Source organism: Bradyrhizobium sp. SEMIA, assembly GCF_014844175.1.
Taxonomy (GTDB): Bacteria; Pseudomonadota; Alphaproteobacteria; order Rhizobiales; family Xanthobacteraceae; genus Bradyrhizobium; species Bradyrhizobium arachidis.
This window is the reverse complement of record NZ_CP046601.1, coordinates 682,573-738,472: the sequence shown is the minus strand read 5'-3', so window position 1 is coordinate 738,472 and position 55,900 is coordinate 682,573. Positions and strand designations below refer to the sequence as shown.

Annotated in this window: 53 protein-coding genes, 1 tRNA gene and 3 pseudogenes (1 of these 57 cut by a window edge); 22 read left to right on the top strand and 35 right to left on the bottom strand. The window is 64.2% G+C overall.

Features of this window, described 5'->3' with window-relative positions; all coding sequences use genetic code 11:
- Both FOM02_RS03525 and FOM02_RS03520 read left to right on the top strand, forming a co-directional pair.
- Positions 1-617: the 3' portion of an acyl-CoA dehydrogenase family protein gene (locus tag FOM02_RS03525; protein ID WP_027564188.1), read on the top strand. It extends 529 nt beyond the left edge of the window; only the last 617 of its 1,146 coding nucleotides appear in the window; its start codon lies off the left edge, out of view; it ends in the stop codon at positions 615-617.
- Positions 618-1,032: 415 nt separating this feature from the next.
- Complete coding sequence (locus FOM02_RS03520; protein ID WP_141263354.1) at positions 1,033-2,019, top strand: hypothetical protein; 987 nt, start codon at positions 1,033-1,035, stop codon at positions 2,017-2,019.
- Between the two features lie 57 nt (positions 2,020-2,076).
- Here the strand turns inward: FOM02_RS03520 and FOM02_RS03515 are convergent, their stop codons facing one another.
- Complete coding sequence (locus FOM02_RS03515; protein ID WP_027564186.1) at positions 2,077-2,961, bottom strand: LysR family transcriptional regulator; 885 nt, start codon at positions 2,959-2,961, stop codon at positions 2,077-2,079.
- Between the two features lie 103 nt (positions 2,962-3,064).
- Between FOM02_RS03515 and FOM02_RS03510 the strand changes: the two genes are divergently transcribed.
- The 3 genes from FOM02_RS03510 to FOM02_RS03500 all read left to right on the top strand — a co-directional run bounded on the left by FOM02_RS03510 (position 3,065) and on the right by FOM02_RS03500 (position 4,552).
- Positions 3,065-3,496 carry a DoxX family protein gene (locus tag FOM02_RS03510; protein ID WP_027564185.1) on the top strand — a complete coding sequence of 144 codons (432 nt, stop codon included), beginning with the start codon at positions 3,065-3,067 and terminating at the stop codon, positions 3,494-3,496.
- Between the two features lie 19 nt (positions 3,497-3,515).
- Positions 3,516-3,977, top strand: a complete 462-nt coding sequence (locus tag FOM02_RS03505; RefSeq protein WP_027564184.1) for a DsrE family protein — start codon at positions 3,516-3,518, stop codon at positions 3,975-3,977.
- 86 nt (positions 3,978-4,063) lie between these two features.
- The gene (locus FOM02_RS03500) at positions 4,064-4,552 is read left to right on the top strand and encodes a TlpA family protein disulfide reductase (protein ID WP_265441448.1); all 489 of its coding nucleotides are present in this window, start codon (positions 4,064-4,066) and stop codon (positions 4,550-4,552) included.
- 7 nt (positions 4,553-4,559) lie between these two features.
- Here FOM02_RS03500 and FOM02_RS03495 read toward each other — a convergent pair whose 3' ends face one another.
- The 3 genes from FOM02_RS03495 to FOM02_RS03485 form a co-directional block, all read right to left on the bottom strand.
- Positions 4,560-5,699, bottom strand: coding sequence for an amidohydrolase/deacetylase family metallohydrolase (locus tag FOM02_RS03495; RefSeq protein ID WP_027564182.1), 1,140 nt, complete (start codon positions 5,697-5,699; stop codon positions 4,560-4,562).
- A 187-nt stretch (positions 5,700-5,886) separates the two neighbouring features.
- Complete coding sequence (locus tag FOM02_RS03490; protein WP_027564181.1) at positions 5,887-7,347, bottom strand: catalase; 1,461 nt, start codon at positions 7,345-7,347, stop codon at positions 5,887-5,889.
- A 115-nt stretch (positions 7,348-7,462) separates the two neighbouring features.
- Positions 7,463-8,104 (bottom strand): HD domain-containing protein, encoded by a 642-nt coding sequence (locus FOM02_RS03485; protein WP_027564180.1) that lies wholly within the window; start codon positions 8,102-8,104, stop codon positions 7,463-7,465.
- A gap of 105 nt (positions 8,105-8,209) precedes the next feature.
- Between FOM02_RS03485 and FOM02_RS03480 the strand changes: the two genes are divergently transcribed.
- On the top strand, positions 8,210-9,193 hold the full coding sequence (locus FOM02_RS03480) for a GlxA family transcriptional regulator (protein WP_027564179.1): 984 nt from the start codon (positions 8,210-8,212) through the stop codon (positions 9,191-9,193).
- Positions 9,194-9,251: 58 nt separating this feature from the next.
- Here FOM02_RS03480 and FOM02_RS03475 read toward each other — a convergent pair.
- Positions 9,252-9,328 (bottom strand) — tRNA-Arg (locus FOM02_RS03475).
- A gap of 230 nt (positions 9,329-9,558) precedes the next feature.
- Positions 9,559-9,957 carry a hypothetical protein gene (locus FOM02_RS03470; protein ID WP_027564178.1) on the bottom strand — a complete coding sequence of 133 codons (399 nt, stop codon included), beginning with the start codon at positions 9,955-9,957 and terminating at the stop codon, positions 9,559-9,561.
- A gap of 458 nt (positions 9,958-10,415) precedes the next feature.
- Between FOM02_RS03470 and FOM02_RS03465 the strand changes: the two genes are divergently transcribed.
- Positions 10,416-11,945 (top strand): peroxidase family protein, encoded by a 1,530-nt coding sequence (locus FOM02_RS03465; protein WP_265441447.1) that lies wholly within the window; start codon positions 10,416-10,418, stop codon positions 11,943-11,945.
- A 29-nt stretch (positions 11,946-11,974) separates the two neighbouring features.
- Complete coding sequence (locus FOM02_RS03460) at positions 11,975-12,475, top strand: hypothetical protein (RefSeq protein ID WP_027564176.1); 501 nt, start codon at positions 11,975-11,977, stop codon at positions 12,473-12,475.
- Between the two features lie 9 nt (positions 12,476-12,484).
- Here the strand turns inward: FOM02_RS03460 and FOM02_RS03455 are convergent, their stop codons facing one another.
- Both FOM02_RS03455 and FOM02_RS03450 read right to left on the bottom strand, forming a co-directional pair.
- The gene (locus FOM02_RS03455; RefSeq protein WP_159073973.1) at positions 12,485-14,524 is read right to left on the bottom strand and encodes a BTAD domain-containing putative transcriptional regulator; all 2,040 of its coding nucleotides are present in this window, start codon (positions 14,522-14,524) and stop codon (positions 12,485-12,487) included.
- A gap of 94 nt (positions 14,525-14,618) precedes the next feature.
- Positions 14,619-15,662: a YcaO-like family protein gene (locus FOM02_RS03450; RefSeq protein ID WP_245161749.1), complete on the bottom strand. Its 1,044-nt coding sequence runs from the start codon at positions 15,660-15,662 to the stop codon at positions 14,619-14,621.
- Between the two features lie 487 nt (positions 15,663-16,149).
- On the opposite strand from FOM02_RS03450, the gene FOM02_RS03445 reads away from it, so the two are divergent.
- Positions 16,150-16,884, top strand: a complete 735-nt coding sequence (locus FOM02_RS03445; RefSeq protein ID WP_051378292.1) for an adenylate/guanylate cyclase domain-containing protein — start codon at positions 16,150-16,152, stop codon at positions 16,882-16,884.
- Positions 16,885-16,922: 38 nt separating this feature from the next.
- On the opposite strand, the gene FOM02_RS03440 is transcribed toward FOM02_RS03445, so the two are convergent.
- The 4 genes and pseudogenes from FOM02_RS03440 to FOM02_RS03425 all read right to left on the bottom strand — a co-directional run bounded on the left by FOM02_RS03440 (position 16,923) and on the right by FOM02_RS03425 (position 20,508).
- On the bottom strand, positions 16,923-17,879 hold the full coding sequence (locus FOM02_RS03440; protein WP_027564173.1) for a tripartite tricarboxylate transporter substrate-binding protein: 957 nt from the start codon (positions 17,877-17,879) through the stop codon (positions 16,923-16,925).
- Between the two features lie 49 nt (positions 17,880-17,928).
- Positions 17,929-18,300 carry a dimethylsulfonioproprionate lyase family protein gene (locus FOM02_RS03435; RefSeq protein WP_027564172.1) on the bottom strand — a complete coding sequence of 124 codons (372 nt, stop codon included), beginning with the start codon at positions 18,298-18,300 and terminating at the stop codon, positions 17,929-17,931.
- Between the two features lie 28 nt (positions 18,301-18,328).
- Positions 18,329-18,967 (bottom strand): RraA family protein, encoded by a 639-nt coding sequence (locus FOM02_RS03430; protein WP_027564171.1) that lies wholly within the window; start codon positions 18,965-18,967, stop codon positions 18,329-18,331.
- A 24-nt stretch (positions 18,968-18,991) separates the two neighbouring features.
- A pseudogene (locus FOM02_RS03425) lies at positions 18,992-20,508 on the bottom strand (AMP-binding protein).
- Positions 20,509-20,738: 230 nt separating this feature from the next.
- Here FOM02_RS03425 and FOM02_RS03420 point away from each other — a divergent pair.
- Positions 20,739-21,356: a hypothetical protein gene (locus FOM02_RS03420; RefSeq protein ID WP_027564169.1), complete on the top strand. Its 618-nt coding sequence runs from the start codon at positions 20,739-20,741 to the stop codon at positions 21,354-21,356.
- Positions 21,357-21,510: 154 nt separating this feature from the next.
- Here the strand turns inward: FOM02_RS03420 and FOM02_RS03415 are convergent, their stop codons facing one another.
- A complete protein-coding gene (locus tag FOM02_RS03415; protein WP_084334953.1) occupies positions 21,511-21,714 on the bottom strand; it encodes a hypothetical protein in 204 nt (67 codons plus the stop codon).
- Positions 21,715-21,731: 17 nt separating this feature from the next.
- On the bottom strand, positions 21,732-22,739 hold the full coding sequence (locus FOM02_RS03410; RefSeq protein ID WP_027564168.1) for a 2-dehydropantoate 2-reductase: 1,008 nt from the start codon (positions 22,737-22,739) through the stop codon (positions 21,732-21,734).
- 164 nt (positions 22,740-22,903) lie between these two features.
- On the opposite strand from FOM02_RS03410, the pseudogene FOM02_RS03405 reads away from it, so the two are divergent.
- Both FOM02_RS03405 and FOM02_RS03400 read left to right on the top strand, forming a co-directional pair.
- Positions 22,904-23,566: pseudogene (locus tag FOM02_RS03405) on the top strand (YidB family protein).
- Positions 23,567-23,686: 120 nt separating this feature from the next.
- Positions 23,687-23,959 carry a GlsB/YeaQ/YmgE family stress response membrane protein gene (locus FOM02_RS03400; RefSeq protein WP_027564166.1) on the top strand — a complete coding sequence of 91 codons (273 nt, stop codon included), beginning with the start codon at positions 23,687-23,689 and terminating at the stop codon, positions 23,957-23,959.
- Between the two features lie 151 nt (positions 23,960-24,110).
- Here FOM02_RS03400 and FOM02_RS03395 read toward each other — a convergent pair whose 3' ends face one another.
- A complete protein-coding gene (locus FOM02_RS03395; protein WP_027564165.1) occupies positions 24,111-24,896 on the bottom strand; it encodes an SDR family NAD(P)-dependent oxidoreductase in 786 nt (261 codons plus the stop codon).
- A 244-nt stretch (positions 24,897-25,140) separates the two neighbouring features.
- On the opposite strand from FOM02_RS03395, the gene FOM02_RS03390 reads away from it, so the two are divergent.
- From FOM02_RS03390 to FOM02_RS03380, 3 genes are read left to right on the top strand one after another with little or no spacing between them, the layout of a single operon-like run.
- Positions 25,141-26,205: an acyl-CoA dehydrogenase family protein gene (locus FOM02_RS03390; protein WP_265441446.1), complete on the top strand. Its 1,065-nt coding sequence runs from the start codon at positions 25,141-25,143 to the stop codon at positions 26,203-26,205.
- Between the two features lie 16 nt (positions 26,206-26,221).
- Complete coding sequence (locus FOM02_RS03385) at positions 26,222-27,382, top strand: acyl-CoA dehydrogenase family protein (RefSeq protein ID WP_265441445.1); 1,161 nt, start codon at positions 26,222-26,224, stop codon at positions 27,380-27,382.
- A gap of 16 nt (positions 27,383-27,398) precedes the next feature.
- Complete coding sequence (locus FOM02_RS03380; protein ID WP_027564162.1) at positions 27,399-28,217, top strand: enoyl-CoA hydratase/isomerase family protein; 819 nt, start codon at positions 27,399-27,401, stop codon at positions 28,215-28,217.
- Positions 28,218-28,326: 109 nt separating this feature from the next.
- Here the strand turns inward: FOM02_RS03380 and boxB are convergent, their stop codons facing one another.
- The 5 genes from boxB to FOM02_RS03355 all read right to left on the bottom strand — a co-directional run bounded on the left by boxB (position 28,327) and on the right by FOM02_RS03355 (position 34,861).
- A complete protein-coding gene (gene boxB / locus FOM02_RS03375) occupies positions 28,327-29,778 on the bottom strand; it encodes a benzoyl-CoA 2,3-epoxidase subunit BoxB (protein ID WP_027564161.1) in 1,452 nt (483 codons plus the stop codon).
- 100 nt (positions 29,779-29,878) lie between these two features.
- On the bottom strand, positions 29,879-31,567 hold the full coding sequence (boxC, locus tag FOM02_RS03370; protein WP_027564160.1) for a 2,3-epoxybenzoyl-CoA dihydrolase: 1,689 nt from the start codon (positions 31,565-31,567) through the stop codon (positions 29,879-29,881).
- 118 nt (positions 31,568-31,685) lie between these two features.
- Entirely contained in the window at positions 31,686-32,210 is a 525-nt protein-coding gene (locus FOM02_RS03365; RefSeq protein ID WP_027564159.1) for a DUF309 domain-containing protein, read from the bottom strand.
- A gap of 18 nt (positions 32,211-32,228) precedes the next feature.
- Complete coding sequence (locus tag FOM02_RS03360) at positions 32,229-33,041, bottom strand: alpha/beta fold hydrolase (protein WP_027564158.1); 813 nt, start codon at positions 33,039-33,041, stop codon at positions 32,229-32,231.
- A 278-nt stretch (positions 33,042-33,319) separates the two neighbouring features.
- Positions 33,320-34,861 (bottom strand): benzoate-CoA ligase family protein, encoded by a 1,542-nt coding sequence (locus FOM02_RS03355; RefSeq protein ID WP_027564157.1) that lies wholly within the window; start codon positions 34,859-34,861, stop codon positions 33,320-33,322.
- Between the two features lie 150 nt (positions 34,862-35,011).
- On the opposite strand from FOM02_RS03355, the gene FOM02_RS03350 reads away from it, so the two are divergent.
- The 3 genes from FOM02_RS03350 (at position 35,012) to FOM02_RS03340 (ending at position 37,311) form a co-directional block, all read left to right on the top strand.
- Positions 35,012-35,920, top strand: a complete 909-nt coding sequence (locus tag FOM02_RS03350; RefSeq protein ID WP_027564156.1) for a helix-turn-helix transcriptional regulator — start codon at positions 35,012-35,014, stop codon at positions 35,918-35,920.
- A 201-nt stretch (positions 35,921-36,121) separates the two neighbouring features.
- The gene (locus FOM02_RS03345; RefSeq protein ID WP_027564155.1) at positions 36,122-36,517 is read left to right on the top strand and encodes a group II truncated hemoglobin; all 396 of its coding nucleotides are present in this window, start codon (positions 36,122-36,124) and stop codon (positions 36,515-36,517) included.
- A gap of 113 nt (positions 36,518-36,630) precedes the next feature.
- Positions 36,631-37,311 (top strand): transglutaminase-like domain-containing protein, encoded by a 681-nt coding sequence (locus FOM02_RS03340; protein WP_027564154.1) that lies wholly within the window; start codon positions 36,631-36,633, stop codon positions 37,309-37,311.
- A 25-nt stretch (positions 37,312-37,336) separates the two neighbouring features.
- Here the strand turns inward: FOM02_RS03340 and FOM02_RS03335 are convergent, their stop codons facing one another.
- From FOM02_RS03335 to FOM02_RS03320, 4 genes are all read right to left on the bottom strand, one after another.
- Positions 37,337-37,603, bottom strand: coding sequence for a hypothetical protein (locus FOM02_RS03335; protein ID WP_027564153.1), 267 nt, complete (start codon positions 37,601-37,603; stop codon positions 37,337-37,339).
- Positions 37,554-39,290 carry a YbaL family putative K(+) efflux transporter gene (gene ybaL / locus FOM02_RS03330; RefSeq protein WP_027564152.1) on the bottom strand — a complete coding sequence of 579 codons (1,737 nt, stop codon included), beginning with the start codon at positions 39,288-39,290 and terminating at the stop codon, positions 37,554-37,556. The genes FOM02_RS03335 and ybaL overlap by 50 nt, the downstream gene beginning before the upstream one ends.
- A gap of 84 nt (positions 39,291-39,374) precedes the next feature.
- The gene (locus tag FOM02_RS03325; protein ID WP_027564151.1) at positions 39,375-39,707 is read right to left on the bottom strand and encodes a PRC-barrel domain-containing protein; all 333 of its coding nucleotides are present in this window, start codon (positions 39,705-39,707) and stop codon (positions 39,375-39,377) included.
- A 60-nt stretch (positions 39,708-39,767) separates the two neighbouring features.
- A complete protein-coding gene (locus FOM02_RS03320) occupies positions 39,768-40,553 on the bottom strand; it encodes an IclR family transcriptional regulator domain-containing protein (RefSeq protein ID WP_027564150.1) in 786 nt (261 codons plus the stop codon).
- Between the two features lie 128 nt (positions 40,554-40,681).
- On the opposite strand from FOM02_RS03320, the gene FOM02_RS03315 reads away from it, so the two are divergent.
- Both FOM02_RS03315 and FOM02_RS03310 read left to right on the top strand, forming a co-directional pair.
- Positions 40,682-42,040, top strand: coding sequence for an aromatic ring-hydroxylating dioxygenase subunit alpha (locus FOM02_RS03315; RefSeq protein ID WP_027564149.1), 1,359 nt, complete (start codon positions 40,682-40,684; stop codon positions 42,038-42,040).
- Between the two features lie 130 nt (positions 42,041-42,170).
- Positions 42,171-43,607 carry a glutamine synthetase family protein gene (locus FOM02_RS03310; RefSeq protein WP_027564148.1) on the top strand — a complete coding sequence of 479 codons (1,437 nt, stop codon included), beginning with the start codon at positions 42,171-42,173 and terminating at the stop codon, positions 43,605-43,607.
- Between the two features lie 9 nt (positions 43,608-43,616).
- On the opposite strand, the gene FOM02_RS03305 is transcribed toward FOM02_RS03310, so the two are convergent.
- Positions 43,617-45,062, bottom strand: a complete 1,446-nt coding sequence (locus FOM02_RS03305) for an MFS transporter (RefSeq protein ID WP_084334951.1) — start codon at positions 45,060-45,062, stop codon at positions 43,617-43,619.
- A 3-nt stretch (positions 45,063-45,065) separates the two neighbouring features.
- Positions 45,066-45,542: a MarR family winged helix-turn-helix transcriptional regulator gene (locus tag FOM02_RS03300; RefSeq protein ID WP_027564147.1), complete on the bottom strand. Its 477-nt coding sequence runs from the start codon at positions 45,540-45,542 to the stop codon at positions 45,066-45,068.
- A 383-nt stretch (positions 45,543-45,925) separates the two neighbouring features.
- Between FOM02_RS03300 and FOM02_RS03295 the strand changes: the two genes are divergently transcribed.
- Complete coding sequence (locus tag FOM02_RS03295) at positions 45,926-46,282, top strand: hypothetical protein (RefSeq protein ID WP_027564146.1); 357 nt, start codon at positions 45,926-45,928, stop codon at positions 46,280-46,282.
- A 4-nt stretch (positions 46,283-46,286) separates the two neighbouring features.
- Here the strand turns inward: FOM02_RS03295 and FOM02_RS03290 are convergent, their stop codons facing one another.
- The 9 genes and pseudogenes from FOM02_RS03290 to FOM02_RS03250 form a co-directional block, all read right to left on the bottom strand.
- On the bottom strand, positions 46,287-48,578 hold the full coding sequence (locus tag FOM02_RS03290) for a TonB-dependent siderophore receptor (RefSeq protein ID WP_027564145.1): 2,292 nt from the start codon (positions 48,576-48,578) through the stop codon (positions 46,287-46,289).
- Between the two features lie 104 nt (positions 48,579-48,682).
- Entirely contained in the window at positions 48,683-49,558 is an 876-nt protein-coding gene (locus tag FOM02_RS03285) for a helix-turn-helix transcriptional regulator (protein WP_027564144.1), read from the bottom strand.
- A gap of 139 nt (positions 49,559-49,697) precedes the next feature.
- On the bottom strand, positions 49,698-50,411 hold the full coding sequence (locus FOM02_RS03280) for an ABC transporter ATP-binding protein (protein ID WP_027564143.1): 714 nt from the start codon (positions 50,409-50,411) through the stop codon (positions 49,698-49,700).
- The gene (locus tag FOM02_RS03275) at positions 50,404-51,171 is read right to left on the bottom strand and encodes an ABC transporter ATP-binding protein (protein WP_027564142.1); all 768 of its coding nucleotides are present in this window, start codon (positions 51,169-51,171) and stop codon (positions 50,404-50,406) included. The genes FOM02_RS03280 and FOM02_RS03275 overlap by 8 nt, the downstream gene beginning before the upstream one ends.
- Entirely contained in the window at positions 51,164-52,108 is a 945-nt protein-coding gene (locus FOM02_RS03270; protein ID WP_027564141.1) for a branched-chain amino acid ABC transporter permease, read from the bottom strand. The genes FOM02_RS03275 and FOM02_RS03270 overlap by 8 nt, the downstream gene beginning before the upstream one ends.
- A pseudogene (locus FOM02_RS03265) lies at positions 52,105-53,021 on the bottom strand (branched-chain amino acid ABC transporter permease). Before FOM02_RS03265 ends, FOM02_RS03270 begins: the two are co-directional and overlap by 4 nt.
- Positions 53,022-53,511: 490 nt before the next feature.
- On the bottom strand, positions 53,512-53,730 hold the full coding sequence (locus tag FOM02_RS03260; protein WP_027564139.1) for a hypothetical protein: 219 nt from the start codon (positions 53,728-53,730) through the stop codon (positions 53,512-53,514).
- A 1-nt stretch (position 53,731) separates the two neighbouring features.
- Positions 53,732-54,391 (bottom strand): acyl-homoserine-lactone synthase, encoded by a 660-nt coding sequence (locus FOM02_RS03255; protein ID WP_027564138.1) that lies wholly within the window; start codon positions 54,389-54,391, stop codon positions 53,732-53,734.
- An 88-nt stretch (positions 54,392-54,479) separates the two neighbouring features.
- A complete protein-coding gene (locus FOM02_RS03250) occupies positions 54,480-55,208 on the bottom strand; it encodes a LuxR family transcriptional regulator (protein WP_027564137.1) in 729 nt (242 codons plus the stop codon).
- 167 nt (positions 55,209-55,375) lie between these two features.
- Between FOM02_RS03250 and FOM02_RS03245 the strand changes: the two genes are divergently transcribed.
- Complete coding sequence (locus FOM02_RS03245) at positions 55,376-55,552, top strand: hypothetical protein (RefSeq protein ID WP_035730623.1); 177 nt, start codon at positions 55,376-55,378, stop codon at positions 55,550-55,552.
- Positions 55,553-55,900: the final 348 nt, after the last annotated feature.

Genomic DNA, 55,900 nt, shown 5'->3' with positions numbered 1-55,900 from the left:
AGGCCGGGGCGAAAGGCATCTCGCTGCTCGTGGTCGAGACTGAAGGTGCGGACGGTTACAAGCGCGGGCGCAACCTGGACAAGATCGGCCTGCACGCCTCCGACACATCGGAGCTGTTCTTCGACAACGTCACGGTGCCGCCGGAAAACCTGCTGGGCAAGGAGGAAGGCCAGGGCTTCGTGCAGCTGATGCAGCAGCTCCCACAGGAGCGCCTTGCGCTGGCGGTCGGCGCCGTCGCCTCGATGGAGCGGGCGGTCAAGCTCACCACCGAATACACCAAGGAAAGAAAGGCGTTCGGCAAGCCGTTGATGGACTTCCAGAACACCGCCTTCACCCTCGCCGAGCGCAAGACCGAAGCCATGATCGCGCGCGTCTTCGTCGACTGGTGCATCGAGCAGCTGATCGCCGGGGATCTCGACACCGTGACGGCATCGATGGCGAAATACTGGTGCTCGGACAAGCAGGTCCAGACCGCCGACGAATGCCTCCAGCTGTTCGGCGGCTACGGCTACATGCAGGAATACCCGATCTCGCGCATCTTCATCGATTCCCGCATCCAGAAGATCTATGGCGGCACCAACGAGATCATGAAGCTGTTGATCGCGCGTTCGCTGTAGTCCGTAATATCATCATTCTATGGTTGTTGGCGTGGAACGGGAGTGATAATCTTCACAGAGAGCTGGCGAGGCCCGGAGTGTCCGTGTCATGCGAAAGCGACCCGCGTCAGGAAAGCGACCCCGGGGCAAGTCGCCTCCTGATACCACATCGCGTTCAGGCAAGAAGCGACCCTCGGATCACAAGAGATCTTCAGAAAAGAGATCTTCGGAAAAGAAATCTTCAGATGCGAGCTCTTCAAACAAGAGCTTGGAGACCGTCTACGTCTTCGATGCAGGCCGCGTTTGTCCCGGCGATATCCTGCTGACCAGGGTCCCACTGAAGCTCCTCGATCACTCGACATTCCAAAGCAGCGCGATTCAGGCCGGGACCAGGGCGCCCTTCAGCCACGCCGCACTTTGCATCGAGCACGGCTTGATGATCGAAGCCGTCGGCGCCGGCGTCTGCCGGTTCGCCCTCGGCCCGACCGGCGTACGATCGAAGGCCAATGTGAAGCTCCTCAGGCTCAACCTCGACGTGGTCAACGGGCCACAGCATGCTCAATTGGCTGCACATTTCGGCCACCAATATCTCTCGCGCGGCTACTCGCTGCCCGGAGCGCTCGGCACGCGGATCGCTCCTCTCCGCAAGAAGGCGCGCGGAGATCTGTTTTGCTCGGAGCTGGTCGCGCGAGCCTATGACGAGGCGCGCTGCCCACTCTTGCCCGGCAAGAAGCCGAACAGAATCGCACCCGGCGATCTCCTGAAGTCGGACGTCCTGCGCGACGTCACCAAGCTCGCGCTCGTCCCGATCCAGATCGACACGCCGTTGATGTATTATCTGGACGACGGTTCTCATTTCGAACGGGTGGCGCACTGGGAGGTGCGCACGAAGCTCAAGATCGTGCAGAGCCCGCCGGTCCAGCGTGAGCTGGCTGCACTCGGCGCCAGCGTGCCGGGCTTCTTCGAGCTCGAGAAGGTGTTGCGGCAAGCCTCGTCGTCCGGGCTCGACGACGCCGTCCATGACGAGCTGGTTCGGCACGATTTCAGCGCCGAATACACGCGTAGGACACTCGTCTCGGTCGATCTCAAGGAGCCCGGCGAAATCCTGAGTGCGGAATTCGCCGCGCGTTTCGAGCCGCCCGCGGACCAGCTCAAGAACCTGAACAAGGACACCCTGGAGTTCCTGCTGGAGGAGCGAAAGTCAGCAATCGTCTCGTTCCAGAACGACATCGCTTCGCGGAACACGGATATCGAGACATGGGATCGTCATCGAAGCAGCTGGAATTCACGAACATTCGACTATCTCACGACCATGCAGCGTCCATTGCTGGACGTCAGCGAGCAATTGCTCAAGCTCTTCCGCAAGGAGCTTGACGCCCTGACGGCGGAGCAAGAACGCAGAAGAGCATCCGCGGCACAATAACGGCTCCCATAGCGAGAGCACGAATCACACCGGCAGCCGAACCGCCGGTCCGCGCAGCTACTTCATCCGCTTGTCGGCGGCGACGAAGTCGATGAAGGTCCTCACCTTCGCGGAGAGATATTTGCGGCTCGGATAGACCGCGAACAGTTTTCCGACAAACATGATGTGTCCGGGCATGACGTGTTCGAGGCGTCCCGCGGCGATGTCCTCCGCGACCAGCCATTTCGGCAGGAAGGCGAGGCCCATGCCTTCGAGCGCGGCCATGTGCAGCAGCGTTTCGTTGCCGCTGCGCAGCACCGGATTGAACTTGATGGTTTCGGGACCGTGCTCCCCCGCGAACGAGAAGCTCTCGCCCGGATAAAGCGCGTAGTGCAGCACAGGGGCGCCGGACAGATCGGCGAAGGTCACCGGGCGGCCCGCGCGTTTGAGGAAGGCGGGAGCGGCCACCATGTAGAACGGGACGTTGGTGATGGGGCGCGCGATCAGCGCCTCGTCCGGTGCGCCGGTCGCGCGCAAGGCGAGGTCGAATCCTTCTTCGACCAGATTGACCAGCCGTCCGCTGAGATCGACGTCGAGCCGCACCTCCGGATAGCGCGCCTGGTAGTCCGCCAGCACGCTTGCGAAGATCGCATTCGCCATCCACACCGGCGCGGTCAGCCGCAGCGTGCCATGCGGAACGACGGTCGCGTTGCTGACGGCTGCCTCGACCTCGTCGAGCGAATCCAGCATCTGCCGCGCCTGCTCGAAGTAGAGCGCGCCGCTTTCGCTCAGGCTGACCCGCCGGCTGGTCCGGTTCAGCAGCCGCGTGCCGAGCCGCTTCTCAAGCTGCATCACATGCTTGCTCGCCATGGCTGGCGAGATGCGCAGGCGCTGCGCGGCGGTCACGAAGCTCTTGAGCTCCGCGACCAGGCAAAACACCCTCATGCTGACCAGGGTATCCATCAGATCATCAACATTTAGGAAAAGAACCTATCCTGGAACGCATAATGATCAAAAATGGAGAAACTATCAAATGGTGGCCACCCTCACATCTTGGAGAACCACCATGTCCGCCACCACCACTCTTGAGACCGCCACGCCCGGCCGCGCCCTTCGCATCGGCCTCTGGGCCGGCCAGGTCCTCATCGCCTTCGTCTTCATCTCGGCTGGGTTCGTCAAGCTGACCACGCCCATTCCGCAGCTGGCCGCGATGATGCCGTGGGCCGGGCAATATTCCGAAACCTTCGTCCGCTCCATCGCGCTGGTCGATCTCGCCGGCGGCATCGGCATTATCCTGCCCGCCCTGACGCGGATCCTGCCGCGGCTGACGGTGCTGGCCGCGCTGGGTTGCGCGGTGCTGCAGGTGATCGCGCTCGTCTTCCACCTCTCGCGCGGCGAGGCGCCGGTCACGCCGCTCAATGCCGTCCTGCTCGCGCTCAGCCTGTTCGTGCTGTGGGGACGCAGCCGCAAGGCGCCGATCGCGCCGCGTCAGTTCTGACCGGCAGGACGCCATCGCCATGATCTCTGCCAATGGATGGTCCCGCAGGGGCCTGCTCGCGGGCACCGCGATCCTCACGGCCGGCGGCGCTGCCGCGGCCAAGGAGGATCGTCTTGCCGACGGCGTCGTGATCCTGATCGACAGCAACGAGCCCTATGTCATGGGTCACGCGATCAGCTATTCGGCCAATCTCGCAAAGCACTTTGCCGAGAAGGGCATGCGATTGCTGATCGAGGTCGTCGCCAACGGCAAGGGCATCGACGTCTTCCGCGCGGACAAGACGCCGCTGGTCGAGCCGCTCGCAACATTGCGGCAGTCGGTGCCGAACCTCAGCTACAGCATGTGCGCATCGTCCAAGGCGATCGCGGAGGCCAAGGAGCAGATCTCGATTCCGCTGATCGCGGGCGCGAGCCTCGTCCCTTTCGGCATCGGACGCGTGGTCGATCTGCAACTGAAGGGCTGGGCCTATATCCATGCGTAGAAGCATCCCAGCGCTGTCGCGGCGGTCGGTCCTGATGGCCGCGGCAGCTCTCTCGCTGTCCCGCGCGCAAGTGGCGCGCAGGACAGTTGGCCGCCGGTGTTCGAGGCGGCCGCAGCCAATTCACCGTGGTGCGGCCGCGCGCGGTGATGCCGCAGCTGAAGCTCCAGGATCTGCGCGGCAAGGACGTCGCCGTGGCTGCCAAGCCGGGCCGCATCACGTTGGTGAACTTCTGGGCGACCTGGTGCCCGGCCTGCAAGCTCGATCTGCCCATGCTCGCAAGCCTCGCCGGATCGCGGCCCGACCGGCTCGACGTGGTCGCGATCTGCACCGATACCAAAGACCTGCGCAAGATCCGCAGCTTTCTCGGCGCCCTCGCCGTGCAGAACCTCGCTTGTTATGTTGACAGCTACGACGCAGCGGCCGAAGCATCGCGCGCGATGTTCTCGCTCGTCGGCATGCCCATCACCTATCTGGTCGGAACGGGCGGTCGCGTCGAAGGCTATATCGCTGGGGCGCCCGACTGGCTCTCGCCGACCGGCGCGCGGCTCCTGCAATTCTATCGCGAGCAGGGTTAGTGCTGTCTCAGTTCGGGTGCCACCAGCGGCCGCCGATGACGACGCCTTCCGAGACGATCTTGCGGTCGCCGATCAGATGCTCGCCGACGACGTCCTCATAGTCGAACTGGCCCTGCCTGACCGAAATTAGCGTGGCGTCGCCGACGCTGCCCGGCTTGAGGCTGCCGAGCTCGGGCCGCCGCAACGCCATCGCCGCATTCACCGTCGAGGCCGCGACCACGTCCGACAGCTCCATGCCCATGCACAGGAATTTCGACATGGTCGTCACCTGGTCGAAGGCGGGGCCGCCGATGCAGAGCTGATGGATGTCTGAGGAGATCGTGTCCGGATAGAAGCCGTTGGCAAGCATGGCGCGCGCGGTCTTGAACGCGAACGAGCCCTTGCCGTGACCGATGTCGAACAGCACGCCGCGCTCGCGCGCGTCCAGCACCGCCTTCTTCACCGTGCCCTGCGCCGTCGCGGGCGTATTGGGGAACGGACGGAACGCGTGGGTCAGCACGTCGCCGGGACGCAGGCGGGCGAGCACGTCCTCATAGCTCGGCGGCGGATGGTCGATATGCGCCATCAGCGGCATGCCGACCTCGTTGGCGACCTCCAGCGCGATGTCGAGCGGCACCGCGCCTGACGTGCCTGAGGAATGCAGGCCGACCCGGACCTTGATGCCGACGATGAGATCGCGGTTGGCATCGGCGACCTTGGCCGCCTCGATCGGATTCATCAGCCGCAGCTCCTCGCTCTCGCCCACCATGATCCGGTGCGAGAAGCCGAAGATGCCGGCATGGGAGACGTGCAGATAAGCGAGGATGCGGACCTGGCTCGGCTCGATCACATGCTTGCGGAAGCCTGCGAAATTGCCCGGCCCGGCGCTGCCGGTGTCCACCGCCGTGGTTACGCCGGAGAGGCGGCAAAATTCCTCGGCATCGATGCCGAGCGAGGTGCCGCCCCAATAGACATGGGTGTGGAGATCGATCAGTCCCGGCGTGACGATGAACCGCGAGACGTCGCGCACATCGGTGCCAGGATCCGCCTTGAGCCCGCTGCCGATCGCGGCGACCTTGCCGCCCGAAAATGCGACATCCGTCACGGCGTCAAGCTTTTGGGAAGGGTCGATCACCCGCCCACCGCGCAGGATCAGGTCGAAAGGCATTCTGGTCTCCGGATGTAGCAGTGAGGCGGCTGACCATCCGTCAGCCGAAAAGGAAGGAAGACCCGACTTCTAGCAATTTTTGCGCCGGAGTCCTTGGCAAACGGAGACGATGCCCATGACAAAATGGCGATCCCGAGAAGAGCTGCGGCATCGGACGCCGTTTCTCCCCGGGATCGCCTCGATACGGCTATTCGGAGCGGACCGTGGCGAGGCGCTCCAGCGCCTTGCGGACACCGGCGCCGTAGGCCGGATCGGCCTTGGTGCAGTTCGCGATATGCCGCTCCTGGATGTGGACCGCGGCACCGCCGACGGCGCGTGCCGTGTTGTCGAACAGGACCTGCCGCTGCGTCGCGTTCATCTTGCGGAACAGATCGCCGGGCTGCTGATAGTGGTCGTCATCGACGCGGTGATCCCAATGGGCGGCCGCGCCGTCGATCTCCAGCGGCGGCTCGTTGAGATCGGGCTGGTCGGTCCATTCGCCATGGCTGTTCGGGAAATAGGTCGGCGTCCGCCCGAGATTGCCGTCCGTCCGCATGGCGCCATCGCGGTGGTAGCTGTGATACGGACATTTCGGGGCATTGACCGGAATGAGGTGATGGTTGACGCCGAGCCGATAGCGCGCCGCATCGCCATAAGAGAACAGGCGCGCCTGCAGCATCTTGTCAGGCGAGAAGCTGATGCCGGGCACGACATGGGCGGGCGAGAACGAGACCTGCTCGACCTCGGCGAAGACGTTCTCCGGATTGCGGTTCAACTCGAAATAGCCGACCTCGATCAGTGGAAAGCTCGCCTTGGGCCAGACCTTGGTCAGGTCGAACGGGTTGAACGGAAACGCCAGGGCTTCCTTGTCGGTCATAACCTGGACGAACAGGGTCCAGCGCGGGAATTCGCCGCGGTCGATGCTGCCGAACAAATCGCGTTGATGCGACTCGCGGTCCTTGCCGACCAGCGTCTCGGCCTCGGCGTCCGTCAGGTTCGCGATGCCCTGCTGGGTGCGGAAGTGAAACTTGACCCAGGTCCGTTCGTTGGCAGCGTTGATGAAGCTGTAGGTGTGGCTGCCAAAGCCATGCATGTGGCGATAGCTCTTCGGAATGCCGCGCTCGCTCATGACGATGGTAACCTGATGCAGCGCCTCCGGCAGCAGCGTCCAGAAATCCCAATTGTTGTCGGCGCTCCGCATGCCGGTGCGCGGGTCGCGCTTGATCGCGTGATTGAGGTCGGGGAAGCGCAGGGGATCGCGGAAGAAGAACACCGGGGTGTTGTTGCCCACCATGTCCCAATTGCCTTCCTCGGTGTAGAATTTTAGCGCAAAGCCGCGGATGTCGCGCTCGGCGTCGGCCGCACCGCGCTCGCCGGCCACGGTCGAGAACCTTGCGAACATCGGCGTCTGCTTGCCGATTTGCGAGAAGATCTTCGCCTTGGTGTAGCGAGTGATGTCATGGGTCACCGTGAAGGTGCCGAAGGCGCCGGAGCCCTTGGCATGCATCCGCCGCTCCGGAATCACCTCGCGATCGAAATGGGCCAGCTTCTCGATCAGCCAGACGTCCTGGAGAAGCGCGGGGCCGCGGCGGCCCGCGGTCATGATGTTCAGATTGTCGCTGACGGGCGCGCCCGTCGCATGGGTCAAACGTTTCGGTTCATCGGTCATGGGATGGTCCTGGATATGGGGCTATTGGCTATGGCTGCCCGCGCGCGAAGTCTCACGATCGCACGTGTTCACGCCTGTCGGTTTCGAGATCGCACCTTGGTTGCGGGAACGCTGGTCATCCGTGCCAGTGAGAGGCGCGGATGACGCTGCAGAAATTGCCGCGATGGAAATGCGGCTCCTTGTCGGCGATGACATCAGCCTTGACGTTGCCGAAAGTCGTATCCGGCCTGTGCTTGATGCCGTCGTAGAACGCCTGGATGATGTCTTCCTTGAAGTACGGCGTTCGTGGAAACGCCTTCACCACCGCCTCGCGTTCCGCGTCGGAATAGTCCTTGTAGGTGAGGCCGAGGACATCCATCTCGACACCGGCGGTCACCAGCGCGACGACGGGATGCATGTGTTGCGGCACGCCCGGCGTGGTGTGCAGCGCGATCGCGGTCCAGACTGTGTAGGCGTCCGCTTCGGAGATGCCCTGGCTGCGCAGGAAGTTACGGGCGGCGTGCGCGCCGTCGACTTCGAACCGTTCATGCTTGCTGCCATGGCCCGGCATCAGCCCGATGTCGTGAAACATCGCGCCGGCATAGAGCAGCTCGCGGTCGAACTTGAGCCCGCGGCGGATGCCGGCCAGCGCGCCGAAATGATAGACGCGGCTGGAATGGTTGAAGAGCAGCTCCGTTTCGTTATCGCGGATGTACTCGGTGATGGCGCGCGCCAACCTGCTGTCGGGAATGGCGGCGGCCTCGGTGATCTCTTGCATGACGGTCTCCTGAAAATCTCGGGTCGCCGGCAACATAAATCTGGGCTATCCTGTCCTCAATCGACGTAATACGTCGAAAACGGACAAATGCCGACCGAGGCGGACATGAGCGCAAAGCCGAAACCGAGGACTGTCGTGATCGTGGCGCTGCCGGGCGTGCAGCTGCTCGACGTCGCGGGCCCTCTCGACGTTTTCGCCGAGGCGAATTTGCAGGCTGGCTATGAAGCCTATGCGCTGCTGGTCGCGGCAGCGGAGCCGGGCCCAGTCCACAGCTCCTCGGGGGTCCGGCTGATGCCTGACCGCATCATCGATCGCGGCTTCCAGGAGAGCATCGACACCTTGTTGATCGCGGGATGCCCGAACGCCGCCGATGTGCCGGCCGATGGCTTGGTGATCGATTGGCTTCGCCGGCGGGCGGCCAGGGTAAGGCGCTTCGGGTCGGTCTGCTCGGGCGCCTTCTTCCTTGCCGCAGCGGGCCTGCTCGATGGCAAACGAGTCACGACGCATTGGGCGGTGGCAGACCGGCTCGCCGAAAAATTCCCGTCGGTCAGAGTGGACAAGGACGCGATCTACGTCACCGACGGCAGGCTCCGCACCGCCGCCGGCGTCACCGCGGGACTCGATCTCGCACTCGCGCTTGTCGAGGAAGACCTCGGCCGCGAGATCGCGATGAAGGTTGCGAGCCAGCTCGTGATGTTCTTCAAGCGCCCGGGCGGGCAAATGCAATTCACCCGCAAGGGCGAGACAGTCCCCGCCGGTCGCGCCGCGCTGCAGGAGCTGCAGCGCTGGGTCGCCGCCAATCCCGGACTCGACCACAGCGTCGCGAGCCTCGCGGCGCGCATGGAATTAAGTCCGCGTCACTTCGCGCGGCTGTTCCGCGCCGAAGTCGGCATCACGCCCGCGACCTGGGTCGAGGAAGCCCGCGTCAACGCGGCGAGGCGCCTGCTGGAGCTCGGCAACGAAGCGCCCAAGCAGGTGGCCCTGCATTGCGGCTTTGCCGACGCGGACACCTTGCGCCGCGCATTCGCGCGCCATGTCGGCGTGACACCCGCCGAATACCGCAAGCGCTTTGCGCGGATCGTGGCTTGACGTGAGAACAGCCCGATCGCGGTAGCCGACAGACAAATGCGTTGGCGATCAGCGAGAATGGCGATCCCGGGATGACTCGAACATCCGACCTACGGTTTAGGAAACCGCCGCTCTATCCGGCTGAGCTACGGGACCGCGTTGAAGTTGTTGGCGAATTCTACGAGCATCAGATCTTGCTCCGAATTCGCCGCTTCACACGCCAATCTCTAATGAAAGAGCAGCCGCACATCAAGCGACCGCTTGCGGCAGCGAGGCCGGAACCATGCCGGACGCCGGCTGTCCGGAGCGTCTCGCCTGAAGCTGCCGCTTCGAGGCGACCTATCAGCGCACCCGCCCCGGTTGCCGGCCGGACTCGCCCCGTGCGGTCAATTTGAGCTTGACGCATCCTCGATTGCGTCAAAAATCCAACCGTGACATTGGCCGCTGTTGTTGTCCGTGCCAACCGCGCGCAGCTGGCGCTGTTGTCCTGGAGGCAGCTGCAATATTGCGACGGTGCCGAGCGCTGGAAAAAAAGCGCCGTCCCGAACGTGGGACGGCAGTTCAGGGAGGATCATGAAGAGTGACGTCTCTGGCAGGTCGATCGTGCGCTGCGCATAGACGCGGCTTCCGAGACTGCCATCCGCGCCAAGCGCGGTGATCATCAGAAGGTCGCCGCGCAACTCGACAAGAATGATCTCCTCGTGAGTTTTACTTGTCGGAACGTGCGGAGCGTCGCAGGTTGAGAAACGAAGTTTGTTCTTCATTCGGATTGAGAAGTCGACCATTCCGTTGCCCCGGCTGACTGGCTGGAATTGAAAGTGATTGCAGGGGCTGGCGGGTAAACTTTCCGGGCGATGTCCCGGTGCCGAAATATCTAGCTCTAGGTATCCCACCGTTGCCTCTTGGTGCTGTTGCATCCTGTTGGCCGGAATAAGGCTTGCGTGTGAGAGGATCGTGAAGGGCCTCATCGCGACAACGAAAGATCATTTCACGGTGAAATAACGGGACCTATCCTTAAGATCGGCGAGGTAGATGCGAGGACGCCATGGCATCACATGGGACCATTTCTTCTACGCAATTTCGCAGGACCGCTCATTTTCAGCCACGCTCAGGGGAGCCTGGGCAAGACCCCGGCGGCTTCTGCCACTTCATCTCGATGCCTACGGCGGACCAGCGCTTCACGCTTGGCGGCGAGCGATTTGACCCATCGGATCCCGACCAATGGGCGCGGGCCGAGAGCCTGATGAAAAGGCTCGCGCATCTGATCAGGTTCAATCCGGACGAGAATAAAACGAGGCCAAATCCCAACCTGCCGAGCGGCTACACCTACTTCCTGCAGATGGTCGCGCACGACCTCGTGCATAGTGCGATCTCGACCTCGCTCGGCGAGGGGCAGACGGCCGGGCTCAGCAACGTACGAAATGCCCCGTTACGCCTCGAGACCGTTTACGGCGGCGGACCGACCGAATGCCCGCACGCCTATGAGGCCGCCCCGGTCGCATTCCGCAGCAAGCTCCGGCTGGGCAATTCGCGGATCGACCGGGACGATCAGGACCATCGCGGCCCGAGAAAGGACATCGCGCGCGGCACGACGAGCAGTGCCGCCCAGCTTGCCCGAACGGCGAGCTATCCCGAAGCCCTGATCGCCGATCCGCGCAACGATTCCCATGCGATCATCTCGCAGATCGTGGTTCTCTTCCACGAACTGCACAATTGCATCGTGGATGAACTGGTGCGAGGGGGTAATCTGCTCCCCACGGCCAATCCGTTCGCTGACGCGCAACGACTGTTCACGACCGCACGGACTGCCTGCGTTCTGATCTACCGGAATCTGATCCGTCAGGACCTGCTTCCGCGCATTCTGCATCAGGACGTCTGGCAGGCTTACACCACCGATCAGAAACCGTCCTCCTCGCTCGACGGCGGCGAATGGCGGGCTCCACTCGAGTTCACCAACGGGTTCTTCCGTTTCGGCCATTCCATGATCCGGCCGATCTATCGCTTCAACGGCGGCCCGGGCAACGCCTTCACCATCGAGCAGATCCTGGCGCGCACCTCCGACAAGTCGCCCTCCGACGTTCCTCTGGAAACCGCATGGCTGGTGAATTGGGATCTGTTCTTCACCAGCGACCCCAATGCCGGAAACGTCAGCATCCGGATCGGCCCGTGGTCTCAAGTCGGAATCGGGGAGGAGGTCCCGGGCGAAGGCGATCTGATCGCGCGCGACCTCCTGAGCTCCATTGCGATCCAGCCCTGGTCGATCGGGCCTCTCGTCGACCGCCTCAGGACCACGCACGGATCGCTGCTCGACAAGTCTGAATTGCTGGCAGGAAATATCGGTTCGCGGCCATGGGCTGCGCGCATCTCCGAATGGTTGGCCAAGCGATCGGACGCGACCTTCGGCTCCTTCAACAAGCTCTCGGAGAAGGAAATCAAGACACTCGCGAACGATCCGCCGATCCCGCTGTTCGTCCGCTTCGAGGCAGGACTCGACTCCGGCAACCAGGGCGAACGGCTAGGTATCCTGGGCTCGATCGTCGTGGCCGACGTGATCTGCGGTGTCTTGCAGTCCGATCGGCTGCTGCCAGACAATCCCGCAGGCGGGTTGCAGAGCGAGCTCGCGTCCTTGTCGGCGGCAACGCTCGGCAAGGCCGGGAACGGTCAAGCCAACATCTTCGCGTTCCTGGCGGACATCGAGAGCCCCGGGCCAAAGATCAGCCTGACCACCGTTCGGCGGTTTCTCAACGACAGACAACGCGTCACCCAAGCATGACAACCATGTAGCGTGAAAGGAGAGAAGCGATGGCCTATCCGAGAATCAACGTCAGAAACATTCCAGGCAATCACGAGAATTGGGGCAAGCTGGTCAAGACCTGGTCCACCGGCAAGAACTACGTCCGCCATGTGATCACCGACAAGGATCCGTTTCCGGCTGACGTCGACCCCAAGAACGAATTTCCCAAGCCGAAGGACTTCCGCGAGTTCGTCGCGCAGGCCCAGGCTGCCGGTGTTCAGCTGTTCTTCGACGACGGCGAGCAAAATGCCGACGTCACGGGCAACGAAGGCCTGAAGCTCGAGATGATCGACGTTCCGCTAGATACGCACTACGTGAAGCTCCCGCACCGCGACAGGATCGCGGAGTCCGAAGCTCGGCAGTTGGCCGGCCCGCCCTATCCGTTGCCGCTCTTCTACGAGCGCATCCACGGGACAAAGCCGCTGCCTGGAGAGACGAGCAGCCCGAGCCAGAAGGCGAGGCTCCACGCCGAGCGGGTCGGCGAATACACCATCAATACCTGCGGCTGAGTACCGAGCTCACCACGGTCCGAACTCGATACCCTCGACGGGAGCGCCGGCCGCGGCAAGACCTACGGCCAGACGCTCCCAATCCGAGCGGATCGCGATCGGAAAGACGTGCAACAGCCAGCGCGTGATGCTCTCGCGCGTTGGTTTCTGCTGGCCGTGCCAATCTGCAGCAACCCGCTCCATCGCCATCGCCAGATCCGCCCTCGCCTCGTCGAGGCGACCGAGATGCGCCTTGGCCGCGCATTCCCATATGATGAAGGCTGGCGACATCCCGAGATCCTCGCGAGAGGCATCGCAACATCCCGCATAGTCGGAGCATAGAAACTTGATCGCGCCAGAATAGGCGATCTGCGGCGCCGTGGGGACCGGCGTGATCCGGAGCGATGTGGCCGAGAGCTTCGCTGCACGCTCGTATTCGCCGCAATACGCACAGATCTGGCCCGACGCCATCAAGGTCCAGGGATCATTTTCGTTCAGATCGACCGCAAGCGCCGCGTGCAGCGTCGATTCGTCCATGCGGCCGAGCAGCTGGTAGGTCCATGCCAGCGCCAGCTGCGCACGCGAATCCAGCGGATCGAGCTGGATCGCACGCTGCGCTATGCGCAGCGTCTCGGGATGCTTGGCCCGATCGCGAAATTGTCCTGGAAGCGCGATATGCGCGATGTTGCGATATTGGACGAGGCCGCTCAAGGCGGGAGAGAAATCCGGCGCATCGGCGAGCAGGCTCTCGATCAAGGCGGCGGCCGCCGGCCAGTCCTTTGAGGCCATTTGCAGCAGCAGGGCCTGGCCGCGCAACCATCGATCGTGGATCTCCAGCGTGATCTCGCCTCCGGCTGCAAGGCGCCGCAGCCGCTCGGCCGAGACATGGATGTTCAGCGCCATCGCGATCTGGCGGACGATCCGCTCCTGCGTTTCGAACCACTCGGTCAGCGTGATCGAATGGCGCTCGCTCCAGATGCAGACGGAATTGGCCGCATCGCGCAGGGTGACGACGAGCCGAACCGTGCCGTTCAACTCATAGGTACTGCCCTCGACGATGTATTCAGGCGGGGACGACCAAGTTCTCGGCTCCGATTCCCAGACCGGCGGCAATGTCCGCACCGACCATTCGCGAAAACGCGCGAGACAGGCAACGAACTCGTGGCGAAATCCGTCGACCAGGTGACGCATCCCCTCAGGCACGCCGCTCGCCTGGAACGCGCAGACGGATATGAGCAGTCGCTTCGGGGCGGGGGCCAGCATTTGCGACACTCCGTGCAGGCTCTGGGCAATCGCCGGGGCCTGCTGTTGCTCGCCTGGACTCGGCATCTGCTTGATGCGAACGATCAGCTCTTGAGTCTCCTTGGATGGCTCGATGTCGTAGTCGGCCTCCAGCAGGTCCCAGAGAGATTTATAGATCTTCAGGGCTCCGCCGACGTCGCCACGCGCCGCGCGCGTCCGAATGAGGTGCTGGCAGGCGATTTCGTGCGTTGGATCGAGGTTGAGCAGAGCCAAAGCCGCGTCACTTGCTTCACGAGAGTCCCCCTCGCGGGGCAACAAGCGCTCGAGCGCGAGCGTCAATCTGTCATGGAGCAGCTGGCGCTTGGTCAGCAGCCAGACCTGGAAGGCCGGATCGAGATTGTCGAGACCGGACAGCAGGGTCTCGGTGATGCGCTGGGTATCGAGCAGGCGCGGATGCACCGTGCCTTGCGCTGCAGCCGCAAGTACCTCGTCGACGTCGCAGCGGCGCCGGTCGCGGGAGAGCGCCAGGTTCTGCTTGTCGGCCCGGAATCCCTCAAAGCCGGCATTGTCGAAGGCAAGCCTGAGGTCATGGACGACCTGCCGCAACGAAGCCCGCGCATGTTCTTCGTCGCTCTCGCTCCATAAGAGCCCGACCAAGCGTTCGCGCGTATCCTGCGTGTTGTCTGAAAGAGCAAGATAGGCTGTCAGTGCCTTGGCCTTGCGCGTCGCGAGTGAAATCTCACGCTCGTTGACCTTGGCGGCGAAATCGCCAAGAAGGCGCAGGGCCAATTGACCGCTCGCCAGCGCTTCCTGAATCCCCGTTGCCACCTCTGAGGCTCCACCAATTGCCGGAGTCATGGTCAACCACGCTTACCCAATCTTACGAAACGCAACCGACAGGCGTCCAGCGATATCTTGGCTTCTAAAATAGCGGAATCTCCTGCCCGGCAAGAGCCGAGCTCCCGCGCACTTGGGAGAATCGCTTCGTCGAAACTGCTGCCGAAAAAGGTTGCAAATCAGGCGAAACGGCCCTTGCGACGGCAACGCCAAGCTCGTGCCGGGTATGATCGACAAGAAAGAGCCGGATACCTCGGTCCCGCAGATGGCTCACCAGCCCCTTTAGTCCGTCAGCCGCCGTCGGCAGGCTCGCAGCCTCCGCCGACATCGCCCGCGGTTGAAGCAATGCGCAATCCTCTGCCGCGAACGCTGCGCGACGCAGATGGCGACGATCCGCTTCATTGAGTGCGGCATCGCCACTCTCGGCCCGCTTGGCTGCCGCGACCGGTGCAGCCAGCTCCATCTGACACATCTCGAGCACCGCGGCCCTCGCCGCGTCGCTCGCGGCCAGCCTTGACGACAGTCCACATGCCATTTCCCGGCCGTCGCGCCCCAGAGATACGGCCGCAACGACGGGAACGCCGATGTCGGTCGTGATATCGAGCAACATGGTACGCCGCGTTGACTCGCCCTTGCGCAATCGCCCGATCAATTCAGCCCCGGCTTTGGTAACCGGATGCTCCAGCGCAAAGCCCTTCGGGCGATGGCCACCCAGCCACCACATCGCGGCCGCGTCACGCTCACAGAGCTCCAGAACCGCGCGAAGCGCGGCGGCTTCAAAGCTCGGTCCCGCAGCTGCACCCGACGACAATGCGACGACCGGATCGATCGCCCTTCGGTCCTGTGGGCGCCGCAAGCAGAGATCGGCCGGCAAAAGTCCGGCTTCTCCGGTTGCAGCGTCAACCGCGTTGACGCAGTCGATGGGTCGGTTCGCGCCTGACACGGCCTGGCCGACCCAGCCGTCGGAGACGAGGCGCGTTCGATCGCACGCAGCGACCGTTGCCGCGATGTCGCCCGGCCGTTCGAACTGGGAAAGATACTCGGCTGCCTCACCCAGACATGACACCAGCGCTGTCGCTTGCGTCTCGCCATTTCCTGTGACGCTTAGTCGCGCCCCCACGCCAGCCATCGCGCTCGGATCGGGGACGATGACGATCTCGCCGCCGATGCAGTGAAAGCCCGGGGCAAAGGGCGATGCGATCGAGAATGCGCGGCTCAGACGTCCCGTAAGCGCGACGAGCTCGGCCGATGCGAGACCAGCAATGCTGTCCAGCATGGCTTCAGATTGGGAACGCAAATCCAGGGCAGCGAGATTCATGAATCGATCCCGGCCAGTTTTCGGTCATTCGCACCGCCATACTAGCTTAAGACGCACGCAAGCCAAACAACCCGCCCAAGTGCGCGTGTCGTCATCGTATCCCACAACCTCAATTTGGCCGCTGAAAACAAGCGAGTTCGTCAAACCAGCGTGAAAAATCGTGCTGAATGGCAATTCTGACTGCTTCCCGGGATCACCCCGTCTCTCGTGACAGGTCACGCTGCAATGACGCCTGCCTGCTTAAGGTGCCTGCATCCGACGCAAACGATTGGTCGCAACACCAGTCAGGAGGCGCACCATGAAGTTGAGAATGTTGACAGAATCGCGCGTTGCGATGCCGGAGACACCGGACCGCCGCGCTCGACGAGATCTGCCGGCACTCGAACGCAGGTGGGGCGCGGTCCTCGCGGTCGACATCGTCGGCTATTCCAGGCTTACGATCCTGGACGCGGAATTGGCCTATTTTCTATACAAATCTCATCGACGTGAGCTGCTCGACCCGAAGCTTGGGGAGTACGGAGCTCGTTTCTTCAAATCGACCGGCGACGGAATCCTGGCTGAATTCGAGACCGCAATTGATGCGACCTGCTGTGCCGTCGACATCCAGAAGGGGATGATCGAGCGCGGCCGAGGTGCCGCCAAGGACAAGCAGATTATCTTTCGCATGGGCCTGAGTTGCGGACCAATCCTCGCCGACGTCGAGGATATCTATGGCCACGATGTCAATGTAGCGGCGCGTCTGCAAACGATCGCACCAGCAGGCGGGATCGCGATGACCGACGAAATCGCAACCCGCGTCGAGAGTGTGCTCGCCATGCAACTCGATGACGTCGGGGAGCAATATTTTCACAACATGGGACGCCCCGTGCGCGTCTTTCAATGTAGCTTCGATGATGATGCCATCGAGCCTCGAACGAGGACGAAGCAGTTGAAAGGATCTCAGCCGCTTCGGCGTTCGGTTCGGCGCGTCATGCGCTCCGCCCTCTCCGACAAGGAGAGCAACAGGAGCGGGCGGGTCATGCGACTGTCATAAAGACCGGCTGTGCGCATCCATTTGGATCATGCGCGCGCTCACGCCCTGATATTGTTGTCCTTCACCACCTTGCCCCAATAGGTGACCTGCTTGTCGAAGAAAGTCTTGAAGGCGGGGCCGTCCTGGAGCAGCAGCGTCATCTGCTGGGTCTCCTTGAGCTGGGCGGCGGTCGCGGGCTCGCTCAGGATCTCCTTGGACGCCGTCGCCATGGCTGAGATGACGTCGGGCGGCGTGCCCGTCGGCGCGAAGATGCCCCACCAGGCCAGCGTCTCGAAATCCGGAAAGCCGGCCTCGATCGCGGTCGGCGTGTCCGGCAGCGCCGGCAGCCGCTCGCGCCCGAGCTGCAGGATCGGCCGCAGCATGTTGGTGCCGAGCTGGGCCGCGACCAGCGCCGCCGATCCCGCGATCAGATCGACATGACCGCCGAGCACGTCGTTCATCGCCGGCCCGCCGCCGCGATAGGGCACGTGCATGATCTCGACGCCGGCCTTGTTGCCGAGCACGGTCATGGCGAGATGGCCGAGCGTGCCGATGCCGACGGAGGCGAATTTCACCGCACCGGGCGTCGCCTTGCAGGCGGCGACCACATCGGCAAAGCTCTTGTAAGGACGGCCGGCGCCGGCTGCGATCACGTAAGGCGCGGTGCCCACCAGCAGCACCGGCATGAGCTCGCGCTCGACATCGACCGGCGGCTTGTCGAGGATCGACGGGATCACCGCGTGCGAGTCGAACGTGACCAGGAATGTCGAGCCGTCGGCCGGGCTCTTGGCGACCTGCGCCGCGCCGAGTGCGCCGGCCGCGCCCGACTTGTTCTCGACCACGACGATGCGGTTGAGTTTGGTCTGTAGATTGCTCTGGAGCAGCCGCGCCATCGCATCGGTCGAGCCGCCCGGCGGGAACGGCACGACCAGCGTGATTTTCGAGGCCTGTGCGCTTGCCGGTGCCATCGCGAGGATGGCGGGCGCGGCCAGCAGCGCCCGTCGTGTGATCGTCATCGTCCCCTCCCTTGTATTTGCGCTTTGCTTTTTTTTGCTTTTGAGCGCTTCAGGTCGTTCCGAAGCCCGACCCCGCTTTTTTGTATTCTGGCCGAGGCGGACTAAAGATGTCCAGCACGCGGGCGCCATCGGGGCCGGCGCGCATGGTGTGCGGCACGTTGCCCGGCGTGCGCCAGAAATCGCCTTTCTTCACCGGAATTTCCTCATCGCCCTGGACGCGGATGGCGGAGCCGTCGAGCAGCACGCCCCATTGCTCCTCGGGATGATGATGCAGCGTGCCTTGCGCATGCGGGGCCAGCGTCACCACCGACAGCATCGCCTGCTCGCCGGAGAAGATGCGCGTGGTCACGCCGGCGGCGAGCTCACGGAACAGGCCGTCGCTCGGATTATCGATATTGTGAAATTCGTCCTTCTGGCTCACGCCGTCCTCCCCTTTGTTCTGATCATGCTCAGGACTTGCCGTAAGACCCCTGGTAGCGGCCCTCGCGGATCGCCTTCATGGTTTCCTCCTCGCGCGCGACCTGGGCGCGCACGGCATCAAGCAGCGCAGCCGCGCCGGCGGCAGGGAACGACACGACGCCGTCCTCGTCGCCGACCACGATGTCGCCGGGCGAGATCACGCTGCCGCCGATCGTCACGGGCACGTTGATCTCGCCGGGGCCGTTCTTGTAGGGGCCGCGATGGATCACCGCGCGGGCGTAACAGGGGAAGTCGTCGGCCGCGAACGCCGCGACATCGCGGATCGCACCGTCGATGACGTAGCCTTCGGCTTTGCGCCACTGCGCGATGTTCTTCATGATCTCGCCGACCAGCGCGCGCGTCTCGTCGGCGCCGCCGTCGACCACGATGACGTCGCCGGGACCGACAAGCTCCAGCGCACGGTGGATGGCGAGATTGTCACCGGGCCGGGTGCGCACCGTGAAGGCCGTCCCCACCAGCTTGCCGCCGCGATGATAAGGCTTCAGCCCGACGGCGCCCGGCAGCCGGGCGAGATTGTCCGAGATGACCGAGGTCGGCGCGCCGCGAAAGCCCTCGATGATCTCGGCCGGCGGCTTCGGCACGCTGTTCGCTGCGATGGTGATGGTCATGGCATGAGTCCCTTCGTGAATTTTCTATTCGGCGTGCGCAAGCGCCTTCGCCGGCATGATCCGGAAGGCGCGTCCCTGCTTCATCCATGCTGCGCGCTCGTCGCGCAACAATGTTCTGCGAACCTTGCCTGAATCATCACGCGGCGGGGCGCTGACGAACTCGAAACTCTCAGGGTGCTTGTAGCGGCTGAGCCGGTCCTTCAGGAAATCCGCCATGGCGTCGGCGATCGCCTGATCGTCGGTATCGGGCTCCGGCTCGATGATGGCGTGTACGCGCTGGCCCAATTCCGGATCGGGCAGTCCCACCACGACGCACGACCGCACGCCCGGACACTCGGAGACGGCAGCCTCGACCTCGGCCGGATAGATGTTGGCACCGCCGCGCAGCACCATGTCGGCGAGACGGTCGCCGAGATAGAGGTAACCTTCCGCATCCAGCCGGCCGATGTCGCCGAGCGACTCCCAGCCATCGGCACGACGCTTCGGCTCGGCGCCGAGATAGTGATAGGTGGCGTCCTTGCCGTCATTGTTGAGGAAATAGATCTCGCCAGTCTCTCCCGGCGCGACATCGTTGCCGTCCTCGCCGACGACGCGAAGTTTCGCCATCTCGCCGATCTTGCCGACCGAACCCTTGTGCGTCAGCCACTCCGTGCCTGATATGATGCAGGAGCCCTGCCGCTCGGTGCCGCCATAGAGCTCCCAGATCCGCTCGGGTCCGAGCCAGGCGATCCAGTTCTCCTTCAGCCAGGGCGGCATGGGAGCTGCCATGTGGAACACCGTCTGCAGGCTCGACACGTCGTAGGCATTGCGCACGTGCTCGGGCAGCGCCCAGATCCGGTGCATCATGGTCGGCACGAAATTGACCCACTGCACGCGCTCGCGCGCGATCTGGCGCAGCGTCTCCTCGGCGTCGAACTTGGTCAGGCCAGTGAGCTTGCCGCCCAAGAACAGCGCGTAGTGCGACACGATGAACGGCGCATTGTGATAGAGCGGACCGGGATTGAGCAGCGAAACCCCAAAGGGAATGTTGAGCGGCGGCGCGGCAGCCGTGTCGATCACGGCCGGTTGATGATCGAGGATCACCTTCGGCCGGCCGGTCGAGCCGCCCGAGGTCATGGCTTTCCAGTAGCGCGCCACCGGCGGCGTCAGCGGCTCGTCCGAAAAACCGTCCGGCACGAAATCCGCAGGCAAGCGGTTCGGCGCGTTCAGTCGGCCTCGCCGCCGACCACCAGCGCCGGCTTGAGGATGTCGAGCACGGCGGCGGCTTCGCCGCGCGGCAGCCGCCATGACAGCGAGGTCGGCGTCGCCCCGCACTTCCACACCGCGAAGGACGTCTCGAAGAACGCGTTGCCGTTGGGCAAACCGATCGCGACGAAATCGCCGGGCTTGACGCCCTTGGCCGCAAACGCCCGCGCGCGCCGGTTGGCACCGCGCTCGAGCTCGTCCCATGTCAGCCTGTCCTGTCCATGCTGGACGGCGATCGTGCCTTGCGGTTTACGTTCAGCGTACCAGCGCGGCACATCGGACAGGGGCAGCAGCATCGGGCGTTTCCACTTTATCTTCTTGGCGTCGCCTCATGACGAGGCCTCGCGGCATGAACTGTAACAGCGAGCCGACAGGGCGCTGTAACTTCGGGGCCACGTCAAGCAAAAAATGTCAGCATTCCAGCCATGAAATTCCCGAGTTCCATGGGTGACAACCCGGCGATAAAGGGGCAAAAATCCGGCTCGACTCAGTTCGGGTTGAGTCGTGTAAGGAATGCTCTCGTAAAATGTCAGTTGTAGTTGCATCGCGTCGTGCGGCGCCGCTCGTTGCCGCAGCAGGAGTTTTTCTGCTGATGGCGTCGCATGCCGAGGCGCAATGGTGGAAGCGCGCGCCGGTCGATTTCGAGGAATGCGCTGACGCTGCCGAGAAGGCCGCAAACAAGACCGAGAAGACCGCCCAGCTCGCCGACTGCAACGCCAAATTCGCCGGCCGACGCAAACCGGGCGGCGGCTATTCCTATTACGACTTCCTCCAGGACCGCACCTTCGACATCGCCGGCCCCAATCCGACGCCGGAAGAGCAGAAGAAGATCGACGAATCCTACACCGCCTATCTCGCCAAGCAGCGCCGCAGCAACGAGGCGGCGCAAGCCACCGCGCGTCAGCAGCGCGAGCAGCAGGAACAGCAGGTGCAGCAACTCCAGCAGGTCGCGCTACGCACCGAGGCCGAGCGCGTGCCGATGCCGGTCGAGCGGCCCAAGGTGCAGCAGGCTGTCGGCCAGCGAAAGGGTGCGCCCTGCACCAAGGGCTCGTTCTCCTGCGAATGGCCGCGCCTGTCGGAAAGCTTGAATGAACTGAAGAAGCTGTTCAATCCGGCGCCGAGCAAGCCGGCGAAGAAGGGGTGAGCTTCTCGCACTGACTGGTAGAGTGGGCAAAGGCGCGCCTTTGCGCGGCGTGCCGACCACATTCTGACGAGACAGAGAAGGTGGGCACGCTTCCGCCTTCGCTCTTCGAGCTTTGGCGGACAAGTCGCTTTGGCCACCCTACGAGAGCGTCACTTCAGCTCGGACGCTTCTTCTTGTTTCGCTTCGGTACGACGACCGGCGTAGTCGCGGGCGGTGTTGGACTGCCCAATTGCGACCTGCTCTCCTGCAATCGCCGGTCATAGCCGGGTGAGTTCATGACGGTCGGCGGCCTTGCCTCGGCGAATGTCGAAGCGGCGAGCGCGACGAGCGCAAACCCGATCAGCAAACAACGCCTCATCGCGCACCTCCTGGCACTCAAGCCGTCCCGCGGATCTGCTGCGGCGTCAGCCGGGGCGGGCCATTGCCTGCGGCTTCCGCCTCCCTGATCAGCGCAACAATGCGGCGCATCAGCGGCACCTCGACATGGTTCTGCTCGGCGAGCGCGATGACCGCGCCCTGGAGATAGTCGATCTCGGTCTTGCGGCCCTGCTTCAGATCCTGCCACATCGAGGAGCGCGCCTCGGGATCGATCTTCATCGTGCGTCCGAGGATCGCGTTGAAGATCATGTCGGGCAGCCGCAGCAAGGTCGGAGACCAGTTCATCGGGATCGGCGTCGACGACACCGGCGTGATGCCGGCTGCCTTCAGCGCGGCCAGGCCCTCCGCCATCTGGTCGGCGAACAATCTCCGCCAGTTGCGGTTCGCCAATTGCGCAGCGAGCGGCATATCGGACAATGCGCTGAGCGCGTTGTTCAGATTGATGATCAGCTTGCCCCATTGCACGCCGGTGATGTCACCGCTGGCGCGCATCGCAAGACCGGACACCGAGAGCGCCGCGGCGGTGTTCGCCTCATCCTCTCCGATATGGATGTCGCCGGAGGTCGAACGGTGGAAACGCCCCTCGCCCATCGCGATCACGTTGAACGGAACCATGCCCGCGAGCACGCGCCGGCCGCCGAGGCGCTCGCGCAGCACAGCGACATTGCCGATGCCGTTCTGAAGCGAGACGATCACCGCGTCCTGCGGCGCATGCTGCGCGATCTGGTCGGCGACATCGGCGGTGTCGGCACTCTTCACCGTCACCAGCACGATGCCGGCGCTGTGGAAGATGGCGGGGTCTTCCGACAGCGCGAGCTGGCCGGCACCGAGCCTTGTCTCGGACCCGTCGAAGTCGGTCAGCCGCAGGCCGAACCGCTCGATCTCGGTCTTCACCCGCGGCCGCACCAGCAGCGCGACGCGGCGGCTTGACGCGGCCAGCATGCCGCCGACGAAACAGCCGATGGCGCCCGCGCCGGCCACCACGATCGGTCGATCCGTAACCACTGGAGCTTGCTCCCCTCAAAGACCCGCCTTCGATAGCAGAGGCAGCGCCGGCTGCCCATTGGTTGCGATGCATTCGCCTTGTAACCGTCATGAGAGCCTCATATGTTTTCGCCCCGGGGGCTGTCAGCGGCGAGCGCTCGCGACGGAGAACGAAGGAGAGCACCATGGGTCTACTCGACGTCCTCAACGGCATGCAGAACGGCCCCCGTGGCCCGAGCACGCCAAGCTCCGAGCAATCCTCCGGCGGCATGTCGCCGATGACCATGGCGCTGCTCGGCCTGCTTGCCTGGAAGGCTTTCAAGCACATGACCGCAGGCCAGCCCGACGCAGCGCCGGCATCGCAGCAGCGCTCGCCGCTGCCGCCCTCCGACGCAGGTCAATACCGGCAGCAGCGCGCTTCCCCGGTGGCCCCGGCGGTAGCGGCGGTCTAGCGACCTGCGGCCGCACTCTGCGCCTCGGCACGAGAGGAAGCCACCACTGCCGCCACGGCCTCCACCGGCATAGCGCACGATCTCATGGGGCCAGCAGGCGGCGCGGCCGGCACCGTGCTCAGCGGCGGGCTCGGCGATCTCCTCAACCAGCTTCAGCAGGGCGGCCACGGCGAGGCCGCGAATTCCTGGGTCGGCAAGGGTGAGAACAAGGCAATCGCGCCCGGCGATCTCGCCAATGCGCTCGGTGCCGACCAGATCGAGAGCCTGTCCTCCCAGAGCGGCCTGTCGCGGGAAGAACTGCTCTCCGGCCTCAGCCAATATCTGCCGCAGGTAGTCGACCATCTGACGCCGGACGGACGGCTGCCGACGGAGAACGAGCTGTCGGGCAGAATTTAATCGAACTGGTCTGCCTGGCTTGAGCATGATCTTTTCGGAAGGCCGCTGCACACCTTGCGCTAAGGCGGCCCTCCGGGTCCGGATCATGCTCTCTACACCTTCACGAAGGGGAGCACTGTCATGAGTTTCGGCGGCCTGTTGTGGATCATCATCGTCGGCTTCGTCGCCGGCCTCATTGCGCGCTGGCTGGCACCGGGACCGAACAACCCGAGCGGCTTCATTCTCACCACCATCCTCGGTATTGCCGGCGCGTTCCTCGCCACCTTCATCGGCCAGGCCATCGGCCACTACAGCCCCGACCAGGGCGCCGGCTTCATCATGGCCACGATCGGCGCGGTGGTGGTGCTGTTCATCTGGCACCGGCTGGTCGCGAGCGGCGTGATAAAAGGGTAGCGGGCTAAGGCGCCAATAATAGAGAGAGGCAAACTGCCTCCTCGCCGTCATGCCCGGGCTTGACCCGGGCATCCACGTCTTTCGGTTCGCGCGGCGACACGTGGACGGCCGGGTCAGGCCCGGCCATGACGTGGAGAGAGTGCGATAGCCATCACGTAATCAAATGCATCCCCGCATCCATGCGCACGACCTCGCCGGTCATGTTGCTGGAGGCCGGCATCGCCAGGAAGCAGACGAGCTGCGCGATGTCCTCGGCGCTTGATGCGACCTTCAGCGGCACCTTCGCGATCACGCTGTCGCGCACCTGTTTTGCCTGTTCCTCGCCACGGCCCTTGGTGAACCAGGGGGTGTCGATATAGCCGGGGCAAACCGTGTTGACGCGGATCAAGGGCGCCAGCGCACGCGACAGCGACAGCGTCATCGTGTTGAGCGCGCCCTTGCTCGCAGCATAGGCGATCGACGAGCCGACGCCGCTGATCCCGGCGACGGAGGAAATGTTGACCACGGCGGATGGGCGCCCCGACGCGTTCGCACCGGCCTCAAGCAGGCTGCGCGCCGCGCGCACCATCTGGAACGGGCCGATGGTGTTGACGCCGTAGAGTCGTTGGAAATCTTCCGCCGAGAGCCCGTCGAGATTGCCATGGGCGACATGCTTGGTGATGCCGGCATTGTTGACGAGGATATCGAGCTTGCCCCAGCCGCCGGCTGCCGCAACGATCTTGCGGCAATCCTCGTCCTTCGAGACGTCGCCCTGCACGACCAGCACCTCAGCCGCGCCCGCCTTGCGGCACACTTCCGCCGTTGCCTCGGCTTCCTTCTGGCTCGACGAATAATTGATGACGAGCCGCGCCCCGCTCCGCGCGAGAATTTCCGCGGTTGCGGCGCCAAGGCCGGAGGCCGATCCCGTCACGATCGCGTACAGACTGTCTTGAGCCATCCGGATGTCCTTCCCCTGTATCTGATGCAAGCCTTCGTTGGCCCTCTTTAGCGAGTTTGCCGCGCCCTGCAAATCGAGCAAACTCCGCTAAGCGGAATTAGCTTATCGCCCATGCCCGCGCCGCAGGTTGACCTGCGATCAACGCTTGTCAGGGCCATGGCTTTTTCCGATCATCGGGCGCAAGAAGACACTGCGCGCCGCCCCGTCAGGCCGGACGCGCCAATGGCAAAACACGGGGAACGCTGTGGCGGAGAGTGACAATATCGTCGTCGATACCGCGGAGAAAATCTTCGCCGATCTCGCCGATCCGCAAACCATCAACAACGACAAGACGAATTCCTGGCAGGCGCCGCTGTGGCAGGCGCTGAGCGAAGCCGGCCTGCCGCTGTCCTGGGTGCCCGACGATCTCGGCGGCTCCGGCGCGAGCCTTGCCGACGGTTTTGCCTTGCTGAACGCCGCCGGCCGTTTCGCGGTCGCGGTTCCCCTGGCCGAAACCATGCTCGCCGGCTGGCTGCTGGCGCAGGCGAAGATCGCCTCGCCCGAGCGCGAGATGACCGTGCTGCCGGCAAGCCCGAAGGATCGCATCACGATCGATGCCGACGGCGCGCTCTCCGGCCGCAGCCGCGGCGTGCCCTTCGCCAAGGCGGCGAAACATTTCGCGGTGCTGGCGCACGGCAAGGACGGTGTTTCCATCGCGCTGGTCGATGCGAGCAAGGCGCGGATCGAGTCCGGGCTCAATGTCGGCTACGACCACAGCGATACCGTGACGCTCGACAAGGTCCAGCCGGTCACCATCAAGGCCGCGCCTGATGGCGTTGACCAGACCAATCTGATGCTGATGGGCGGCGTCGCGCGCAGCCTCCAGATTGCGGGCGCACTGGAATCGATGCTCGACATCTCCGTGCGCTATTCCAACGAGCGCGTCGCCTTCGAGAAGAAGATTTCGAAATTCCAGGCGGTGCAGCACAATCTCGCACGCCTCGCCGGCGAATCTGCCGCAGCGCTCGCGGCAGCAACGTCCGCAGCCGACGCCATCGCGAATGCAAAATCGTTCAACGACGAGGTCTACCTCGAAGCCGCCTCGGCAAAGATCCGCTGCGCGGAAGCTGCAGAGAAAGGCGGCGGCATCGCCCATCAGGTTCACGGCGCGATCGGCTTCACCATGGAGCACATCCTGCACCGCTATTCGCTGCGCGCGCTGGCCTGGCGCGACGACTTTGGTTCGGAGAGCCACTGGGCGGTCGAGCTCGGCAAGCTGGTGGCAAACCGCGGCGCCGACGAATTGTGGCCGCTCGTGGCTTCGCGTTGATCGGGAGACGAAACACATGACCGCTGCCCTCCGTTTCGATCCGATCCGCCTGCCCGAGAAGTGCGAGCAACTGCGCAAGGAAGTGCGCGCGTTCCTCGCCGAAGAGATCGCCGCCGGTACCTTCGATCCGCACAAGCCCAACCGCGAGGACACCGACGCGCCGGAATTCTCTCGCCGGGTCGGCGCCAAGGGCTGGCTGGGGATGACCTGGCCGAAGAAATATGGCGGCCAGGAGCGCTCCTTCCTCGAGCGCTACGTCGTCACCGAGGAGATGCGCGTCGCCAACGCGCCGACGCGGCGCTTCTTCGTCGCCGACCGCCAGAGCGGGCCGGTGCTGCTGAAATACGCGCCCGAGCACATCAAGATGGAGATCTTGCCGCGCATCTGCCGCGGCGAGATCTGCTTCGCGATCGGCATGAGCGAGCCGAACTCCGGCTCGGACCTGTTCGCGGCGAAGACGCGCGCGACCAAGACCGACGGCGGCTATCTCATCAACGGCACAAAAATCTGGACCTCGTCGGCGCATATCGCCGATTACATGATCGCGATCTTCCGGACCTCACAGCCGACCAAGGAAAACCGCCGTCACGGCCTGACACAATTTCTGGTCAAGATGAAGCAGCCGGGCATCAAGGTGAATCCGATCGGCCAGATCACCGGCCAGTACGAGTTCAACGAAGTCGTCTTTACGGACTTCTTCGTGCCAGAAGATCACGTGCTCGGTGAAGTCGACGGCGCCTGGAAGCAAGCGACGAGCGAGCTCGCGTATGAACGCAGCGGTCCCGAGCGCTTCCTCGAGACCTACTATGTGCTGACCGAGTTGGTTCGCGCGGTCGGCCCCAACCCGGACACGCGCAGCGCCGAAGGCATCGGCCGTCTCGTCGCCCAGCTCCACGCCATGCGGCGCATGTCGGTCTCGGTGGCCGGCATGCTGGCGGCCGGCAAGGAGCCGGTGGTCGAGGCCTCCATCGTCAAGGACATCGGCACGGTCTGGGAGCAACAGCTTCCGCACCGTGTGCGCGATCTCGCCGCCTTCGTCGAGGAGACCGCGACCAACCGCGAGACGCTGGAGCGGCAGCTCGACTTCGCCATCAAGACCGCGCCGAAACTCACCATCCAGGGCGGCACCACCGAGGTGCTGCGCGGCATCATCGCCCGCGGATTGGGCCTGCGCTAATTCAATCGAGGACACCATGAGCACGTATACAGATATCGGCGTCGAGAAGGTCGGACACGTCGGCACCATCGAAATCCGCCGTCCGCCGCTCAATTTCTTCGACATCTCGCTGATCAACCAGATCGCGGACGCGCTCGACGAGTTCGACCGCGACATCGAGATCCGCGCCTCGGTTCTCTCGGCACAGGGCAAGGCATTCTGCGCCGGCGCTAATTTCGGCGATCCGGCGCGACAGGCGCAGGAAGCGCGCGAGGCCGAGAAGAAGGCAAAGGGCGATCCGGCTGACAATCTTGGGCCGATCAGCCATCTCTACATCCAGGCCGTGCGCATCTTCCGCGCCAAGAAGCCGATCGTTGCCGCCGTGCAGGGCGCGGCCATCGGCGGCGGCCTGGGCCTTGCGGTATCGGCGGACTTCCGCGTCACCTGTCCCGAAGCGCGCTTCTCTGCGAACTTCACCAAGCTGGGCTTTCATCCCGGCTTCGGCCTGACCGTGACGCTGCCCGAGCTGATCGGCAAGAACAACGCCGAGTTGATGTTCTACACCAGCCGCCGCGTCACCGGCGAAGAGGCGGTGAAATGGGGTCTCGCCAACGAGCTCGTCCCGCAGGACCAGGTCAAGGCGGCCGCGATGAAGCTCGCCGGCGAGATCGCTGAATGCTCGCCGCTCGGCCTGCTCTCCACCCGCGCCACGATGCGCAATGGACTTGCCGACCGCGTGATGGCCGCGACCAATCACGAGCTCGCCGAGCAGACCCGCCTGCGCGCGACGGAGGACTTCAAGGAAGGCGTGAAGGCCACGGAAGAGCGGCGCGCGGCGAATTTTAAGGGGCGGTAGCTCGCCTCATCCCGCCACTTCGGCCACCGAACTGCAAAACGCCTGGCAACGAGGTTACCAGGCGTTTTTGTTGTCCGGGACGACCGTCGAGTGCGGCCGCGCCCTCGCCTTACGACTCGATCTTCACGTATTCGAAATCGCCCGGCTTGTTATCGATGCCGACCTTCGGCGGCGAGATCCAGGAGGCGAACTTGCCGGTCTCGGTGACGGGCTGCATCAGCGAGGTGATGAAGTCGCCATCGGCCGTCGACGGCAGCCACTCGTCCTTGCGCTTGGACCAGGTGGCCTCGTCGATCAAAATGCCGTCCGGCGTGGCGTGGATGTCCTTGAACTCGCCGATGTGGCGGTGGAAGGCGACGTTGGGCAGCGTCAGCTTGTAATCGTAGCCGGCGGTCGAGATCACCTTGTTCCAGCGCAGCATGCCCTTGACGCAATCCTGGCTGTAGTCGTCGCGCAGGCGCATGTTGAGCGCGGTCAGCGCCGGCTCGTCGACCAGCTTGATCTCGCCGTTGATGAACTTGAGCACCGGATAGGTGGCGTTCTTGAGCTGGTGATCGTCCTCGATCTGGGTCTCGTGATAACGGCCCTTGATGCCGGCGTTGAAGGCGTTCGCCGCGTTGGTCGAGACTTCCGAGCCGAACAGATCGAGCGACAGGGTGTAGTGCAGGTTCAGCTTCTTCTGGATGGTCGGCAGATCGATCACGCCGAGTGCGCGGACTTTTGCGATGTCGGTGGGATCGGTGATGCCGGCTTCGCGCATGGCATCGCAGGTGCGCTGCACGACGCGGGTGATGCCGGTCTCGCCGACGAACATGTGGTGCGCTTCCTCGGTCAGCATGAAGCGGCAGGTGCGCGACAGCGGATCGAAGCCGGACTGCGCGAGGCTGTGCAGCTGCATCTTGCCGTCGCGGTCGGTGAAGTAAGTGAACATGAAGAAGGACAGCCAGTCCGGCGTAGCCTCGTTGAACGCACCCAGCATGCGCGGCGCGTCGGCGTCGCCTGAACGGCGGCGCAGCAAATCATCCGCTTCCTCACGGCCATCGCGGCCAAAGTACTTCTGGAGCAGATAGACCATGGCCCAGAGATGGCGGCCTTCCTCGACATTGACCTGGAACAAGTTGCGCATGTCGTAGAGCGAGGGCGCGGTCTTGCCGAGATGGCGCTGCTGCTCGACCGAGGCCGGCTCGGTGTCGCCCTGGATCACGATCAGGCGACGCAGCATGGCGCGGTGCTCGCCTGGGACTTCCTGCCAGGCCGGCTCGCCGTAGTGCTCGCCGAACGGAACGACGCGATTCTCTTCCTGCGGCGCAAGCAGGATGCCCCAGCGATATTCGGGCATGCGAACATAGTCGAACTTGGCCCAGCCGCGGGGATCGACGGAGTAAGCGGTGCGCAGGTAAACCAGCGATTCCTGGAAACCCTCCGGCCCCATGTCGCTCCACCAGTCCATGTAACCGGGATGCCAGCCTTCCAGCGCTTTGAGCACTTGGCGGTCTTCAGCGAGATTCACGTTGTTGGGAATCTTGGTCGAGTAGTCGACGTTCATGATGTTCATGTTCATGGGGGACCTCCCGTGGGGGACTAGCTCGTTTGCAGGACGCGAATGGCGAATGGCGAGTAGCGAATGGAATCCCCATTCGCCATTCGCTACTCCCTATTCGCTAGACTCTCGTCATATCGAATTTCGGCTTCTGCCCGCTGCCATAGCGGCGTAGTGCGCCTTCCTCGCCGACCGCGTTCGGACGCTGGAAGATCCAGTTCTGCCAGGCGGTGAGGCGCGCGAAGATCTTTGATTCCATCGTCTCGGGGCCAACGAAGCGAAGGCTCGCTTCCATGCCGGTGAGGCTGTCGGGCGAGAAGCTGGCGCGCTCCTCCAGGAACACGCGGACCTCGTCGTCCCAGTCGATGTCGTCGAGCGCGAAGGTGACGAGCCCGAGCTCTTCCGCCTGCTCGGCGTCGAGCGCGGTGCCGAGCGTTGCTTCCGCGCGCTCGACGTCCGCAGGATCAGCCTGGAAGCGCGACTCCAGCCGCGTCAAACCATGGCTCATCGGATACGGGCCGAAGTTCATCGCGGAGAGTTCGATCGACGGCGGCGGGCGGTTATCGCCCTGGCGCGTGCCGATCAGCATGTAGGAGCGGTCGGCAGCGAACACGAGTTCGGCGAGCGTGCCAGCAAAGCAGGAGCCGGGCTCGATCAGCGTCACCAGCGTGCGCGAGGTGACGTCGATGCGCTTCAGCACACGCTTCCAGTAATGCCTGATCTCGTTGACCAGCCAATGCGCCTTGTTGGCTTCGAGGAAAGCGTCGTTGGCGAGCACATGGGCGCGATCGCCATGGCTCTTGAACACGAGCATCGCGATCTCGAGCTCGTTGATGCGCAAATGCAGGATGGCATCGTCGAGCTCGCGCGCCACCTGCAGCGGCCAGAACGACGTGCCCTGCGCCATCATGCCGTCGATGTCGGCGGGCGGCGCGGCTTCCGGCGCCTTGATCGAGATGGTGGCGATGCGGGCGGCGCGGTCGATGTCCACGCTGACGAAGCCGTAGCGGATGCTGGTCTCGTCGATGTTCCGTTTCAGCGGAGAGAGCGCGATGCCCTTGCCGCTGCCGGCGCGCTTCGATTTGCCGGCGAACTCCTTGGCGCGCTCGGTGATCTTGGCCTCCAACTTCGAATTCGGCGCGATCTCGTCGACCAGGCGCCACTGCACCGCGCGCTTGCCCTTCACGCCTTCCTCGATGGTGCAGAAGAAATCGGCGTGGTCGCGGCGCACCTTGCGCTTGTCGACGACGCGGGTGAGGCCGCCGGTACCCGGCAGCACCGCGAGCAGCGGCACTTCCGGCAGCGCCACGGCAGAGGCGCCGTCGTCGGCGAGGATGATGTGGTCGGTCGCAAGCGCGAGCTCATAGCCGCCGCCGGCGGCCGAGCCGTTCACCACGGTGATGAAGCGCTGGCCGGAATTCTCCGAAGAGTCTTCCATACCGTTGCGGGTCTCGTTGGTGAACTTGCAGAAGTTCACCTTGTGGGCATGGGTCGAGCCCGCGAGCATGCGGATGTTGGCGCCGGCGCAGAACACGCGGTTCTTGGCCGAGCGCATCACCACCACCTTCACCTCGGGATGCTCGAAGCGCAGGCGCTGGATCGCGTCGGCCAGCTCGATGTCGACGCCGAGATCATAGGAATTGAGCTTGAGCTGGTAGCCCTCGAACAGGCCGCCGTTCTCGTCGACATCCATGGTCAGCGTCGCGACGTCGCCATCGACCGCGAGCTTCCAGTGCTTGTAGCGGGACGGATCGGTCTGGAAATCGATGAATGTCGCGCCGCCTGCGAGGCGCCGATCTTCCCCGGCCATGGGTCACCCCTAAGCTTGATTATGCATTTTCGCCGTAGCGTTAGATGCACAATAGTGCATCTTTTGGAAGGCGTCTAGCCCTTAACGACCGGTGCATGCACTTTGTTTCATGCGTCGCTCAAGACCGTCCGATGGCGCCGAGGGCGATCCAGTCCGCCTTGGAGAGCTCGGGACCATCGAGCTTGGCCTGGAGCTGCGCCGCCAGGGCCGCGACCGGAAAGCTCTCGACGAAGCCGTCGCCGCCCGCGGCCACCTTGCGCGAGTTCAGCGCCTGCAACTCGCCGAGCGCATCTCCGAACAGGCGCGCGGCCGAGCGCGACCGCTGCATGCGCAGTCGCAGATTGGCGTTGGCGATGTGGACGCAGGCCCGCAGCAGAATGCGCTCGCGGCCGCCTTGGGGAGCGGCCGCCCACACCGCCTCCAGCACCTCCTGCGCTTCCCAGAAATAGCCGCGGTCGTTGAGCGCGAGGCCGTAGCGCAGCGCCGGATGCCGCGCCGGCACGAAGCCGCGGAAGGCCGCAGGCACCAGCGCCTTGGCCATGTCCAGCGTTTCGTAGTCGGCCTCGGCCCCGCCCGCCTCGCCGGGCACATAGGCCCATCGCGGCCATGACAACTGGCCGCCTGCATGTGAAGGCACATTCATCGATGTGTCTCCGCAATGTCATGCGGCGTGAAGTCCCTGATCGTGGCGCAGGGCCGCCTTTGCAAATTGCTCGATCGCGTCAAGCGTCACCCCTGGCGCTTCACGATGCGGGGAATGCCCCGCGTCTGAAATAATTTTCAAATCTACCGGACAGTAACATTCTTCCTGCGCAATTTCGACCTGGCGCAGTGTCCCATATTGGTCATCGACACCTTGCAGGACCAAGACGGGAACGCGGATATAGGCGAGGTATTCCGAGATGTCCCAATCGCGGAACTTGGGGTCGAGCCAGGCGCCGTTCCAGCCATAGAAGGCGTTGTCGACGTCCTTGTGCCAGCGCGCGAGCTTTGCCTTGAGGTCTGTGGTCTCAAAGGTGGTCTTGATCGCGGCGATCGACTGCACCGAGACGTCCTCGACGATGAAATGCGGCGCGATCAGCACGAGGCCGCTCAGGCGATGATCCTGATGCGCACCGGCATAGATCGTCGCGATCGAGGCGCCGTCGGAATGGCCGAGCAGGAGGCCGCGCTTGAAGCCGATCGCATCGAGCAGCTTCGGCAGCACGTCGAGCGCCTCGCGCTGCATGTAATCTAGCGGCCGCGGCAAGGTCACCGGGCTCGACTGGCCGTAGCCCGCGCGCGAATAGACGAAGATGCCGGCGCCGGTGGCCTCTCGAAGCTTTTCGGGGAAGTCACCCCAGAGGCCCACCGAGCCGAGGCCTTCGTGCAGCATCACGATGGTCGGCGCGTCGGCGGCCTGCGGCGCGAGCCATTTGTATTCGAGGCTGGCGTTGCCGATGGTGAGGTGGCCGGTGGGGGTGAGGTTGGTCATGCTGTCACTCTTCTTCGATCGCGCAGTAAGAACGAGCTGTGTCCGCTTGCTCAGTCGTTCCCTCCCCCCCTTGCGGGGGAGGGCTAGGGAGAGGGGTGCCACACGGGGACTCCCCGCTGTGACGAAGAACATCTGGCGCGCGACGACGAAGAACATCTGGCGCGCGACATGAAGACCGGTTGCTGGGCTACCCCTCTCCCCCGCCCTCCCCCGCAAGGGGGGAGGGAGCGCAGCGGAGTTCGCGGCGATAGCGCGAGTCACACGCCGCACGGTCACGCTCAACCCGCCCCTTCCCGCAGCTTGAAGCGCTGGATCTTACCTGTCGCCGTCTTCGGCAGGGACTCCACCACATCGATCCAGCGCGGATATTTCCACGGGCCGATCTTCTGCTTGACGTGCTCCTTCAGCATCTCCTGCAAGTCCGTCGTCTTGGCGCCGGGACGCAGCACGACGAAGGCCTTCGGCTTCAGCAGCCCTTCCGCATCGGCCTCGGGCACGACGGCGGCCTCCAGCACGGCGGGATGCGTGATCAGCGCACTCTCGACCTCGAACGGCGAGACCCAGATGCCGGAGACCTTGAACATGTCGTCGGCGCGGCCGCAGAAGGTGTAGCGGCCATCGGCGTCGCGGATGTATTTGTCACCGGTGCGGGTCCACGGTCCTTCAAACGTGCGGCGGCTCTTGTGGCGCTGGTTCCAGTAGCCCTCGCCGGCGGAGGGCGCATCGACCAGGAGTTCACCGACCTCGCCATCGGCGACGTCCCGGCCGGCTTCGTTGACGAGCCGCACCGCATAGCCGGGCACCGGCTTGCCGGATGAGCCGTATTTGATGTCGCCCGGCGCATTCGACAGGAAGATGTGCAACAGCTCGGTCGAGCCGACGCCATCGAGGATGTCGACGCCGAAGCGCGATTTCCAGCTGTTGCCGACAGACTCGGGGAGCGCCTCGCCGGCCGAGGTGCAGATGCGCAAGGCCTTGCCGCCGCGCTCGGCCTTCATCGTCTCGTCGTTGAGCATCGCGGCAAACAATGTCGGCACGCCGTAGAAGATCGACGGATTGTATCTGTTCATCAGGTCGAACATGCGCGCCGGCGTCGGGCGCTCGCTGTTGAGCACCACGGTGGCGCCGACCGACATCGGGAAGGTCAACGCATTGCCGAGGCCATAGGCAAAGAACAGCTTTGCCGCGGACAGACACACGTCGCTCTCGCGGATGCCGAGCACTTGCCTGGCATAGGTATCCGCGGTCGCCTGCAAGTTCGAATGCAGATGGCGCACGCCCTTGGGCATGCCGGTCGAGCCCGACGAATAGAGCCAGAACGCCGGCTCGTCCGGATGCGTCGCGGCGGTCGTGAACTGATCGCTCTCGCCCGAGATCTCCTCGGCGAGCTGCTTGTGGCCGTTCTGCTTGGCGCCGGACACCACGACATGCTCGAGATCCGGCATGCGGCCGACGACGTCCTTGATGACAGGGTAGAGCGCCTCGGACACGAACAGCACGCGGGCGCGGCAGTCGGCGAGGATGTAGGCGTACTGGTCCGCGGTCAGCAGCGTGTTGAGCGGCACCGGCACGATGCCGGCGCGGATCGCGCCCAGGAACACGATCGGGAAATTGACCGTGTCCAGCATGATCATCGCCACGCGCTCCTCGCGGCGGACGCCGAGGCGGCGCAGCATGTTGGCGGCGCGGCGGGTGTCGCGCTGGAGCTCGCCATAGGTGAGCCGCGAGACGGTGTCGTCGAAGACGAGCTTGTTGGCTCGGCCCTCCTCGACGTTGCGGTCGAGCAGCCAGGTCACCGCGTTATAGGATCCCTCGCTCACGGACATCTCCCCCGAATTTAGAATTATAATTCATAGAAAGACACTGTGACAGCTTGCTGTCAATGCCAGCAGGCACTATGTTTCATTAAAACGCGCCGCAAGACCTCTTGAAGAAGGCATCCGCTAAAGAAGGTCCATGATCTGTAATCCATGACCGACAGTCCCGACGCCGAATCCCGCTTTCTCGAACAGCTCGGCCAGCGCGTGCGCACCATGCGCGCGCTGCGCGGCATGTCGCGAAAAGTGCTCGCCAAGGTATCAGGAATTTCGGAGCGCTACATCGCGCAGCTCGAGAGCGGCAAGGGCAATGTTTCCATCGTGCTCCTGCGCCGCGTCTCCGACGCGATGGGTGCGCATCTCGAAGATCTGCTCCCCTCAGCCGATCCGACGCCGGACTGGCAGATGTTTCGCGATCTCCTGCGCAAGGCGACGCCGGCGCAGATCGCGCAGGCAAAAGATCTGCTCACTGGGGGCAGTGCGTCCGCGCCACGGCGCGCGCCGTTCTGCGGCATCGCGCTAATCGGCCTGCGCGGCGCCGGCAAATCGACGCTTGGGCGAATGCTGGCGAAGAAGATCGGCTGGAGCTTCGTCGAGCTCAACAAGGAGGTCGAGCAGCAGAACGGCCTTTCGGTCGCCGAGATCATCGCGCTTTACGGCCAGGAAGGCTTTCGCCGCATGGAGCAGGCGGCGCTGCAACAGCTGCTCGCGCGCAACGAGCTGATGGTGCTGGCGACCGGCGGCGGCATCGTCTCTGAGCCGCTGACCTTCGACCAGATCCTGACCTCGTTCTACACGATCTGGCTGAAGGCCGAGCCCGAAGAGCACATGGCCCGCGTCCGCCGCCAGGGCGATCTGCGCCCGATGGCGGATGATCGTTCGGCCATGGCCGAGCTGCGCAACATTTTGCTGAGCCGCGAACCGTTGTACTCGCGCGCGACGGCGGTGGTGGATACGGCGGGGCTGTCGGTCGACGCCGCGGCTGCAAGGCTGATCGATGCGGTGCGCCCGGTGCTGCAGAACGAGGCCCGCAGCTTTGGGCTGCGGAGCGTGGCGCTGTAGGCCTCGCTGTCGTCCCTGCGAACGCAGGGACCCATACCGCGTGATCCCTCGATTGTTCGCGCTGCTAATCCCGAACGACCAATCTTCGCCAAACTCCTCCCTGGGGTTATGGGTCCCTGCGTTCGCAGGGACGACAGCGGAGTTTGTGGGCGCGCCACAAGATCACTATATCGGAGCCGAACAGTAGCCTTGGGACTCACGATGACCTCCAGCGACGTCGCCATCTCCATGTTCGAACGAATTGGCGGCAGGGCCACGATCGACGCCCTCGTCGACCGCTTCTACGACCGCATGGACACGCTGCCGGAGGCAAAAGTCGTCCGCGCGATGCACGCGGACGACCTCGACCTGATCAGGGACGTGCTGAAGCGCTATCTCACCGAATGGACCGGCGGGCCGAAACTCTATTCGCCCGAGATGGGCCATCCGCGGCTGCGCCAGCGGCATATCGGCTTTGCCATTGGGGACGCCGAGCGCGACGCGTGGATGCTCTGCATGCGCGGTGCGATGGAAGAGACAATCACCGACGCTGCCGCGCGCGCCGATCTCGACCGCGCGATATCGGGCCTCGCCGACTGGATGCGCAACCGGCAATGATCGCATCGGCGCGATGGCAACCAGCGTCTCGACGCAAATGGATCGCTTGCGCGCAACGCTCCATGCGTCAGGCGATTTGAGTTCCGCGCGGATCAACTGTTAAGCTGTCGGCCATGGCAGACATTCTCCCGGATACCATCCGCCGCCTCTACACCGATCCAGGCGAGTACATCGACAGCGATCATCCCGCCGTGAAGAGCTTCGCCGAAGCCGCCGTGCGCGCAGATGCGGGCGCGCGCGAGAAGGCGAGCGTGCTCTACAAGGCGGTGCGCGATGGCATCCGTTACAACCCGTACGTCAGCATGCGCATCGCCGAGACGTTTCGTGCCTCGAGCGTGCTCGCCGCCGGGCAAGGTTACTGCGTCGGCAAGGCCTCGCTCTATGCCGCCGCCTGCCGCGTCCACGGCATCCCCGCCCGGGTCGGCTTTGCCGACGTCAAGAACCATCTCACCACCGAAAAGCTGCGGGCGAGCATGGGCACCGACATCTTCACCTGGCACGGCTTTACCGAGCTGCATGTCGACGGCGCCTGGCGCAAGGCAACGCCGACCTTCAACGACACACTCTGCGCCAAGGTCGGCGTGGCCCCGCTCGACTTCGACGGCCACACCGATGCACTGCTACATCCGTTCGACGGCGAGGGTCGTGCTTACATGCAATACGTCAACGACCGCGGCACCTATCACGACGTGCCGGCAAAGTTTTTGATGCGCGAGATGGCGAGGGACTACGCCAACATGCAGGGCGAGGATTTATCGGGGCGCGATATGGAGCGGGAGGCGGAGGAGCGGTAGAGGCGAACAAGGTGCGCAGGGCGGGTTAGCCGAAGGCGTAACCCACCCCACGCATCCGATCATTGCACGCGTCAAACACCGACCGATCGAACGCCTCGGCCGCAAAGCCCGCGACATAGATCAGTGCCAGGATCGCCGCCGAGATCGCCATCGTCTCCGCGTGCCCAACCGCCCACCGCAACAGCCGCTGCAGCAGGGTCGGCGGCGGAAAGCGGTAGGTGCGTCCATCAGGCGTAATCAGGTCATACGACCGAACCTGCCGCGAGCGCGCGGGAATCTTGCTGGGCAGCATCCGGAACTCTCCTTTCCAGCTCCTCGATCATGCCGCGCGCGATTTCCCGCTCGCCCATGATGACGACATCTGCCCCCAGCCCCTTCAAATGATCGACCTCGGCATCCGCATGCGCCCGCGCGATGATGCGGATATCCGGATTGGCCGCCCGCGCCTGCTGCACGATCTGCCCCGCCTCGAACGCCTCGGGGATCGCAATCACCAGATGCCGCGCCCGTGACGGATTGGTGGCGTCGAGGATTTCCGGCTGCGCGGCGTTGCCCGTAACCGTCTCGATGCCGCCCTGCTTCAGCTTCTCGAGCGCGCTCTCTCCGACCTCGGCGACGAGGAAAGGCAATCGCCGCTGCTTCAGGGCATCGCCGACCAGCGCGCCGACGCGGCCATAGCCGATCACGATCGTATGGTCGGTGAGATCGGTGGTGCGGATCGGCTCGGGCACGGCGGCCGCGGCTTGTGGCGTATCCCGCCTGGGATCGAGGCGCGGCGCGAGCCAGGTGGCGGCCGCGAACATCAACGGGTTGAACATGATGGAAAGGATCGCGCCGGCCATGATCAAATCGCGGCCTTCACGCGGCAGGATCTGCGAGACGACGCCGAGCTCGGCCAGGATGAAGGAGAACTCGCCGATCTGCGACAGGCTCGCCGAGATCGTCAGGGCGGTTGCGGCCGGATGCCGGAATATGACCACGATCAGGAACGCGGCGAGCGATTTTCCGAGCATGATGATCGCGAGCGTCGCCAGCAGCGGCCAGGGCTCGCGGACCACGCTCATCGGATCGAACATCATGCCGACCGAGACGAAGAACAGCACGGCAAAGGCATCGCGCAGCGGCAGCGATTCCTGCGCGGCCCGCGCGCTGAGCGGCGATTCCCGCAGCATCATGCCGGCGAAGAAGGCGCCCAGCGCCAGCGACACGTCGAACAGCTTGGTCGCCCCGAAGGCGATGCATAGCGCGATCGCCAGCACGGCGAGGCGGAACAGTTCGCGCGAGCCGGTGTGCGCGATGTAATGCAGGATCCAGGGGATCACCCGGCGTCCCACCACCAGCATCAAGCCGATGAACACGACGATCTTGAGGAGCGTCAGCATCACGATGCCGGCGAGCCCGAGGCCAGCCTGCGCGGCCAGCGGCTCGAACGCCGGCTTGCCGTCGGCGCCGCCCTGAAGGCTCGCGATCGCCGGAAACAGCACCAGCACGAGCACCATCGCGAGGTCTTCGACGATGAGCCAGCCGACGGCGATGCGGCCGCGGTCGGTCTCCATCAGGCGCCGCTCCTGCAGCGCGCGAAGCAGGACGACGGTGCTCGCGACCGACAGGGCGAGACCGAACACGAGACCGGCACTGACGCTCCAGCCCATCAGCAGCGACAGGCCAAGCCCCATTATTGTCGCGACCGCGATCTGCACCACGGCGCCGGGCACCGCGATGTTGCGGACGCTGAGCAGATCCTGCAGCGAGAAATGCAGGCCGACGCCGAACATCAGCAGGATGATACCGAGCTCCGAAAGCTCGGTCGCGAGCGCCTGGTCGGCGACGAAGCCGGGCGTGAACGGGCCTACCGCGACACCCGCAAGGAGATATCCGACCAGCGGCGGAATACGGAACCGCTGCGCGAGAGTTCCAAGTACGAAGGCTAATCCAAGCCCAACGACGATGGTGGCGATGAGAGGTGTGTCATGCGGCATTTTTGCCTTTTGACACAGCAAGCACGTTGGCGCACCGTGACCTGTGCGCGCGGGTCAACGCGCGACGCTTGCCCCATCGGGCCGTCAGATCGACCAATAGTTCGGATGCTGGTACGGCCGCGAGCGGTCGCCCCAGTCGAATTCATCGCCATCGACTTCGCAGGGGCCGCTGCTCAATTGCTCCGACGTCAGATCGACCTGAAAGGCCTGACGTCCCGGATCATATTTCAGCGCGCTCCACTGCACGGGATAATGGTGGTGCGTACCGAGCAGCCTGCCGGTCTTGATCACGGCGTAGGCGACCGTTCCACTTACCTTCTCGAGCATCAATCGTTCGATCGTGCCGAGCTTCGTGCCGTCGCAACCATAGACGGCGACGTGCTCGACGCGGTCACTGGGAACCATGGTGTGTTGCATGGCGTGCTCCCTGATCTTGCGTGGAACGCATTATAGCACAGGCGGCAGGGATTAGGTGGGCTACAGCAATTGCGACCGCACCGCCTCCGCGCCTTCGCGCAGCAGCGGCAGGAAACGGTCGATCAATTCCTGCGCCGGCACGCGATCGACATGGGCGCCCATGTTGATGGCGGCGACGATCACGCCGTCGTAGCGACGCACCGGCACCGAGATCGAGCGGAAATGCGGCTCGGCCTCGCGGTCGACCAGCGAATAGCCCTGCTCGTGATCGGCGGCGATGCGCGCCAGCAGCGCCTTGGTATCGGTCACCGTCTGCGGTGTCAGCGCTTCGCGCTTCATCGCCTTCAGGCGCGCGGCGAGATCGGCATCGTCGAGCTGGCCGAGCATGGCGCGGCCGACCGAGGTGCAGAAGGCCGGCAGGCGGTAGCCGATTTCGAGGCCGCCCGAGAACATCCGCGCCGGGCTGCTGCGCGCGATGAACACGACCTCGTCGCCATCGAGCACAGCGAGCGAGGAGATTTCGTTGGCCGCAGTCGCGACACGGTCGAGCACGGGCTGGAGCACGGAGACGAGCTGGTTGGATCGCAAATAGGACGCCGCGAGTGTCAGCACATGCGGCGTCAGCGAGAACAGTTTTCCATCACCGGAGACGTAGCCGCCGCGCTGGAGCGTGAACAGCATGCGCCGCGCGGTCGCACGCGGCAGATCGGCGGCACGGGCGAGATCGCTCAGCGTCATCGGACCGGTCGTCATGCCGAAGCACTGGAGCAGGCGCAGGCCGCGATCGAGGGCTTCGACGAAATCCGTCGCGCGCTCCTCGCTATCGCTTCGCTTGAGCTTGGGCATCGCCGGGACAATCCTGCAAAATAGTGCTTGCTGCTGATCCAAGGCATGTCATAATTCGCCCATTCGTTCAATAGACGAACAAAACGTCTCTCCAGAAAAGCGCTTTCCAGAAAAAGGACGCGACCGCCATGATGAGCCAGGAGCAGAACGACCTGATCACCCGCACCGGGCCGAAAGACCCATGCGGCAAGCTGATGCGGAGCTACTGGCAGCCGGCGGCGCTGGTCGACGAACTCGAGGGCGAGCGGCCGATCCGTCCGGTCAAACTGCTCGGCGAAAACCTGGTGCTGTTTCGCGACGAGACGGGACGTTACGGCCTGATCGACCGCCATTGCGCGCATCGCGGCGCCGACCTCGCTTTCGGGCGGCTGGAGCATGGCGGCCTGCGCTGCGCCTTCCATGGCTGGCTGTTCGATGCCACCGGCCAGTGCATCGAGACGCCGGCCGAGCCGAAGGACTCAAAGCTCTGCCAGAACATCCGCCAGCGCTCCTATCCTGTGGTGGAGAAGAGCGGCATCCTCTGGGCCTATCTCGGCGAAGGCGAGCCGCCGGCATTTCCGGAGATCGACTGCTTCGTTGCACCTGACACGCACACCTTCGCGTTCAAGGGCCACATGGCCTGCAACTGGCTGCAGGCACTCGAGGTCGGCATCGATCCCGCGCACGCCTCCTATCTGCACCGCTTCTTCGAGGACGAGGACACCTCCACCGCCTATGGCAAGCAGTTCCGCGGCGCGTCCGCCGGCAGCGACCTGCCGATGACGAAGATCCTGCGCGAATACGATCGCCCGATCATCAATGTCGAGCACACCGAATACGGCCTGCGCCTGATCGCGCTGCGCGAGATCGACGAGGAGCGCACCCATGTGCGCGTCACCAACCAGCTCTTCCCGCACGGCTTCGTCATCCCCATGAGCACGGAGATGACGATCACGCAGTGGCACGTGCCGGTCGACGACGAGAACTGCTACTGGTACGCGATCTTCACGAGCTATTCGAACCCGGTCGACAAGCAGAAGATGCGCGACCAGCGGCTAGAGCTCTATGAGCTGCCCGACTACAAATCGCGCAAGAACAAAGCCAACGATTACGGCTTCGATCCGCATGAGCAGCAGACCGCGACCTATACCGGCATGGGCACCGACATCAACGTCCACGATCAGTGGGCGGTGGAATCGATGGGCGCGATCCAGGACCGCACCAAGGAGCATCTTGGGCAATCCGACAAGGCGATCGTGCAATATCGCCGCCTGCTGCGGCAGGAGATCGAGAAGGTCTCAGGCAGCGAGAAGCCGATGCTGTTCCTGGACGAGGCCAGCGCGCGCAGCATCCAGGGCCCGGCGACCATGGATGGCATCGGCCCAACGCGCGGCTGGGAGACTTACTGGATGGAAGTCGACGTCAAGCGCCGCCGCGGCGCGCCGTGGACAGCGCCGGTGCCGAAGGAGATCGCTGACAACGTGCACCGGCTGACGGCGGCGGAGTGACGACTTTGCCCGGCTCTCGTAGGGTGGGCAAAGGCGCAACGCGCCGTGCCCACGATTCTTCCGTTGCGACGATAGACGCGGTGGGCACGCTTCGCTTTGCCCACCCTACGGCAGTTGAGGGAGTGGTGAAGTGACTTTCGTCGTGCGTCATGGGCTGTGGTCGGATGAGCAGAAGGACGCAGCCCAGCGCATGCGTCGTCTCGTCGAGGAAAAGAACCTCGAGGTCATCCGCCTCGCCTTCCCCGACCAGCACGGCATCCTGCGCGGCAAGACCATCATCGCCACTGAAGCGATTGCCTCGTTGGAGAGCGGCTGCTCCATCACCACCACCATGCTCGCCAAGGACACCTCGCACCGCACGGTGTTTCCGGTGTTCACGGCAGGCGGCGGCTTCGGCATGAAGGAGATGGAAGGCGCGGCGGACGTGCTGATGGTCGCCGACCCCACCACGTTTCGCGTGCTGCCGTGGGCGCCGGCGACGGGCTGGGTGCTGTGCGACCTGTATTTTGGCGATGGCCGCCCGGTGCCGTTCGCGACGCGCAACCTTTACCGGCGCGTGCTCGATGAGCTCGGCGCGCGCGGCCACGATTTTGTCGCAGGCCTCGAGGTCGAATTCCACATCTTCAAGCTCGACGATCCGCATATGCGCGCGGAAGACGCCGGACAGCCGGGCACGCCGCCCTCGGTGAGCCTGCTCAGCCACGGCTATCAATATCTCACCGAGCAGCGGTTCGATCAGATGGAGCCGGTGCTGGAGATCTTGCGCCGCGACATCGTCGCGCTCGGGCTGCCCTTGCGCTCCGTCGAGGTCGAGTTCGGCCCCAGCCAGTGCGAGTTCACCTTCGCGCCGAGGAAGGGCCTGGAGCCCGCCGACAACATGGTGCTGTTTCGCAGCGCCGTGAAGCAGATTGCGCGTCGCCACGGCTACCACGCTACCTTCATGTGCCGCCCAAAACTGCCGAACGTGTTCGCGAGCGGCTGGCACCTACACCAGTCGATCGTCTCGCGCGCGACCGGCGAGAATCAGTTCATGGCGAAGGACGGTGCGGAGCCGCTCAGCGCGTTCGGCAAGTCCTACCTCGCCGGCCTGCTCGACCACGCCCGCGCCTCGACCGTGTTCACGACGCCGACCATCAACGGCTACAAGCGCTACCGCTCCTATTCGCTGGCACCGGATCGCGCGATCTGGGGCCGCGACAATCGCGGCGTGATGATCCGCGTGCTCGGCGGCGCCAATGATGCCGCGACGCGCCTGGAGAACCGCATCGGCGAGCCCGCCGCCAATCCCTATCTCTACATGGCCTCGCAGATTCTCTCGGGCCTCGACGGCGTCGACCGCAAGCTCGATCCCGGCCCCTCCGCTGATACGCCCTACGAAACCAAGGCGCCGCTGCTGCCGAAGTCGCTGCGCGATGCGGTCGGTGCGCTGAAGGACGATCCGTTCTTCCGCGAGAAGCTCGGGGCCGAGTTCGTCGACTACTACACCCACATCAAGAACGCCGAGATCGACCGCTTCCTCGCAGAGGTGACCGACTGGGAGCACCGCGAATATTTCGAGGTGTTTTGAGGCGCCCCGTCAGGGCGCCTTCGGCTTCTGCCTGAGGTAGAAGTAGGTTGGCACGAGGCCAAGGGCGACGATCGCGACCATCACCCACCATCCGCGCTGGAACGCCACGAGGCGCTCCGGCAACGATGAAGGTGAGCCGATGATGGCGACGAAGATCGCAACGCCGATCGCGAGCGAGGCCTGACGGATCATGTTGATCACGCCCGAGCCCGTCGCAAACGACGAGGGCGGCAGGCCCGCGGCGCTGACGCCCATCAAGGTCGGGAACGTCAAGCCGACGCCGATGCCGGTCGGAATCATGCCCAGGATCACGAAGGCCGGATGCGGCTCGGGGCCGATCAGGCTCGCCCAGGCGACCAGACCGGCAGCGAACACCACGATGCCGGCCGTGACGACGGGCGCAGCACCGAAGCGCGCGATCAATCGCCCGGCGAACAGCAGCGAGGTGATCGGCACCATCAGCGGCCCCGGCGCGATCGCAAGCCCGGTCTGCAACGCAGACCATCCCCACGCCGTCTGCTCCCACAGCGCGACCGACAGCAGCATGGCGCCGAAGGCGGCCGAGTACGGCGCCATCACCAGGGCCGCGCCAGTGAATTGGCGGATGCGAAACAGCGCCGGATCGACAAAGGGATTTTTCAGGCGAAGGCAACGCCAGACGAACAATACGAGCAGGATCGCGGCAGCCGCAAAGCTGTAGCCGATGGCCGGCGCGCGCAGGCCCCAGTCGCTGACCTTGACGATGGCGAAAGTCAGCGCGCCGATGCCGCCGGTCACCAGCACCGCATCGAAGAATTTGGGACGAGGCGCGTCATGGCCCTCGATCTCCGGCAGCTTCCACCAGCCGATCGCCATGGCCACGAGACCGATCGGCACGTTGACGAAGAAGATCCAGCGCCAATTGACGGCGACCAGCACGCCGCCGACGACCGGCCCGAGCGCGGCGGCAAGGCCGCCGATCGCCGTCCAGGTCCGCACCGCGCCGCCGCGCTTTTCCGGCGCAAACACCGCCAGCAGCAGACCGAGTGAGGTCGGCGTCATCAATGCGGCGCCCGCGGCCTGCACAATGCGAAACGCGGTCAGCATCTCTACATTGCTGGCGGCGGCGCAGGCGGCCGATGCCACCGTGAAGAGGCCGACGCCGAGCAGGAAGCTGAGATTTCTGCGATGACGCTCGGCCAGGCGGCCGAAGAACACCAGCAGCGCCGCATACGCGATGGCGTAGCCGTTCAGGACCCACGACATGTCGTCGAGGGAGGCACCCTTGAAATCCTGCCCGATGCTCGGGAGCGCGACGTTGACGATGAAGAGGTCGAGATTGGCAAGGCAGATGCCGACACAGACGATCGCCAGCACCGTGTTCGGCGACGTCGGCGGACGGGGAGGTTTGGGCCGCAGCGAGAGATCGTCAAGCGGCACGGCGCGAGCAAACGTCGCGCGTTCGATACTGTTCATGGATTATGCCTCTTCTTGCCGGTCGGCGATCAGCGACTGATCGCCGGCGATACCGGCGAGCACGTTCCGCAGCTCGGCAGCAGCCCGCTTGCCAAACCCGTTTTCGAATTTCTCCTGCGCCGCCAGCCAGAGCGGCCGCGCATCGGCAAGGCGCGAGCGCCCTGCCCGCGTCAGCTTCGCCAACCGGCTCCGGCGATCGGCCTCGTCACGCTCGAGCGTAACCAGGCCGTCGCGCTGCAGCGGCCGCAGGTTCTGGCCGATGGTCGACTGGTCCATCACCAGCGCTTCCGCGAGGTCGCCGATCGAGGGGGGAGCATCGCCGCGCCGATGGATCTCGGTCAGAAGGGCATACTGCGTCGAACGAAGGCCCGAAGGCTCCAGCGCGGCATCGTAGAACAGCGTCATGTGGCGCGATGCCTTGCGCAGGGCCAAGCAATTGCAGCGGTTTCGTTCGACAACAGGCAGATCTTGCTCAGCCATCTCGCCTCCAATAGCGGGATATCCCGATAAATTGGATAGATGGATATCCCGATATTATTCCGACGTCAACTGGGGCTGGGTTTTTCTGCGCTTGGCGGTTCACGCCTCACGCCCCTGTGAGACGACTTCGTCAACTTGTTCCGACGACATCACGCCGGTCGCGGACGAAGCCATTTTCCTCAAGGCGTGAAAACGGCCGGAAAGACACGAGGGCTATTGGTAGCTTTGATGATCAACACTGGAGTTCGATCATGTTCGGCCAATTGTTCAGCCTGATCTATCGCCTGTCCTGTCGGGCCACCCTGATCGAAATCGGGACGCACCGGCTGGCGCGGTAGCAAAGCGATTTGGGTAAGACCGACTGTCCGATAACGGGGATTGCCATGCGCAAGCTGATCCTGATCGCCGCAATGTCGGTGCTGGCAAGCCAAGCCTATGCGGGCGGATCGCGAAGTCTGAGCCTTGCCGCCACCAATGCGAGCCAGCAAGCGACCGAGCAGTCCGCGGCAGCGGTCTCACCGCAGACCTCTCAGGCGCCATCGCAGCCGGCAAATGCCCAGACAGCGACCACCGCGCCAACGTCCGCTCCGGCGGCCACGACGTCACCGGCCGCAACGGGTCCAGCTGCACAATCACCGGCGGCGGCGAGCACGACCGGAACCACCAAACCGAAGCGCCGCCAGCCTTCCGTCGAAACCCGCGTGGTGCGTGAGTTGCACCGCCACGGGATCTATTGGTGATCGCTCACCAGCGGTAGCCGAGCGTTGCGATGACGGTCAGCGGCGCGCCGCGGTAGCAATATCCGACCTGGCACGTGGTGTAGTGCAGATTGAACAGGTTCTTCGCGTTGACCTGGAACTGAAGTCCCTTCAGCTCCTTCGCCGCCTGGCCGAAATCATATTTCAGCGCCGCGTCGACCAGGGTCACCGAGCTGTTCTTGAACGTGTTGGCGTCGTCGCCATAGCTCCAGGACATGTAGCGCACACCAGTGCCGACGCTCAATCCCGCGAACGGGCCGGCCAGCGGCAGGGCGTAATTGCCCCAGAGCGTCACGGTATGCGGAGGATTGCCCGAGGGAAACTTGCCGACCAGCGAGCTGTCGCCGGCCTGCTTGGTCACCATGTCGAGATAGGTGTAGGACGAGGTGATGTCGAAGCCATTGCCGAGGCTCGCGAGCCCCTGCAATTCGAAGCCGCGGCTTTGAATCTCGCCGCGCTGGACCGTCACGCCCGTGCCGGTCGTGACCAGGCCGCCATCCTGGGTCAGGTCGAAGACCGCAGCCGTGATGAAGCTCCGCGTCCCCTGCGGCTGATACTTGACGCCGATCTCGGTCTGCTTGCCCGTGGTCGGCTTGAAGAAGGCGCCCGACGGATCGACGCCGAGATTGGGAAAGAACGACGTCGAATAGGCGACGTAGGGCGCAACTCCGGAATCGAACACATAGGTCAGCCCGGCTCGCCCGCTATAGGCCTGATCGGACTGCGTCTGATGGGTCAGCGCGAACAGATCCTCGCCCGTGGTGCGGACCCAGTCGCTGCGGCCGCTTAGTGTCAGGATCCAATGGTCGAGCTTGGCCTGGTCCTGGACGTAGACGCCGGATTGGGTCTGCCGCTGGGCTGTGGAGGACGAGATTACGGGATCGGGAATGGATTCCGGCGCATAGACCGGCGCGGCCAGATTGAGCGAGGAAACGCCGAAGCCGAAGCCCTGCATGTCGTTGAACGTCGACGCGGTGTAGTCGGTGCCGACCAGGAGGGTGTGCTGCACGGGGCCGGTGGAAAGCTTCGCCTCGACCTGGTTGTCGATGATGGCCGATTGCAGCGTGTCGTGGACGTAGCCGGTGTAGCGTGAGACCACGTCGCCCACGGGAGCGCCGAGAAAGCCCACGTAGCGGGTGACTGCATCGACATCGACGTAGCGGAATTTCTGACGAACGGTGACGGCGTTGTTGAACGCGTGCTCGAACAGATAGCCCACGCGTCCCTGCTCCTGGTCCAGCGAGTTGTAGGATGGACTGCCGGTGAAGATGTCGGTCGTCGTCCCTGTCCCCGTCGAGTAGGTGAACATGGATCCGGGCGTCTTCGATTTCTGGTAGGCGCCGAGAACCGTCAGGGTCGTCGATTGATCCGGCTTCCAGGTGACGGCGGGAGCGACATAGACACGATTGTCCTTGCCGCCGGGCACGAACACGTCGGCGTCGCGTACCACGCCGGTCAGCCGATAGGAAAATTGGCCGCCAGGATCGACCGGACCCGACAGATCGAAATTGCCCTGAACGCGATCACGGTCGCCGAACAGCGTCTGCACCTCGTGGAACGGTTGGCTGGTCGGCAGCTTGCTCTGCAGGTCGATCAATCCACCGGGCGAGCCGAGGCCATAGAGCGCCGAGCTCGGCCCGCGCACCACCGTGATGCTGTCGACGCCGTAAGGCTCGGTCTTGAACACGCCGAGACCGGCCCCGACGAGGCGTAAGCCGTCGAGATAGATGCCGTTGTAGGTGATGTCGAAGCCGCGGATCGAGATAGCGTCGAAGCGTGGATCGTAGCCGGCGGCATCGATGCGGACGCCCGGCTCATAGCCGACCGCTTCCGTCAGCGTCTGCACGGCGCGGTCGTTGAGCTCTTTGCGCGTCACGACCGAGATCGACTGTGGCGTCTCGAGCAATGGCGTGTTGGTCTTCGTGCCTGCGGAACTGCTGTTCGCCACATAGCTGTGCTCGCTCGACGCGTTGCCGCGACCGGCATCGCCCTCGCGCGTGTCCGGATTTCTGGCTGGGCCGGAGCCGGCATTGCGCTGTGCCGCGACGCGGCCGCGCTGCGATTGCGACGTGCGCTGTGAAGACTGGGCACGCGGACGCGGCTGGCTCGGTGTCTCCACCGTGACCGGCGGCAATGTCGCCGCCGTCTGACCCGAATTGGCCGTCGAGACCTGTGCGGCCGACGGGGCCGCGTGCAGGAGCATTCCCAGGCCGGCCGCTCCCAGACCAGTTCTCACCATCCATTCCCAGCCGAGCGTCTGGCCGTCGTTCCGCTTCATCGTCTTCCCCGAGCTCCGTGTTCGAACAACCGGGGAGTAACCAGATCGGGGCAGCCGCCGCCTTTGCGCGCGCGCAAATCACCTTTGATCGCGCGTGGAGGCTTTCAAGTCTGCTGACAGCGGCTCGGCGAATAGCCAAAGCGCCTGCGGAAGGCCGTCGCGAAATTTGCCGGATGGGCATAGCCAACCCGATAGGCCGCCTCGGTGACCGACAGACGCTGGCGAATCAGGAGGGCACGCGCGGCATCGAGCCGCTGGCCCCTCAGATAGTCGATTGCGCTGACGCCATAGGCCATCTGGAATTTCTGATTGAAGGACCGGCGGCTGAGCCCTGCGCTCCGCGCCAGCTCGTCGATGCTCCAGGGGTAGGCGAGATCGGCGTCCATCCGCTCCTTCACCGATTGCAACCGCATCCGCTGGAGGTCGGCCGCCGGATCGACCGCAATCCGGCCGCGCTCGCCGAACAAGGCGTGGACGACGATCTCGGCCGCATGCGCCGACCGCAGCAATTGCGCCGCGTTTCCGGCGACCGGCGGCGAGAACATCTCGGCTGCAACGGTCTGTATGCGCGCAGACGCCGTCAAAGCGACGGTGGCTGTATCCGACCCGTCGCTCGCGAACAGCGCTCGAAACTCGTCCCCGAGTCCAAGCTCGTCGATGGAGGCCCGGGGAAGCGCCAGGCCGATCGCAGGATGCTCGGCACAGTGCACCGAGCGTTCGACGGCGAGAGCTTCGCGTACGGCGATTGCCGTCATCTGCCTTTCACCGCCGGGCACGCGCGTCAGAATGCCGCGGCCAGCGCCGTCGTCGAACGTCACGGTGATGAACAGGCCGGGGGCCACGACCGCGCGCCCGTCAGGGTCGGCTCGAAACTCACCTTTGACGAACACACAGCCCGGAAAATTCAGCCATTGGGCTGCTGCGGAGCCGATGATGTCATCTTCAGGCCGTCCGACAATTTGATCGTAGAAGTCCTGCATTGCATCCGCTTACGCCGCGGACTTTGGCCGCTGGCGGCGACGCGCTCAAGACCTCTGCGTCCAGTTTGGAGAGCTTCTGGATTGTGCTCGACCTCTACGCCTGCGGCAGATCGGCGCGCGCTGCGGATCAGGAGACGCGTCAGATGCCCAGATATTTGTGCTGCAGATCCTGCTCGGCCATCAGCTCGTTTGACGTGCCGCTCCACACCGTCTTGCCGCGCTCGATGATGTAGTGGCGGTCGCAGATGCGGGCGAGGTGATCGACGTTCTTGTCGACGACCAGGATCGACTGCCCGCGGCTCTTGAGCAGCGACAGGCAGTTCCAGATCTCTTCGCGGATCAGCGGCGCAAGGCCCTCGGTCGCTTCATCGAGGATCAGCAGTTTGGGATTGGTCATCAGCGCGCGGCCGATCGCGAGCATCTGCTGCTCGCCGCCGGAGAGCTGGTTGCCCATGTTGGCAGCGCGCTCGGCAAGGCGCGGGAACATCACGTAGATGGCGGCAAGCGTCCAGGGATTGGGGCTATCGAAGCGATCGGCGGCGGCTGCGACCAGGTTTTCGCGCACGGTGAGGTTCGGGAAGATCTGGCGTCCCTCGGGGACGAGGCCGACGCCGAGTTTTGCGATCCGATACGACGGAAGCTGCCGCACTTCGGCGCCTGCAAATCGGATCGCGCCCGATCGCGCCGGCGTCAGGCCCATGATGGAACGGATGGTGGTGGTCTTGCCCATGCCGTTGCGGCCCATCAGCGAGACCATCTCGCCTGCTTTGACCGACAGCGACAGGCCGAACAGCACCTGGCTGAGGCCGTAGCAGGTCTCGATGCCGTCGACGTCGAGCAGGGTGTCAGCCATGGTGCGTCACCACATGCTGGTCGCCGAGATAGGCGCGCTTGACCTCGTCATTGGCGCGGATCGCGGCCGGATCGCCGGAGGCAATGACGCGGCCATAGACCAGCACCGAGATGCGATCGGCCAGCGCGAACACGGCCGGCATGTCGTGCTCGACCAGCACGATCGAAACCTCTTTGCGCAGCTCCTGGAGCAGTTTCACCATGCGTTGGGATTCGGTGACACCGAGACCCGCCATCGGCTCATCCAGCAGCAAAAGCTTTGGCTTGCTCGCCAGCGCGACGGCAAGCTCGAGCTCGCGCCGCTCGCCATGGCTGAGCTTGTTCACCACGACATCGGCGCGATGGCCGAGGCCGACGCGATCGAGCGCGGCGTGCGCGGCATCGCGCAGGCTCCTCTCCTTGCGCGCATTGGCGAAGAAGCGGAACGAGGTGCCGGCATGCGCCTGTGCCGCCAGCGCGACATTGTCGGCGGCGGTGAAGTCGAGCAGCAGCGAGGTGATCTGGAACGAGCGTGCAAGCCCCAGCGCGCAGCGGCGATAGGCCGGCAAGTAGGTGATATCGCGTCCCGCCAGCGAGACACTGCCGGAATGCGGTTCGAGATGCCCGGTGAGCTGGCTGATCAGCGTGGTCTTGCCGGCGCCGTTCGGGCCGATGATGGCGTGCAGCTCGCCGGCCGAAACGTCGAGCGAGACGTTGTCCGTCGCAGTGATGCCGCCGAAGCGGCGCACCAGCTTCTCGACGCGGAGCAAGGGTTCAGCCACGGCCCGCCCTCCCCAGCATGCCCATGATGCCGCCGCGGCCGAACAGCACGATCAGGAGCAGCAGCGGCCCCATGATCAGCGCCCAATATTCGGTGATCTGCGACAGGAATTCTTCTAGCAGCAAAAACACCACCGCGCCCATGACAGGACCGAACAGCGTGCCCATGCCCCCTAAGATCACCATCACCATGAGGTCGCCGGAGCGCGTCCAGTACATCACGGCCGGGCTGACGAAATCGGTGTTGTTGGCGAGCAGCGCGCCGGCGAGGCCGCACATGGTGCCCGATATGACGAAGCAGACCAGCTGGTAGCGCTTGGCCGGGAAGCCGATCGCCTGCATGCGCTGCTCGTTCGAGCGCAGGCCCTGCACCACGAGGCCGAAGCGCGAATTGACGATGCGCCAGATCAGGAAGATCACGGCGAACAAGCAGGCGAGACACAGATAATAGAACTGCGTGCGGTCCGACAGGTTGATCAGCCCGGAGAAGTCGCTGCGCTTGTAGACGGTGAGGCCGTCATCGCCGCCGTAGCGCGCGAGGCCCGAGGCGACGTAATAGGCCATCTGCGCAAAGGCGAGCGTGATCATGATGAAATAGACGCCGCGCGTGCGCAAGGAGAGCGCGCCGATCACGAGCGCGTAGATCGCGGACGCTGCCAGCGCGACCGGAAACTGGATGAAGCCGGAGCCCACGCCTTCCTGCGCCAGCATGCCGACCGCGTAGCCGCCGATACCGAGATAGGCGGCGTGGCCAAAGCTCATCATGCCGCCAAAGCCCATGATGAGGTTGAGGCTCGCGGCCGCCAGCGCCAGGATGACGATGCGGGTGAACAGGGTCAGGATGAAGATGTTGCCGGAGAGGTACGAATAGAGCGGCAGCAGCACGAGACCCGCCAGCATCAGGGCCGTGACGGCCTTGCTCACGCTCAAACCCTTCATCGACGGTTGGCCGGAAACAGCCCCTCCGGCCGCACCACCAGCACGATCGCCATCAGGAGATAGATCAGCATGGACGACAGCGCGGGGGCGGCAGTGGAGGCGGCGGCGCCGCTCAGCACCTGCCGCAGCAGATTGGGCAGGAAGGCGCGGCCGAGCGTATCTATCATGCCGACGAAGATCGCGGCGAGGAAGGCGCCGCGGATCGAGCCGATGCCGCCGATCACGATGATGACGAAGGCGAGGATCAAAATGTTCTCGCCCATGCCGATCTGCACAGTGAGGATCGGCGCCTGCATCAGCCCGGCAAGGCCGGCGAGCGCGGCACCCAGGCCGAACACCAGCGTGTAGAGCAGCTTGATGTTGATGCCGAGCGCCCCGATCATCTCGCGATTGGAGGCGCCGGCGCGAATGAGCATCCCGATGCGCGTGCGCATCACGCCGAGATAGAGCAGCAGCGCCACCAGCAGCGCCACGATGATGATGGCGAGTCGATAAGCGGGATAATGAATGCCGGGCAGGATCGGCACCGGCACGGTGAGCCAGGCCGGCAGCGGCAGCGCGAGGCCGCCGGCCCCCAGATCAGCCGCACCGCTTCATTGAAGAACAAGATCAGACCGAAGGTCGCGAGCACGTGGTCGAGATGATCGCGGCCGTAGAGATGCCGCAGCGCCGTCATCTCCAGCACGATGCCGAGCACGAGCGTCGCCCCTAACGCCATCAGCGCGCCGAGTAGGAAGCTGCCGGTCCACGCCGCGAAGGTCGCGGCGAAATACGCGCCCATCATGTAGAGCGAGCCGTGCGCGAGGTTGACGAGATCCATGATCCCGAACACCAGCGTCAGGCCGGCGGCGAGCAGGAACAGCAGCAGGCCGAACTGCAATCCGTTCAAGAACTGTTCGACGACCAGCAGCATCAAAACTCTTTCAGGCGCACGCGATATCGCGCCGATGTTCGAACACAGTCGCCATCAGTGAAAGAGCTCCCCCTGCCTCTTCAAGGCGGAAAAATGGGTAATGGCAGTATCGTTCCGAGGCAAGAGCGATTCGACACCAAACATGCACTTTGTTGCATGCCGATGCATGCGATCAAATGCTGCCTTGCAAGAAGGCTGCCGCGCAGGATGGGTCAACCTGCCGCAGGCTTACCGCGGACGAGAAGCGGGTTCTTCCCTGCGGTCCATCCTTCGAGACGCCCGCTTTGGCGGGCTCCTCAGGATAAGGACGGCGTGCGCGGCAACCATCTCAACGGGCACCGAGGCTGCCCAGCCTCATCCTTGGGAGCTTGCGAAGCAAGCGTCTCGAAGGACGAGGCGCGCGAAGACTGTCGCCGGAAACCATATGCGATCGCCCTCTCCCGTTGCCGGGGAGAGGGCGTGTGCTTCGTCGGAATGTAGGGCGATGCGCCTAGTGCGACGTCATCTGCTGGGGAAGATCGTCCGGTTCGGCGAGCACGCTGTTGGCCGTCGAAGCCTCCAGCGCCGCCATCCGGAACAGATAGGCGAGCGTCGCCAATCCGGAATCGTCCGCCATCTGCGCCAGCTCGAGCGCCATGTCCGACATGTAGCCGAGATTCTCGTCCTTGGTCTGCGCCACGATCTGGCTGTCCCGCATCATGTTCGACATCTCAGGCGCTCTTTCGTTGCGCGGCAGCGAGGCCGCAAAGGTTGGCACGGGCGATGCAGTCGATCCGCGGACCGTCCTGGCGCACGACATCCTTCATCCCGATCCGCTCGCGCACGACATCGAGCGATTCCTGGCGAACCTCGATGGTCGCCGCCATGGTCCAGGAATCCTCGATCAGCGCCGGTAATCCCAGCGGGGTGACGACGAAGCCGATGTCGTGGAAGCGCGGCAGCCACCACGTCTCCATGACGAGACAGAGCCGCTCGATCCCCTGATCGAGACAGAACTCCTGCGCCGCCGCCATCAATTGCAGATTGAGCGCGCCGTCGCGGCGCTCGCGCGACACGAAGAAGCGCGACCACTCCCAGACCAGCGCGTCCGCCGGGCATCCCCGCACCGCGGCCAGATGCGGGAACACCTCGCTCATCATGGTCGGCTTGGTAGTAGGGTACAGCCGATAGCCGCCGAGCACGCGGCGGTTCTCGAGCGACAGCAGGTAGATCGAATCGTCATTGTCGTAGGCGTCGATCTCGCGGCCGTCGGGTTTGCGCAGCGCCTCCCACTTCCGTTCCTCGACAAAAATCTCGTGGCGCAGCCTGAAATGCTGCTCGAGGACATCCTCGTAGAGGTGCCGGTTTGCGGCAGAGATCACATGAATCATCGACTCCCCCATGGCTTGAAATAATGGGGGAATCCTCATGGAAAACGCCGGGAGCGACTATTGGGAAATTTCCCAGTACGCGCCGATTTCAGGGCGTGATGATTCTTTGCCGGATCGCGAGCGCAACCGCGTGCGTGCGGTTGACGGCGCCAAGCTTGCGCGCGGCAGTTGCAAGATGCTCTTCGGCGGTGCGCTGCGTGATGTGCAGGATCTCGCCGATTTCCCAGGCCGACTTGCCCTGCGAGGCCCAGGCGAGCACCTCGCGCTCGCGCGGGGTGAGACGCGCTGACGGATGCGGCGCCGGCGCGAGCAGACGACGAATGTGGTCGAAGCCATACATCGCGATCAGGTGCAGCGCCGGCTTGCTGCGGGCGTTGAGATCGAGGTGGACGCCGCCGAGCGAGACGCCCGCTTCATAGCCGGTCAAGCCGTGGATCGGCACCACGAAACCCCGCGACATGCGGAAATCGGCCGCCCGCCGCATCACTTCCGCAGCACCCGGCTCGAACTCCGCATCGTAGGGGGCTTCCGACCATTCGAACGGATTCACTGTGTGCCGGCACTTGCGGATCACGGGATCGACGCGGTCGTAGCTCTTTTCCGTGTAGAGGCTGAACCACTCCGCCGGCCAGCGCTTGGCAAGCACCATCTGGGCGAAGCGCTGATCGGGATTGGGCAGACCGGTGACGATGATGTGCTCGAAACCATACCGGCTGAACGCGGTCGCAAGCGCGTCCATGGTGTCTGGAACCTTGGTATGGGCTCCCAGACCCTCGATGAAGTCGAGCGCTTCCCGGCCATAATCTACGGCGGACATCGGTGCGTTTCCTGACCCTCGACGTCCGCTATAGCACGTATTTGGGGGCTCCCTCAATTCGCCGCTCCCGTAGTTTTCCGGTGCCCACGCGCTCTGAACATTTAATCTACTTGTGGAAGAAGTGACGTCAAGATACACCTGCAAGCGTCTGAAGCGGGAAAACCACGATGGAAGACGAGGACATCGCCCTCAACAGCGTGCTCGGCCTGGAATTGAACCGCGTGTTTTTCGCCGTCCGTGAAACGGCAAACAAGCAGAAGATCATCGAGTTCGCGCGCGAGGTGCTGCAAAGCGAGCGCACCAAACCGGCAGACACCGCCTCGCCCGAAGGCCCGGCGAGCTAGTCCACGCAGTTGAAGCAACGACGCCGATGGAACAGATCGCGCGACGACGCCACCCTTCCATTTGAACGCGCAGATTTTAGTCGAAACACTCTGACCGCGAAGTTATCCCTCCTTCTCCCCTTGTGGGAGAAGGTGGCGCGAAGCGCCGGATGAGGGGCCTCTCTCCACGAATCCAAACCCGCATCTGAATGTTGCGGAGAAATACCCCCTCACGCGTCTCGCCGCTCCGCGGCGAGCCACCCTCTCCCACAAGAGGAGAGGGTAAGCGAGCGCAACGCGCCATCATCCACACCACCACACACTTGCCGCTGGATGACACCGCGGCTCTCGTGAGATGATCGCCGCCAC

Coding starts and splice junctions, on each gene's coding strand:
- FOM02_RS03520 (WP_141263354.1), top strand. CDS start 1,033: ATGATCGAAGCCGTCGGCGCCGGCGTCTGCCGGTTCGCCCTCGGCCCG.
- FOM02_RS03515 (WP_027564186.1), bottom strand. CDS start 2,961: ATGGATACCCTGGTCAGCATGAGGGTGTTTTGCCTGGTCGCGGAGCTC.
- FOM02_RS03510 (WP_027564185.1), top strand. CDS start 3,065: ATGTCCGCCACCACCACTCTTGAGACCGCCACGCCCGGCCGCGCCCTT.
- FOM02_RS03505 (WP_027564184.1), top strand. CDS start 3,516: ATGATCTCTGCCAATGGATGGTCCCGCAGGGGCCTGCTCGCGGGCACC.
- FOM02_RS03495 (WP_027564182.1), bottom strand. CDS start 5,699: ATGCCTTTCGACCTGATCCTGCGCGGTGGGCGGGTGATCGACCCTTCC.
- FOM02_RS03490 (WP_027564181.1), bottom strand. CDS start 7,347: ATGACCGATGAACCGAAACGTTTGACCCATGCGACGGGCGCGCCCGTC.
- FOM02_RS03485 (WP_027564180.1), bottom strand. CDS start 8,104: ATGCAAGAGATCACCGAGGCCGCCGCCATTCCCGACAGCAGGTTGGCG.
- FOM02_RS03480 (WP_027564179.1), top strand. CDS start 8,210: ATGAGCGCAAAGCCGAAACCGAGGACTGTCGTGATCGTGGCGCTGCCG.
- FOM02_RS03470 (WP_027564178.1), bottom strand. CDS start 9,957: ATGGTCGACTTCTCAATCCGAATGAAGAACAAACTTCGTTTCTCAACC.
- FOM02_RS03465 (WP_265441447.1), top strand. CDS start 10,416: ATGAAAAGGCTCGCGCATCTGATCAGGTTCAATCCGGACGAGAATAAA.
- FOM02_RS03460 (WP_027564176.1), top strand. CDS start 11,975: ATGGCCTATCCGAGAATCAACGTCAGAAACATTCCAGGCAATCACGAG.
- FOM02_RS03450 (WP_245161749.1), bottom strand. CDS start 15,662: ATGGCTGGCGTGGGGGCGCGACTAAGCGTCACAGGAAATGGCGAGACG.
- FOM02_RS03445 (WP_051378292.1), top strand. CDS start 16,150: ATGAAGTTGAGAATGTTGACAGAATCGCGCGTTGCGATGCCGGAGACA.
- FOM02_RS03440 (WP_027564173.1), bottom strand. CDS start 17,879: ATGACGATCACACGACGGGCGCTGCTGGCCGCGCCCGCCATCCTCGCG.
- FOM02_RS03430 (WP_027564171.1), bottom strand. CDS start 18,967: ATGACCATCACCATCGCAGCGAACAGCGTGCCGAAGCCGCCGGCCGAG.
- FOM02_RS03420 (WP_027564169.1), top strand. CDS start 20,739: ATGTCAGTTGTAGTTGCATCGCGTCGTGCGGCGCCGCTCGTTGCCGCA.
- FOM02_RS03415 (WP_084334953.1), bottom strand. CDS start 21,714: ATGAGGCGTTGTTTGCTGATCGGGTTTGCGCTCGTCGCGCTCGCCGCT.
- FOM02_RS03400 (WP_027564166.1), top strand. CDS start 23,687: ATGAGTTTCGGCGGCCTGTTGTGGATCATCATCGTCGGCTTCGTCGCC.
- FOM02_RS03395 (WP_027564165.1), bottom strand. CDS start 24,896: ATGGCTCAAGACAGTCTGTACGCGATCGTGACGGGATCGGCCTCCGGC.
- FOM02_RS03385 (WP_265441445.1), top strand. CDS start 26,222: ATGACCGCTGCCCTCCGTTTCGATCCGATCCGCCTGCCCGAGAAGTGC.
- FOM02_RS03380 (WP_027564162.1), top strand. CDS start 27,399: ATGAGCACGTATACAGATATCGGCGTCGAGAAGGTCGGACACGTCGGC.
- boxB (WP_027564161.1), bottom strand. CDS start 29,778: ATGAACATGAACATCATGAACGTCGACTACTCGACCAAGATTCCCAAC.
- boxC (WP_027564160.1), bottom strand. CDS start 31,567: ATGGCCGGGGAAGATCGGCGCCTCGCAGGCGGCGCGACATTCATCGAT.
- FOM02_RS03365 (WP_027564159.1), bottom strand. CDS start 32,210: ATGAATGTGCCTTCACATGCAGGCGGCCAGTTGTCATGGCCGCGATGG.
- FOM02_RS03360 (WP_027564158.1), bottom strand. CDS start 33,041: ATGACCAACCTCACCCCCACCGGCCACCTCACCATCGGCAACGCCAGC.
- FOM02_RS03350 (WP_027564156.1), top strand. CDS start 35,012: ATGACCGACAGTCCCGACGCCGAATCCCGCTTTCTCGAACAGCTCGGC.
- FOM02_RS03345 (WP_027564155.1), top strand. CDS start 36,122: ATGACCTCCAGCGACGTCGCCATCTCCATGTTCGAACGAATTGGCGGC.
- FOM02_RS03340 (WP_027564154.1), top strand. CDS start 36,631: ATGGCAGACATTCTCCCGGATACCATCCGCCGCCTCTACACCGATCCA.
- FOM02_RS03335 (WP_027564153.1), bottom strand. CDS start 37,603: ATGCTGCCCAGCAAGATTCCCGCGCGCTCGCGGCAGGTTCGGTCGTAT.
- ybaL (WP_027564152.1), bottom strand. CDS start 39,290: ATGCCGCATGACACACCTCTCATCGCCACCATCGTCGTTGGGCTTGGA.
- FOM02_RS03325 (WP_027564151.1), bottom strand. CDS start 39,707: ATGCAACACACCATGGTTCCCAGTGACCGCGTCGAGCACGTCGCCGTC.
- FOM02_RS03320 (WP_027564150.1), bottom strand. CDS start 40,553: ATGCCCAAGCTCAAGCGAAGCGATAGCGAGGAGCGCGCGACGGATTTC.
- FOM02_RS03315 (WP_027564149.1), top strand. CDS start 40,682: ATGATGAGCCAGGAGCAGAACGACCTGATCACCCGCACCGGGCCGAAA.
- FOM02_RS03305 (WP_084334951.1), bottom strand. CDS start 45,062: ATGAACAGTATCGAACGCGCGACGTTTGCTCGCGCCGTGCCGCTTGAC.
- FOM02_RS03300 (WP_027564147.1), bottom strand. CDS start 45,542: ATGGCTGAGCAAGATCTGCCTGTTGTCGAACGAAACCGCTGCAATTGC.
- FOM02_RS03295 (WP_027564146.1), top strand. CDS start 45,926: ATGCGCAAGCTGATCCTGATCGCCGCAATGTCGGTGCTGGCAAGCCAA.
- FOM02_RS03290 (WP_027564145.1), bottom strand. CDS start 48,578: ATGAAGCGGAACGACGGCCAGACGCTCGGCTGGGAATGGATGGTGAGA.
- FOM02_RS03285 (WP_027564144.1), bottom strand. CDS start 49,558: ATGCAGGACTTCTACGATCAAATTGTCGGACGGCCTGAAGATGACATC.
- FOM02_RS03280 (WP_027564143.1), bottom strand. CDS start 50,411: ATGGCTGACACCCTGCTCGACGTCGACGGCATCGAGACCTGCTACGGC.
- FOM02_RS03270 (WP_027564141.1), bottom strand. CDS start 52,108: ATGAAGGGTTTGAGCGTGAGCAAGGCCGTCACGGCCCTGATGCTGGCG.
- FOM02_RS03260 (WP_027564139.1), bottom strand. CDS start 53,730: ATGTCGAACATGATGCGGGACAGCCAGATCGTGGCGCAGACCAAGGAC.
- FOM02_RS03255 (WP_027564138.1), bottom strand. CDS start 54,391: ATGATTCATGTGATCTCTGCCGCAAACCGGCACCTCTACGAGGATGTC.
- FOM02_RS03250 (WP_027564137.1), bottom strand. CDS start 55,208: ATGTCCGCCGTAGATTATGGCCGGGAAGCGCTCGACTTCATCGAGGGT.
- FOM02_RS03245 (WP_035730623.1), top strand. CDS start 55,376: ATGGAAGACGAGGACATCGCCCTCAACAGCGTGCTCGGCCTGGAATTG.